This is a genomic window from Haloarcula rubripromontorii, assembly GCF_001280425.1.
Lineage (GTDB): Archaea > Halobacteriota > Halobacteria > Halobacteriales > Haloarculaceae > Haloarcula > Haloarcula rubripromontorii.
On record NZ_LIUF01000002.1, the window covers coordinates 609,090 to 663,456 of the forward strand.

Here is a 54,367-nt window from a genome sequence, read left to right on the forward strand (position 1 = left end):
CCGAGGCCGTCTCGACGACCTCATCATCTGTCGGCATCGCCTTATGCGCCGCCAGCGCCGGGGCCGCCGGCCGGACCCGCGCCGCCTGCGCCGCCGAGCATCTGCTGGAGCTCGCTCTGGAGGTCTTCGAACTGCTCCTGAACACGCTCTTCCTGCTTTTCGAGCGTTTCCACGCGGACTTCGAGGCTGTTAACCTTCTCTTCGAGGTCGTCCTGTGCCTCGTCGAACTCGGTCTTCACGAGGAGTTCGCCGACCTCGCGGTACATGGTCGCGTCCTCGTCGATGTCGTCGAGTTCGTCGAGCGCCGTCTGGGACTCCTGGAGCTCTGTCTCGGCCTGCTGTTTCTGTGCAGCGACCTGCTGTGCTGTCTGCTGAAGGTCCTGCAGTTCCTCGAGCTTCTCCTGTGCTTCAGGCGGAAGATTACCCTGCATACCTTCAGAGTTGGGAGCCGGAGTGTTAAACCCATGCATCTAGCTCCGAACGTGGGTATCGAAACCCCGGCAGGCTCAGGGTCCGACTCGTCCGATATCGACGTAGAACGTCCGAACCGGGGGCAGAGTCAGCCCCACGCACCGATAGTAGAACGATACGGGACACAGAGATGGACAAAGTCCTGAGAGCATGGCGGTATGGCGGTGTCTGAACAACGCCCCGAGAGGTGCGGCGTAACACGTTTGCGTCTCACAGCCCTGCCTACGGTATGTCCCATCCATCACCGGAGACAGCCGCTGATCCGGACGAGTTGGTCGCTGCACTGCCGGACCCGCCGGCACCGTGGCAGCGGAGTGACGCAAACGGCGGTATCGTCGAGTATCGGATTCCGGACGACGACGGCGTCTGTGCTGCGGCCAAACTCGTCGTTCGACCCGAGCTTTTCGATGCCAGCGCGGTCCGGGTCGATAGAAAACAGGGGTGCAAAGACGTCGGAACGGGGCGCTATCCAGATATCGAAAGCGCAGTCAATGCTGTTACCACGGAACTAGTCGCCGCGGTCGGCGAATAGTTGTCGCGGCTAGCTACGCCGGCCCGTCGGTCAGCCCGGCAACCGTGGTGTACAGTCCGAACGTCGAAATGATTGTTCCGGCGAGTTGTGTCCCTGCAGTGGCGAGAAAGCCGACATCCGTGTACAACAGCGGGGCGAGCATGAACCAGCCGCCAAAAATCGTCGTCAGGACAGCCGGTGGTAAACTCGGCTCGCCGGTCACGCGGAGCAGTTGGAGGTTTCGAACGGTGAAGACGAGTCCGAGAAGCCCGCTCGAAGTCACGCTGCCGGTAAACGCGGCGGCCGAGCCGACGACGATCGGGAGCAGCGCACCAACGAGACAGCCCAGCACGCAGAGACTAGCCGAAGCCACGAGAAACTGAGGTGCGGGTTGTTCTGACACGGCAGACAGTACGGACGGTGTTTAGTAGTTCCTTATCCCAGCATAGATGGGCTGACACCAGTCCGGCTCCGATCGGCCCTACGCAACCTCGCCGACGGCTCGCTCCCGTAGCTCACCAGTCAAATGCATCCCGTGCTGGTCGATGCGCCTGACGATTCGCTTTGCCTGGGTCGGTTTGAGGTACTTGTCCTCGATAGCGGCCCGGACTACGACGCCGAAACTGCTCGTCACTTCCGCGCCGAGGCCCTGCGCCATCCGGCGGACGGTGCGGTCCTCAGAGACGACAGCCACGGCGGAGCGGTCGTCGCTGTCGCGGTGGGCTAACACGCCAGCGAGTACCGTCACAGCGGCTCCAAGTTCGGAATCGCCGAGCAGAGAGCTGGCCTGGTCGATGTGGTCCTCGTCGACGCCGGTGTCGATACCGTTCTCGCGGTAGTCGGTCAGGTTCGTCGCGGTCGGTTCGACCTGCACCTCACCGATGACTGGCTCTGGGATGACGATGTCGCCGTCAAAGGCATCCAGCAGCGACAGCTCTCCCACCTGCCCCAGCGAGTACAGCGATGTCGGCCCGACGTAGATGCGAGTCATAGCTCCGCGGCTGTGTCGGCATCGAGTTCCAGATCGGAGAGTTCGAGCTGTGTCGTCAGGTTCCGCTCGCGGGCCACGTCGAGCCACTCCGCGATAGAGAGGTCCGCAAGCTGTGCGGCTTCGGCCGCCGACACGTCGCCGGACTGGTACTGCTCGACGGCGACGCGGAGTCGGAGCGTCTCCAGTCCCTCCCGGAGGGCCTTTCGAATCGTGGTCGATCGGTCCTCGGAGAGCAACTCGGCGACATCATCCAGTTCGGCTTTCTCTTCGCTCGGGAGTCGGGCGCTTATCGTCGGCATGTTTGCACAGTCATCCGCCGTAAACGCACATCAAACTACGGGTCGGAGAACTGCCTGTCGGTCTCCTGATACTCGACGCAGAGAGAGGTCGCCGGCCAGTGAGGAGAGAGCGGCCGATCACCAATCCTTAACGCCACCGGGTCCCACGGAGAGGCAATGAGCGACGAAGCACACGCGTTCGTGCCCGGCCACATTACCGGCTTTTTTACCGTCGACCGGGGCGACGACCCGATTGAGACCGGCTCTCGCGGAGGCGGGCTAACCCTGTCTGATGGCGTTTCTGTTACTGTCAGCCGCGGGCCGGAGACCGAGATAACGCTGAACGACGAGGAAATCGAGGTCGAGGCTGTCGAGCGAGTGCTTGACGCCCTGCGGACGACGGCGACCGTCACTGCCGAGACGCCGCTCCCGCTCGGGTCCGGTTTCGGCGTCTCCGGCGGACTGGCGCTCGGCACTGCGCTGGCGGCCAACGCTGCCTTCGGTCACGGGCTGTCGTACAACGAACTGGTGACTATCGCCCACGGCGCGGAGGTCCAGTCCGGCTCGGGCCTCGGCGACGTTGTCGCGCAGGCCCGGGGCGGCGTGCCGCTCCGCCTCGAACCCGGCGGGCCGCAGTTCAATTATCTCGACGCTATCCCGGCCCGCAGCCGCGTCGAGTACGTCACGCTCGGCGAGCTATCGACGGCGGACGTGGTCGGCGGCGACACGGAGACGCTGACGGCTGCCGGCGAGCGCGCGCTCTCTACCGTCGTCAAAGAGCCGAAGCTATCGACGTTCATGCAGGCCGCCCGGCAGTTTTCTCGCGAGGCGAACCTGCTGACGCCGGAGGTCAAGGCGGTCATCGACGACGTGGCCGAAGCCGGCGGGGACGCCGCGATGGCGATGCTCGGCGAGACGGTGTTCGCGCTCGGCCCCGGGCTCTCCGACGCAGGCTACGACGCGACCGTTACCACGGTCTACCCGCCCGGGGCGACCATCGAAGACGAGGCCTGACGTAGCGAGCCGGGAAACCGGCGAACCGTCTCGCTTATCAGCGCGGACCCGTAGCCACAGCTATGGACTGTCGGCAGTGTGCCACGCCGCTTGACCGGCCGGGCGACTACTGCCTGGTCTGTCACACTGCCAATACGGACGCCGTCGTCCTCGAACTCGACCGCGAGCGGGCGACGGTGACCTCGCTGCTGGACGGGTCGGTCGTCGGTCAGCGGACGGTGACGACGACGCCAGAAGGCGAGGGGAGTGACGAGGCTGTCGTCGTCGAACTGCGGAACTTCGCCGGCCTCGTCGCGGACGAGGTCCGGCGCAAACGGCCCGAGGAGGTGTACGTCACGGGCGACCGCGATGTCATCGCCGCCGTCCGGCCGCAACTGCACTACGAGTTCTTCCGCGTCGAGGGCGAGGACCCGGTCCAGCGAGTCATCGACCGGCAGGGCGAACCCGCGCTGGAAGTGGTCGACGCCGCGCCCGCGGAGAAACTCGGCGGGAGCCACTCGACGCTCATCGGCGGCCGGTCGGGCCAGCGCGTCATCCAGACCGTCGCCGGCCACCCCCACGTCAAGAAGGTCATCCCCGGCCCCATCGACGCCGGCGGCGCTAGTTCGCCGACGGGCGTCCGGGCGAAGGCGACCCGCGCCGACGCCAACGGCAACGTCCGGGTGCTCATCCGCGACGGCTCTAGCGTTCAGGAGAACCGCGTCGTCACGACGGCCGGCGACCGCGAACTCGGTGAACACGTCCGTGCCGACCTGAACGAGGCGCTCAGAGAGGCCGAACTGCAGGAGTAGCACCCGCGCCAGGACCGGTAGTCACGCTATGACAACACCAGCAACGAGCATCGCGGCCACCGCGACACCGACGACACCAGTCCGGTGAACAGCCGGTAACGCCGTTCGGACATCGAGAAGCATCGGGAGCGCATGGAGCGCGCCGAGGGCCAGATAGCCGGCCGGCGCGACCAGCGGGAACGCGACCGCCCCGATGGCCAGCAGACCGAGTCCGACAACGCCCGCACCGAGGTAGCCGCGGCCGCGCACGGGCTGCCCGGCTCCTTCGAGGACGCCGCCGGTCCAGCAGTAGCCGACGGCCGTCGCTGCGACCCACGCGTACCAGAACGCCAGTTGCCCGGGAACGACACCGAAGAGGCCAGCGACGGTCAGCGCCGCCGCGGTGGTGTTGACCGTCCCCCAGGCGAGCATCGCGTCGGAGAAGCGGACCGGGTCGGGCGCGTGAAGCACCGTCAGCCCGACGAAACCGCCGAGTATGACGGTCCACAGCGCCGACGCCAAGAGCGCGCCGTCGGCGTGGCCCGACCACACAATCGCCTGCGTGCCGCCCCAGCCGACCAGCCCGGCCGCCGCTCCCGAGAGGAGGAACTCCGAGGCCGTGAGCCGCCCGCTCGTGGCTGGCGCGACCCGTTGAAGGCGACTGCGGAGTTCGTCGGCGGCCATCGACCGATGGTTTGCCCGCCTCCCCCTTGAGTGCTCTAGGCTAGCTCTGCGGCCAGCAGGAGGACGCTGGGCGCGACGAGCAGGACCAGACCGACGAGTAGCAGCACTGCCGGCACGACGAGCAGTCCCATGTCGGTGAACAGCCACAGCCCGAGCCCGCCGAGCAGTGCGACGAGACCGACGAATCGAACGAGCCACGTAACGATACCCTCGAATCCGGAATCCGCGACGAGGTCGACGACGTCGAGTATCTCGTCCATGTCGGTCGGCCGTTGCCGGCGGGACGTGTTAATCCCTGTGGCCGTCGGCCGGCCGGACCGCATCTCGAAGGCCTTATGTGGCCGCTCGGCGGACAACAGACCACTATGGCTAGCAAGAGCGGAAAGACCGGCAGCTCGGGCCGTTTCGGCGCTCGCTACGGTCGCGTGTCCCGACGCCGTGTTGCGGAGATTGAATCGGAGATGAACGAGGACCACGCCTGTCCGAACTGCGGCGAGGACCGCGTCGACCGTCAGGGCACGGGTATCTGGCAGTGCGGGTACTGTGACTACAAGTTCACCGGCGGCAGCTACAAGCCGGAGACGCCCGGCGGCAAGACCGTTCGACGCTCCATTCGGGCCGCACTGTCCGAAGACGAGGAGTAAAGGACCTCCGTCCCTATCTTTCAGTTATGAGCTACAAGTGTTCACGCTGTAAGCGCGACGTGACGCTGGACGAGTACGGCGGCGTTCGCTGCCCGTACTGCGGACACCGCGTCCTGCTGAAGGAGCGGTCCCCCGACGTCAAAGAAATAAACGTCAACTGAGGCGGTCGGTTCGCGGCCGACTGCGCCACGTTACACGCGGCTTTTCTGGGGCAGTCCTGCGACCGATGCGAGACCAACCACAGTATGACTGCACCACATCAGACCCACCTCACCGCCGAGTACGACAGCGCTGCCCAGGCTCGCGCTATCGAGCGAAGTATTCGTCCCGAGATCGACGATATCGAGGGCGACCGGACGACAGCGCGGCTCGGCCGGGACGGACAGCGAGTCGAACTCACGGTCGCGGCGACCGACCTCGTCGCACTGCGGGCGGGTATCAACACGTGGTTGACGCTACGCGGCGTTGCCGAAGACGCTCTCGTAGGACGGAAGTGACGAAAGCAACGTGGAAATGACCGACGCCGACCGGACAGCAGGGCGTCACTGCCGGTAGCGGTCCGGGACGTGGGCCGCAATCGATTCGGGAACGTTGCCGAACACAACCGGTGCCAGGGCTGCCAGCCGACGACGCAAGAGGCCATATGTCGCGCCGGTGAGGAGGGCCGCGGCGACGACCCACCGGAACGGCCCGTCCAGAACGACGAACAGCGGCGCGCCAACGAGTACCATCAGCCCCACGTCTGCGGGTGACCCGTCGTACAGTATCCATCGCTTCGGCGACCGCCATCGGCCGCGGACGTGGTCGTACACGGCGCGCTCGGACGTAGCCTCCCACGGACGGAGTTCGAGGCCGCCGCCGTACCGGTCCATCCGGCAGTGGAGGGCAGCGGCCATCAGAACGAAGGTGACCGCAACGAGGAGTGGTGTCTGGAGAATAGCAGCGAAACCGGCACTCGGGAGCGCCGCGAGCGTGTACCCGCTGGGGTAATGCAGCGTCCGCCGGTGGCCCGAGTACAGGTCGAGGTCGGGCAAGACGCCACCGACGAGACCGCCTGCGAGCGCGACCGCGGCGTGGTCCGGCGCAAGGACGAGCAGCGGTGTCGCAATGGCGAGCCCCGCTATCGCGTGCGTCGGCAGCATCATATACCTGTATAAGGGCCTGTCGACGGTATAAGTACGTCGCTGGGTTTATTCGCTGTCGTACCCCACTTGGATGCAATGACGGATGGGTCCGAGCGTCCCGACGGGAGCCTCGGGAACATCGACCTCGACAACACGTTCGAGACGCTCTTCCGCGATGGGCGAACAAACGCACTCATCGCGTGGCTGCTCGTCGCTATTCTCACGGCTGTGTTCGTCGAAAGCGCTCTCGATGTCGACTACCAGTGGATACTACTCGTCGGTGTCGTCGGCTTCGTCGTCCTCGTGCCGCCGGTGGCGTTCCGCGAGTGGCGTGTCATGCTGCCGTGGGAACTGCTCTTTCTCGCCTGTCTGCCAATCCTGGTCCGCGGCCTCGTCGGAGGCACAGTCGGGACCTTTGCGACGTATCTCTCGCTGGCAGCGCTGTCGCTGCTCGTTATCGTGGAACTCCACATGTTCACTGAACTGGAAGTCACACACTGGTTCGCCGTCTGTCTCGTCGTCCTGACGACACTCGCCGCCGTGGCAGCTTGGACGGTGTTCCGGTGGAACGCCGACCGGTTTCTCGGAACGACGTATCTCACGACCAACGAAGCGTTGATGACCGAGTGGCTGTACGTCACCCTCGCTGGCCTCGTCGCGGGTGTGTTGTTCGATGGCTACTTCAGACGGCGGGACCGCCGCCTCTGGCGTGTCATCCGACGGATGGTGCGACGATGAGGCTGCCCCGACCGTCGATTCAGAACCAGCGGCGGATCACTCACGCGATGCAGCTCGTCTTGCTTGCGCTGGTCGGCTACGGCATCGTCGCCGGTCAGCCAAAGCCGATTACGAACGGCGGTATTGGCCTGCTTGTTACGTTTCTCCCCGCGGTGATGCGGCGAAACTACAATCTGGCTCTGGACCCGTGGCTGGCCCTCTGGATCACGACCGCGGTGTTTCTGCATACGCTCGGTTCGGCTGGACTCTACGGTCAGATCGGCTGGTGGGACCACCTCACCCACGCGATGTCGGCCTCACTCATTGCTGCGTTCGGGTACACGACGGCCCGGACCATCGACCTCCACAACGACTCGATACACATCCCCAAGCGCGTCTTTTTCGTGTACATCTTCGTCGTCGTCCTTTCGTTCGGGGTGATCTGGGAACTGTTCGAGTTCGCGCTCGATATCGTCGCCACCGAAACAGGAGTCACGATGCCGCTGGCGCAACACGGCCTCGACGACACGGTCCGGGATACGATGTTCAATTCGCTCGGGGCGCTGCTGGTCGCGGCGTTCGGACAGGCCCATCTCACTGATGTCGCCGAAACCATCCGAGAACGGCTGTTCGTTGTCGACTGACGCTGTGTCACCGGATTCGATGGCCGAAGTGCTAGCTAGGGTAGCTGTGGTGGCCGACCACAGTACGCCATCGGCCCGACCGACTTCTCTTCGATAGGCCACACCGGAAGTTGCGTGCTATCCCCAGCCGTCCAGTTATCGCGGCCACCTTCCAGTTGATTAGTTGTTGTGTAAAAGCTGTCACCGCCGAACAGTTATTACCCCTCAGTAAAGTGGTTGAATAGCATACCAGGGTGATGATTGGAAACGACCTCGACGACGTCGCGGTTGCGGGAGCGAGACAGGCCGACGCTGCCAGTCGAGTAATCGAAGTCGTGTATCTCGATTCCGAGCCGACAGCACGGGAGCAGATACGTGAGGGACTGGCGGACCACCATGCTGATATAACGGTGACGAGCGTGGCAACGACAGATGCCGCGTTAGAAGCCGCCGCGTCGACGGATGTCTCCTGTCTCGTCCTTGACCCGGCTGGACTGGGCGATATCCCGGCCGCGCTGGTGTCGAACGACCGCTACCCGGTCGTCCTCTACACCGACGCCACTGCGACGGATAGCGCCGCGGCTGTCGTCGACGATGCGGAGACGGTCGTCACGAAACAGGGAGACGAACAGCTAACGTTTCTGGCAGAGAAAATCGTCAGCATCGTATCGGCGTCAGCCGACCGGACCGAGTCCGCGTTCCGAGATGCGCTGTCCGGAATCGAATCGCGCGCTGAAGCGAACGAGATCGCTGTCTTGCTGGCGGATGACGGAACGGTACACTGGTCGAGCGAATCGGTGTCGGTGTTTGTTGACTCTCTCGACGACACCCACAGGGTCGAGTGCTTCTACGATGCTATGCAGACAGCACTTCCCGATACGTCTAGTGGCCGTCGACAGTTACAGCGGCTCCAGAACGCCTCGACTGAGCCGGTTGCCATCCGGGTTCCGGGGAGCGACCGCGATCAGTACCTCCTCCGACGCGAACACGTGCTACCGGATGCCGCGGGCGGACATACGCTCGTCCTGCTGCGAGATATCACTGACACTGCCCGGCGTGATGCCCGCACGGCGCTGCTCGATCTCATGGTCGAGCAGGCACAAGACGGGCTCTACACGCTCGATGAACGCGGTGTCATCGACTTCTGCAACGAGTCGTTTGCGGCGAACCTCGGGTACGAGCCGACCGAACTGTGTGGCAAACACGCTTCGGAAATACTGGCACCCGGTGAACTTTCGAAGGGGCAGGCGACTGTGGAAACACTGCTTGAAGCGCCCGAACAGGAGAGTACGACTGCTGATCTGACGTTTCGTCGGAAAGACGGTACTGAACGGGTGGTGTCGATCAACTACAGGCTGAATCACGACGAAGACGGCAACTACTGTGGGCTGATCGGCGTCGCTCGGGATGTCACGGAACGCCGTGACCGCGAGCGCGAGTATCAGGAGATGACGGAGCGATTGAACTTCGCGCTTGAGGGCGCGGAACTCGGCGTCTGGGACTGGAACCCCAAAACCAACGCTGTCACCTTCGACGAGCGATGGACCGGAATGCTCGGTTACACGACAGACGAACTGGAGCCACACTACGAGACGTGGGCCGACCTCGTCCATCCGGATGATCTCGACCGGGCGGAACAGGCACTTGAGGCACTGAAGTCCGGGGAGACCGATCTGTACGAGTGCGAATTCCGGATGCAGACGAAAGACGGGGACTGGCGATGGATTCGGGACATCGGCAAAGTGTTCGAGTGGAACGACGACGGCGAGGCGATCCGGGCCGTCGGAATCCATCAGGACATCACCGACGAACGGAAACGTCAGAATGCAATCGAACGCCAGCGCGACGAACTGGCGACACTCAACGGGGTCAACATGGTCATACAGGACCTCATTCACGCGTTAGGTGGTGCCGCGACTCGCCACGAAACCGCGAAGACGGTGTGTGAGCGCGTTGTTGAATCCGACCTCTGTGAGCTAGCGTGGATCGCCGAGCGAGCGGGCGCGAACGACAGTCTCGTCCCGAAAACGGTAGCCGGCGACGATGCCGGTTGTGTCGACGATCTCATCGGTAGTGACGGCAACAACCGAGCGCTGTGTGAAACGGCCCTCGTGACAGGCGCGGTCCAGACGATACAGGACTGTGGTGACCCGACTGCATTCAAGCAGTGTGGGGCCGCGGCTCGTGAACAGGGATTCAAATCCGCCGCAGCGATTCCACTGGTGCAGGGGAACACCGTCCACGGCGTTCTCTGTGTGTACGCCGACCAGCCAGCGGCGTTCAGCGGCCGAATAGCCGATAGTTTCGCTGTTCTCGGTGAGATGGTCGGATACACGCTTGCTGCGGTCCAGAACAGACAGCTCCTGTCTGACGACGCCGCGCTTGAACTGACATTCGAATCAGAACGCTCTGATATACCGCTTGTCTCGGCAGCGAATGCGTACGGATGCCGACTCGAAGTTATCGAGTCTGTCGAGACCAAGCCGACGCATCTGCTCTATCTCTCCGTACACGGAGGGCCGCCCGATGCAGTCGCTGCGCATCTCCGTTCGCATACGGAGGTCCTCGGTTCGCGGGTCGTCCGTTCAGACGAGGCCAGCGCCGTTGTCGAGCTTCAGGTGACAGAAACCGTCCAATCACTGCTGCTTGATGTCGGTGCCCGCTGCCGGACGATAGTTGCGGATGACGGGACGCTCTCTATTACTGTCGAGGCCTCGCCGGATGCCGACTCCCGGGCGATACGGGACACAGTCTCTGACCGGATGCCAGGGATCGCGCTGACGGCAAAACACGAGCGTGAACAGCCAAGCGACATACCTGACGCCGAGACAGACCCTCGGAATCACCTGACTGAGCGCCAGAAAGAAGTCCTCAGAACGGCCTTCCTGACGGGCTACTACAGCTGGCCACGGGAGACCAACGCCGAGCAACTGGCAGAGCGGCTCGGTATCGCGTCACCGACGCTTCATCAGCACCTCCGGCGGGCGCAGCGGAATCTCATCGATGCTGTGTTTGAAATGGAGTCCTGAGCCGCGGTGAGACCGTCAGCGAGCGGGGCTGGCGCGTTCGACGGGTGCCTAGCTATCTAGGTACAGAGTTAATATAGGATAGCGTTATAAATTTTACGTGGATAAATGAATAATCAAAGGAATGGAGGGTCTCAGAGCGACCAGTGGTGTGGGATGACGCCGTCGGAGCGAACGCTGTCTACGGCGGATGTAGATGACGTGTTCGAGGTGTTGGCTGATTGGCGCCGCCGCGCCGTCTGTCGCTACTTTGCAAGGGGTGACCGGACGGCCGCTGACGTTGGGGCGCTCGCATCGGCGATCTCGGAGCTGGGGGGCACGAGTACGGTCGATGCAGCAGACACGTCACCCGCGACTATCCGAGCCCAACTCGAAGAGGAGCACCTGCCAGTGCTCCATCGGATTGGACTCATCGACTACGACGAGCGAAGCGGCGCAGTGAAGTACTGGGGATCGCCCACCGTCGAAAAGTGGGCTGACCACGCGGCGGCTGTCACGCAGCAGACCGACTTCTAACCGACCGCGAGGCGCATCTGGGGGGATGTCGCCTGTCGGAGCCGCTACTGCTTTTTAACGGGGGTCCAAACGCCGGAGCATGGACCTCCCACCAGTCGGACTCGGCACGATGGGCATCGAGGACGCGGCGGTCGTTCGGACGGCCATCGACCGTGGCTACCGCCACCTCGATACCGCGCAGATCTATGACAACGAGAGTACTGTCGGCGCGGGCATCGCCGCCGCCGGAACCGACCGTGCAGACCTGACTGTCGCGACGAAGCTCTGGATCGACGCACTCGCGGCAACTGCCGTCCGCCCGGCGACAGAAGCGAGTCTCGACCGGCTCGGCCTCGACGCCGTCGACCTGCTGTACGTCCACCGTCCACGCGGCGACTACGACCCGGAAACGACGCTGCCCGCCGTCGAGGCCCTGTGCGAGGCGGGACTGACCGAACACGTCGGACTCTCGAACTTCGACCCGGACCAGCTGGCCATCGCGCGCGACCACCTCGATGCGATTGCTGCACATCAGGTCGAGTTCCATCCGCTGTTCTGGCGGGAATCACTGCTCGCTGACGCCCAGAAACACGGCTATCCGCTGGTCGCGTACGCACCGCTGGCCGGCGGTCGCGTGTTCGAGGAACCGGCCATCGTCGACATCGCGGACCAGCACGACACGTCGCCGGCCGCCGTCAGCATCGCCTGGGTGACCAGCTACGAAACCGTCGTCACGATTCCGAAGGCGTCCTCCCGGCCCCATCTCGAAGCCAACCTCGCTGCTGCCGACTTGGAGCTGACTGATGCCGAAATTGCGCGTATCGAAGCCATCGAGCGTGAAGAAGAACTGTTCCCGGAGTGACTCCTTGCCGTCCGCCACGAGCGGCCAGGCGTGGTCCGAGACTGTCTGGCTCGGTGGTCCGCTGACCGTGTCCGTGAGTGGTCCCTCCCTTCCGAAACCCGAATCTGATAGCCGATACCGATACCGTTTGGCTACGCGTCTTTAAGTGTGCTCTTCGTAGTTAGCATACATGACAGCTGCCAGTACCACTGCAACGACAGTGCTTCAGGCGACACAGTCAGACGTGCTTCAGGAGATACAGTCGAATTTCCTCCTGAACTCCTCGCTCTGGGTGAACATCGCGCTGGCGGGCGTCGCCATCCTCCTGTTCGTCGCGATGGGTCGAGATATAGAGTCGCCCCGCGCGAAACTCATCTGGGTTGCGACGATGCTGGTGCCGCTGGTCTCGATTTCCAGCTACGCCGGCCTGGCTTCCGGGCTGACGGTCGGGTTTCTGCAGATGCCGCCGGGCCACGCCCTCGCCGGTCAGGAAGTCCTGTCGCCGTGGGGCCGGTACCTGACGTGGACGTTCTCGACACCGATGATTCTCCTGGCGCTGGGCCTGTTGGCAGACACCGACATCGCGTCGCTGTTCACCGCCATCACGATGGACATCGGGATGTGCGTGACCGGCCTCGCCGCCGCGCTCATTACCTCCTCGCACCTGCTGCGCTGGGTGTTTTACGGCATCAGCTGTGCGTTCTTCCTCGCAGTGCTGTACGTCCTGCTCGTCCAGTGGCCAGCCGACGCGGAAGCTGCCGGCACAAGTGAGATATTCGGGACGCTCAAGCTTCTCACCGTGGTGCTGTGGCTCGGCTACCCGATCCTCTGGGCGCTGGGTTCCGAGGGGGTTGCCCTTCTGAGTGTCGGCGCCACTTCGTGGGGCTACTCCGGGCTAGATATCCTCGCAAAGTACGTGTTCGCGTTCCTGCTTCTGCGCTGGGTCGCCGCCAACGAAGGCACCGTCTCAGGGTCCGGGATGGGTATCGGTTCCGGCGGAGCTGCGCCTGCAGACGACTGAGTAGGGTATTGAGACAACGGCGCTGTTCTGCCGTCTCTCCGTCGTTGCCCGCACCAACAAATGCAGAAAAAATAAGCTATATCGCCCATGTGACTAGTCTGTATGCCCTCCCCATTCGAGAACCCGATTGTTCGCTACGGTCTCCCACTAGTCAGCGCTACGGTCGTTGCGGCCGTCGCGCTCCTCTTGCTCGAAGGAACGATACGCTACGTCGCACTCGGGATCGCCGCACTCGAAGTTGTGGTTGTGCCACAAATTCTGAAACAGGCGGCGTCGAACGCATAGTCAGAGCCGGGTCGGACTTCCGTCCTCGTGTCGGTTCGGAGCGAAGCCTTTCGGCTATCCAGCTCTGTCATTCCAAACTCAGAGAGCGCGAACCGCGACGAGATAGTGTGACTCGCTCCGCTCGCCTCACAAGCTCCCGCTCAACAGTAGCGTCGTCGCCTACGGGCTCAGACGCTGGCGATCCCGCGGGAACAGCACCGCTTCCCGGATGTTCTCCAGACCGAGCATCGTCATGATGAGGCGCTCGCCGCCCAGTCCCCAGCCGGCGTGTGGCGGCATGCCGTACTTGAACATCTTGGTGTAGTACTCGAAGGCCTCCGGGTCCAGCCCCTGCTGTTCGAACCCTTCGACGAGATGCTCGAAGCGGTGCTCACGCTGACCGCCCGAGACTAGTTCCATCGACGGGTGCATCATGTCGAAGCCGGTCGAGACCTCCTCGTCGTCGTCGTGGTCCTTGATGTAGAACGGCTTGATCTCGCTGGGCCAGTCGGTGATGAAGTAGTGCTCACCGACCTCCTGCCCGAGGACGTGCTCGGCTTCCGTCGAGAGGTCGTCGCCCCACACCAGCGGCTCGTCGAGTTCGCCTGTGGCGTTGATCTTGTCGAGTGCCTCCTCGTAGGTGAGCCGCGGGAAGTCGCCCTCCGGCGCTGCGAACTCGTCTTCGAGGCCGAGCGCTTCGAGTTCGTCCTGGCAGTTTTCGGCGACGCCCTCGTAGGCAGACTTGACGACGTGTTCGCAGGCGTCCATCGCCTCGGTGTGGTCGTAGAAGGCCGACTCGAAGTCGATGGAGGTCGCCTCGTTGAGGTGCCGTGGCGTGTTGTGTTCCTCGGCGCGGAAGATCGGGCCGATTTCGAAGACGCGTTCGAGGCCGGAGCCGACCATCAGCTGCTTGAACAGCTGTGGGCTCTGGTTCATGAACGCTTCCTGCCCGAAGTACGTGATCGGGAACAGTTCGGTGCCGCCCTCGGTCCCCGTGGCGACGATCTTCGGCGTGTTGATCTCCGTGCAGTTGAGGTCGCGGAACGCCTCGCGTACCGAGCGGAGGACTTCCGCGCGGATCTCGAAGATGGCCTTCACTTCGTCCTTGCGGAGGTCGAGCGTCCGGTTGTCGAGGCGGGTCGGTAGTTCGGCGTCGACCTTGCCTGACGGGTCGAGGGGCAGTTCGGGGTCGGCTTCCGAAATCACGTCGACGGACTCCGGCGTGACTTCGACACCGGTGGGCGCGCGCGGTTCCTCTTCGACAGCGCCGGTCACCGAGATGACCGATTCGCGCTGGACGTTCAGTCCCGTTTCCACGAGGTCGTCGTCCATCTCGTCTTTCTCGAACTTGACCTGTATCTTGCCGGTGGTGTCTCGAAGGATAAGGAAGGCAATACCACCGAGATCTCGGATCTCGTGGACCCAGCCGGCGACGGTGACCGTGTCACCCGGCGTCGCGTCCGCCGTGTAGGTTCGGTTTTCCATGGACGTTCGTTCTTGTGGCCGGAACTTAAGAACAGTCTTTCGAGGTGAGGACGCAAGTCGTTCTCGGCTGGGATGGGAGTGAAAACTTCACCAGTACTTTTCAGGCCCGACCGAAGCGGTAGCTCGGTGCCATTTGAACGTATAAACAGTTGATAGTGTGTTTTATGTGATATACTTTCAAACCCGACCACATGGCCCTCCCCCGATGGTTTCCCGTTGCGCGGAAAGAGGCAGTCGCGCTACTCAAATCGAAAGGAACCTGGCTACTTGCTCCCCTGCTCGTCGTCTGGGGCTACGGTCCCACTTACATTAGTTGGGACATCCTTGGTCCGGACGTTACGGTCGGGTTCGTTCAGGCGGCCGGGTCCACGCTGCTCCCACTCTGTGTCCTGTTACTCACGTATCGGTCGATTGTCAAAGAGCGCACGTCGGGGAGCTTGAAATTCCTGCTTGGACTGCCCCTCACGCGAACTGATATTCTCATCGGCAAGGTCTTCGGTCGGAGCGTCGGCGCAGTGCTTCCATTTGCCCTCGCAGCGGTCATTCTCGGCGTGATTGGCGGTGTCAAGTTCGGGCTGTTCTCCCCGCTGCGTTTTATCGGCGTGTTTCTGGTGACGGTGCTGTACATCGCTGTACTCGTGTCAATCGCAACAGCGGCATCAGCAGTGACGACCAGCACAGTCCGTGTCACCGCCGTGCTGTTCGGCGGTTTCTTTCTGCTGCTGACACTGGGATGGAAAATCGTTGGTGTCCGGCTCTACTCAGCTGTGACCGGGAACGCAGTGAATCCGCTCGAACCGCCCGCCGACGGCCTGTTGTTCGCTATCCTTCGGATTTCACCGGGGCGTGCGTACCGAACCGTAACGAACTGGATACTCGGACTGGCAAACTCCGGCGGCCAGTACACGTCAGTCGCCACGGTACTGTATCCCGGGCACTCGATCAACGAGTACGTGGTTGACACAGCCTTCAGTGGACAGTCAGTCCCAGCCTACCTGCACGAGTCGGTCGCTCTCGTCGTATTGCTTCTCTGGGGAGTCATCCCGCTCGCACTGGCCAGCTATCGATTCAACCGGGGTGACCTCGCGTGACGCCGCCGGCAATCGAGACGGAGGGGCTTTCGAAACAGTACGGCGAGGTTGATGCGCTCGATGCACTGAACATGACCGTAGCGCAGGGCGAGGTGTACGGTTTTCTCGGCCCGAACGGCGCCGGGAAGTCGACCACGATCAATCTGCTGATGGACTACGTCAAACCAACGTCGGGGACCGCGCGCGTGCTGGGTCACGACCCGTGGACCGATGTCGTCGCCTGCCACCAGCGCGTTGGTATCTGCCCCGACCGCTTCGAAACATACGAGTCGCTGTCCGCGCGGCGGCATCTCGAACTGGTGATCGATACGAAGCGTGCGGACGACGACCCGCGAGCACTGCTTGAGCGCGTTGGGTTGGCTGATGCTATCGAAAGACCCGCCGGTGAGTTCTCACAGGGGATGGAACAGCGGTTAGCACTCGCCATGAGTCTCGTCGGGGAGCCGGACCTCCTGATTCTCGACGAGCCGTTCACCGGGCTTGACCCCCACGGCGTCGCGCTGGTGCGAGATGTTGTCGAATCGGAGTCCGACCGCGGTGCGACGGTCTTCTTTTCCAGTCACGTCCTCGGACAGGTCGATCTGGTCTGTGACCGTGTCGGGATTCTGTACAAGGGGACCCTCATTGCAGAAGGCACGCTGCCGGCGCTCCGAGACACCTGCGGCCTCTCGTCCGATGCGACGGTCGAAGACATCTTCATGACGCTGACTGATGGCTCCGCTCACGTTACCGAGGTGGACGGATGAACCGCCGCCGGTATCTGGCTGTGTCGACGGCGGTGCTGTCCGGACTCGCTGGCTGTCTGGGCGACACTGAGTACACGATCTCCAGCGTGGAGACCGAAGCTGATTCGCACCCGCTGGCACTGGATGTGACAGTGATTGATCGGGGCATCGCAATCGAAAGCCCCGGTCGGCTGGATATAACCCTCCGAAACACTGGGACACAGGACGTTACAATAAAGAACACTGGCGTCTGGCCACTCGGAATGTTAGGGCTGACGCTAGCGGGTGAGTCAGTGTCCGCTGACATTCTCCTGTTGACTGATGCGTATGAGCAGTCAAATGCTGTCGAGGTACGGCCAAACGGAGCGAGAAGAGACAGCGACCCAATCACCGGAACACTGGCGACTGCTGAATCTATTCAGCGGCAGTACGAACTCATCGGGCGGCGGGTTTCAACCGCCGGCACGTACACGCTGCAGGGCTACTTTGACGACGTTCCGCTATCCTACCGCACTGGCGAGGATACCGACTGGGTCGCGTACCACCCGACAGTAACTGTGACACTCACCGAACAGTCGGTGCTTTCCTGAGACACAGCGGCGTCTGTGCCTCGAATCCGCACAGCGGGGCGTCGTGCTGCTGGCGAGTCAGCGGGGAGTGCCGGACAATACCGTCGCGTCCAGGCCAATATCCTGAACTTTTGTACTGGTAGCCGTCGAAACAGTCGATATGGCCGACGCGGAGTACCCTATCGACGACCTGGACCGGAACATCATCTATGCACTACAGCAGGATGCGAGACATACTTCGGCGAGTGAAATTGCCGAGTCGCTCGATGTCTCCGCACGAACGGTCCGGAACCGTATCACGAAGCTCGAAGAGGCCGGCGTCATTGCGGGCTACGATGTCGATGTCGATTATGAGGCCGCGGGGTATCAACTCCATACGCTCATCGTCTGTACGGCACCAATCCACGAGCGCGAGGAGGTCGCGCAGCGGGCACTCGACGTCTCCGGCGTCGTCGCTATCCGGGAGGTCATGACTGGGGCCGACAACGTCCACGTCGAGGTGGTCGGAACCGACGGCAACGACCTGAGCCGCATCGGCAGGGACCTCAACGATATCGGACTGGAAGTCGTCGACGAGGACCTCATTCGGAACGAGTACACTCGGCCGTTTCACCAGTTCGGGCACAACGAGGCCGAGGGTGAGTCTACATAGTATACTCTTCCGAAAATAGATTATATAGCTACAATAATCCGGAATCGGAACTATTTCCTAGATATTTATCGGTTTCCGGAATTGATGTTGGTGTACTGGCCGGGTAGCTCTGGCCGCTACGAACCCAATGATATCTCCTACCGGACTCCGCGAACGAGTGGACGACGACATCGACCCCCCGTCAGTACTGGTCATCAGCGACCGGTACGTCGGGTCTGCGGTAGTAACGACGTTAGGTCGTGGCACCGATGTCTGTCTCGTCACCGACCACGACGGCGTTGCCGGGCAAACGCCCGACGACGCCCGCGTGGTAGTCGGTGACGGGCGGGAGCGTGCTGTTCTCCGAGACGCCGGGGCTCAAACGACTGACATCGCCCTGATCTCGATGCAGACCGACCACGGGGCGTTCCTCGTGACACAACTGCTTCGGACGCAATTCGATGTCGAAACCGTAGTCGTTGTACTGAACGACCCGCAGCATCGACCGGCGTTCGAGTCGGTCGGTTCCGAGGTGGTCTGTGGTTCCCAAGTCTTGGCAGCCGAGCTTGAACGGACTGTCGAAACAGCGTTCAAAACGCTCGAAACCGCGAAATAATGGCCAAGGATCTGGAACGCGATCTCGGACTGCTGTCAGTGGTAGCGATATCAATCGGCGCAATGGTCGGCAGCGGCATCTTCATCCTGCCGGCGCTGGCGGTGAAAGACGCCGGGGCCGGTATCATCGTTGCCTACCTTCTCGCGGGCGTGCTCGTGCTGCCCGCCGCACTCAGCAAGGCCGAAATGGCGACAGCAATGCCGGAGGCCGGCGGCACGTACGTCTATATCGAGCGGTCGATGGGGCCGCTGCTTGGAACGGTCTCCGGCCTCGGCACGTGGTTTTCGCTCTCGTTCAAGGGCGCGCTCGCGCTCGTCGGCGGCGTGCCGTACCTCGTCCTGCTCTTCGATCTGCCGATCCGGCCGGTTGCGATCACGCTGGCCGTCGTTCTTGTCCTCGTCAACATCCTCGGCGCGGAGCAGACCGGCCGACTCCAGATCGGCATCGTCGCGGTGATGCTCGTAGCGATTGGCTGGTTCGTCGCTGGTGGCGGGCCGGCAGTCAACACCGCGACGTACGGTGGGATGTGGGACTACGGTGTCGAAGGAATCTTCGCCGCAACCGGCCTCGTGTTCGTCTCCTTCGCCGGCGTGACGAAGATTGCCTCTATCGCCGAGGAGGTCGAAGACCCGGACCGCGTCATCCCGCTTGGAATGCTTGGATCGCTCGCCTTCACTACGCTGCTGTACGTGCTTGTCGTCGCCGTCGTCGTCGGCGTCATCCCGCTCGACCAGCTCGCCGGGAGCACGACGCCCATTGCGGACGCGGCAGAGACGACGCTCGGCACAGCTGGTGTCGCGGCCGTCGTTCTGGCGGCGATTCTGGCGCTGGTCAGTACAGCTAACGCCGGTATCCTCTCCTCCTCGCGCTACCCGTTCGCCATGAGCCGTGATGGGCTCGCGCCCGATCTGCTCAGCACGGTCAGCGACCGCTTTGGCACGCCGGTGACCGCCATCACGCTGACCGGCGGCGTGATGTTGCTGCTTATCCTCTTCGTTCCGATTCTGGAGATTGCGAAGCTCGCGAGCGCGTTCAAGATCCTCGTGTTCGCGCTCATCAACGTCGCGCTCATCGGCTTCCGTGAGAGCGACGCCCCCGACTATGACCCCTCCTTCGAGGTACCGCTCTACCCGTGGACGCCGATATTCGGCACCCTCACCGGATTCGCCCTGCTGACGCAGATGGGTCCGGTTGCGATAGTCGGGGCCGTCGGCATTGTCGTCGGCAGTGTCGTCTGGTATCTGGGCTACGTCCGACCGCGAGTCACCAGAGAGGGCGCGATCAAGGAGTCCGTCCGCCGGAGCATCGGCGACCGCGCGCTCGACCGGACCGAGGAGACGCTCGACGAGACGGCGGATACCTCCGTGCTTGTCGCCCTTCCCGAGGGGTCCTCGCGGCAGAGCGAAGCGACACTGCTTGAGGTCGGGGCCGCGCTCTCGCCGACCGGCAGCAGCCTTTCTGTCGTCCAGTTCGACGAAGTGCCCGACCAGCAGCCCCTCGATTACGCCTCCGGCGTGCAATCCCCGGACGACCGCGAATTCGAGTGTCGGACCGATACGCTGGCGGCTGCCCTCGACGTCCCGGTCGAGTACGGCGAACTTGTCAGCCACCACCCCGAACGGGCCGTCGCCAACGCCGTCGACGAGCGGGGCGTCGATGTGCTGCTGGTGGAACGTGGCGCGTCCTTCGAGGACTCGCTACTGGGCGACAGTGTCGACCGCATCCGGAAACAGACGGACTGTGATACCATCGCCGTCGACGCACAGCCGCTCGACGCGCTGGAGACGATTACGCTGGTCACGACCCGTGGTCCATATGACCCGCTGAAAGTCCGCGTTGGGAACGCTGTCGCGACAGCGACCGAGGCCGACCTTCAGTTCCTCTACCCGCTTGATGAGCGCCAGTCGGCCGAACAACGCCAGCAACTCGAAGCGTACCACGACGACCTGCTGGAACTCTGTGACGTGCCGACGGAGCGACGCTTCGTCGACCGGCAGGACCTTTCAGCGGCGATAGACGCAGCTGACAGCGACAGGACCCTCCTGATACACGCACACAACGGTGGGCTTTCGGCCCGCCGGTCAAACAGCGACGGGACTACGCAGTCGGCAATTCAAGACAGCGACCACGCGTCGATAGAAGTAGACACGAAACGCCATCCCGACGGTGTCGTCGGCCGCCTGCTCGAACGGCTGGCGTTCTAACTACTGAACGGTCGCCGTCGCATCCTTCGCGCCTTGCACCGTCTCTCGCACTGCGTCGACGCCTTCGTCGTGGACGAGGTCGCCGACGACGATGGTGTCTGCGTGCTGTGCCATGGTGCGGGCGGACTCGTAATCGTGGATGCCGCCGCCATAGAACAGCGTCGCGTCGTCGAGCGTGTCTGCGGCGGCGGCGACGATGTCGGTGTCGCCGAGCATCCCCGAGTACTCGACGTAGACAATCTCCTGCCCGAGGAGGTGTTCGGCGGCTTCGGCGTAGGCGGCCACGTCGGCCGCGTCGAGGTCGCAGTTGGCCTGCGTGTAGGACGCTACCGACGCCTCTGGGTTCATGACGATGTAGGCCTCGGTGAAGGTCCGCGACCAGTCGATCTCGTCGTCGATGCGTATCCACTCCTTGTGCGCGCCGGTGATCCAGGCCACATCGCCGGCGTTCATCACGACCGGAATGAGATAGCCGTCGTGACGGTCGCTGTGGACGACTGACGCGGGATTAGACGGTTCGATGTACACGGGGATGTCGTGTTTCCCGCAGGCGTCGACGACCCGCTTCATCTTCTCCTCTGTCATTCCGGTGGTCCCGCCGACTTCGATGGCGTCGGTCCCCGTCGCCGCGACGTCTTCGAACGTTTCTCCGTCAACCAGCGTCTTGTCGGGGTCTATCTTCACGATGTGGTCCCAGTCCGCCCAGTCGCTCATACCTGCCAGACTTGCGCGTGGCCGTATAACCGCTTCGGATACATGTATCACAGTGAGTCGCGCTGACAGCCCGACTCGGACAGTCCGACCGGCGTCGGCTCCGGATATATATGTCTCCGAAGATTTATGACGGTTATGTTACAATCGTCAGACAATGACAGCGGACAAGCGCCGGTACGTCGTCACTGCTATCCGAGGTGTGCTCGTTCTCACGGGCGCTGTCGTGACGGTGGCAGTGTTGTACTCCTTCTCGACGATGCCGACAGCGGCGGCGTCCGGTGACAGCTTCGTCCGCGGACTCTCGTATCTGTTCGGTAGCGTCTTCTTCGTCCTCGCACTGGGCGGTGCCGGACTCGGCCTTGCCCTCCCATCGCTTCTGGGGGCCGACGACGCGCTGGCGTTCGACCGCTGGCAACGTCGCTGTCTCCAGGCTGCCGGTGGCCTCTTTGTCGGCGGCTTCGTCGTTGGACTGGCGACGGGACTGCTCACCGAGTTGCCGCTCGGGCTCCTCCTCTGGCTCGTCGCCAGTGCTCTTGCTGTGCTCGTCGTTAGTTGTGTGCTGGTCTGGCGACTGTTTGCGGTGTTCGTTACTGCGCTGGTCCGTCTCATCGCCGCGGAAACCGGTGAGTGACGCAGACAGCGTAGGCGTGCGACGGTAACGCTGATACCAGCGGCAACCTAACGCGCCAGTCGTGCAGCGACTTACCACAGTCGAGACGGTCCACGAAGACGGGTCGTGGCTGTTCACCGCCGAAGACTCTTACGGAGACCTCGAAGAGGTCGTTCTTGTCCCCTGTGAGGACGGCGTCGAGGCATGGGTGAACCGATGTACGCACGAGGCACAGCGATTCGACACCGGGCGGGGCGTTCCGATGCGAGATGACCAGCTCATCTGCCCCCGACACGGCTCACTGTTCGACGCCTGTGACGGCGGCTGTGACAACGGCGACGCCGCCGGGACGACGCTCCCCGGCGTCGAGATATCGGAGACCCACGGCGACGTGTTCCTCACCGACGACGACTACGCGTTCGCTCACGAGGGTGGTATCGACGACGATGACGGGCCGAGTTCCACATCTCACCTCCAGCTGTGACCGGCGGCCACAGCATCGATCGGGACCGCCTGCGGGCCGGCGTCGTCGAGTGCCCGCTCTGTGAACGCCAGATTCCCGACCCGGTTGCACACGCGGTCGTCTACGGTGCCGTCGAGACGGTCACAGCTGACAACGCCGATGCCGTCGAGTGTCCAGTCTGTGATGGCGTGACGTTCGTCGCCGACTGACGGCCCGGTTCAGGCCTCCAGTTCGTCCTGCCACTCGCGGACCTGCGTGGCGCTGACGCCCTGGACCTCGGTGGCGACGATGTCGGGGTCGGCCTCCCGGAGCGCCGCCAGCGAGTCGACGCCGGCGTCGCCGAGCTTCTCCGCGGTCGCCGAGCCGATGCCGCTCAGGTCCTCCAGGTCCTCGACGGCCGTGCGGGCCTGGTACTCCTCGTAGTTGCAGATGGGACAGCCCAGTTCCCAAGGGTCGTCGCTGTCGGCGTCGATGACCAGCTCCGGCAGGTCGTGCTCCTCGCAAAAGGCCTCGGTCACGGAAATGTCGCCGTTGCGGGGCAGCGGCAGCGAGTAGTCGCAGTCGGGGTAGCGCGTACAGCCGACGAGCCGGGAGCCCGACCGGAGGTGTTTGATAGCCAACTCTCCGTCGTGCTCGTCGCCACACTCGGGACACGGCCCAATCACTTCGTCTTCGCTTTCGTCTGCCTTCTCGGCCTCACAGCGGGGACAGCCGTGGACGAAGGTGTCCCGGCCGGCGAGCATCTTGACGTGGTGCATGTCGTGCTCCTCGCAGTGCTCTTCGAGCACCTGGGGCTCGCCCGTCGACGGCAGCGGGAGCGTGTTGCGACACTCGGGGAAGCCGTCACAGCCGACGAAGTACGACCCCTGGCGCGAGCGCCGGACCAGCATGTCCTCGCCGCACTTGGGACAGGGACCGAGCGTCTTGTCGGCTTTCAGCGACTCCTGAAGGTGCTCGCCGATTTCCTCGCGGGAATCGCGGAGTTCCTCGAAGACGCGCTTGAGCATCTCGCGGGACTCGTCGGCCACGTCGTCAAGCGTCGCTTCGCCGTTTGCGATGGCGGTCATGTCAGCCTCCAGTTGGGCGGTCATCTCGTCGCTGACGACGTGGTCGGCGAACTCCTCGGCGGCCTCGACGACGGCCATCGCCAGCGTCGTCGGCCGGGGCGGGTCGCCTTCGATGTAGCCGCGGTCGTACAGTTTCTCGATGGAGTTGTGCCGCGTCGACTTCGTCCCCAGCCCCTTGTCCTCCATCGTCTGGATGAGCCGCGACTGGCCGTAGCGGCGGGGCGGCTGGGTCTGCTTGGCCTCCATCCGGACCTCCGAGATGGCCAGCTCCTCGCCCTCTTCGACGTCGGGGACGTGGTTCTCGCTGGCGCTGGAGTAGGGATACACGTCGTGATAGCCCGGTTCGACGAGGCGTTTGCCGTTGGCCTTCAGCGAGCGGCCGCCGGCGTCGGCGACGACCCGCAGGTGCTCCCACGTGGCGGCCTCGGCGACCGTCGCGAAGAAGCGCCGCACGACCAGCTCGTAGATCTCCCACTCGTCGTCCGAGAGGTCGACCTTCGGCGGAATCTCGCCCGTCGGGTGAATGGGCGGGTGGTCGGTGGTCTCCTCGTCGCCCTCGGTGGCGGTGATGTCCTCTTGCTCCAGCAGCGCCTCGGCGTCCTCGCCGAAGTGTCCGGCACCGACGAACTCGTCGAGTAGCGCGTCCTCTTCGAGGTCCTCGGGATACACCGTGTTGTCGGTCCGGGGGTAGGTGATGTAGCCGGTGGTGTACAGCTCCTCGGCGATGGACATCGCCTGCTGGGCGGAGTAGCCCAGCGAACTGGCCGCGGAGATGAAGGCGGTGGTGTTGAACGGCGTCGGCGGACTGTCGGTGCGGGTCCGGCGACGGACGCTCGTCACCGTCGCCGCGTCGACGCTCGTCAGGTCGGCGTAGGCGTCGTCGGCGTCGTCCTCGACCCAGACCCGCTCGGCCTCCTTCCCGTCGTCGTCGTAGAAGTACTGGGCCTCAAAGCCCGAGCCGTTCTTCTGCAGGTCGGCGAATATCTCCCAGTAGTCCTCGGGATCGAACGCCTGTATCTCGCGCTCGCGGTCGACAATGAGCTTCAGCGTCGGCGACTGGACCCGACCCACTGAGATGAAGTCGTCGCCCAGTTGCCGGGCCGACAGCGAGAGGAAGCGCGTGAGCGCCGCGCCCCACACGAGGTCGATAATCTGGCGGGCCTCGCCCGCGGCCGCCAGGTCGAAGTCGATGTCGTCGGGGTTGGCGAAGGCGTCCCGGACCTCCCGTTCGGTGATCGAAGAGAAGCGGACGCGGTCGACGGGCACGTCGGTTTCCTCGCGGATGAGTTCGTAGGCCTCCTTGCCGATGAGTTCTCCCTCGCGGTCGTAGTCCGTCGCGATGGTGGCCTCGTCGGCCTCCCGCGCCAGTTGCTGCAGCGTCGTGACGATGTTCTCCTGTGTCGGTTCCTTCGTCACGTCGGCGTCGATGAGTTCGACCGGCTCGACGTCGCGCCAGTCGTTGTACTCCTCGGGGAAGTCGACGCCGACGACGTGTCCGGAGAGGCCGACCACGCGGGTGTCACCCCACCGATAGACGTTGACGCCGTTGCGCCGATTCGCGGACGCACCCCCTTCTGAGAGGATCTCCGCGATGCGGCGAGCGGCGTTGTCCTTCTCGGTGATAATCAGCCGCATCGGACACCACCTGTTGCTGTCATTACCCGTCGCTACGGAGTCAGTTGTTCTAAAGGCTTTCGGGAAAATCAGGCGACAGCGCGGGTGTGCGGGCGCTTGCGGGGCCGCTCGCGCTCGCGCGAAGGTAGCCATTATAACTTCGGCCATGCCCCGCGGAGGTGGCGACCCTCGGCACTACTCATCACTTCGACGCACTCTTGCCACTGCCACCCCGACTGTCAGTATGGATCGCCGGACGACCAAACTCCTCCGCGGAACCGCCGCCACGCTCGTCTTTGCGACGGCGGCGTTTCACCTCTGGTGGGGACTCCCGCGAAGCATCATCTACGCGCAGGCGATAGAGGGACTGTTCGGACGGGGTCTCCCGCCGGACCCTCGCCCGTTTCTGTTTGTCGCCTTCGCAGCGGTACTGCTCGCTGGCCCGTATCTCATCACCCGTGGCATCGTCGGTCTACGGAACGCCTATATCGCCGGGACTGTCCTCATGATTGCGTCCATCGCCGGGTGGGTGTTCTGGCACGCCACCGGGCACGGGGCCTTCCTCGTCGACGGGTTCTCCGCACCATCGTCCGGTGGCGGTGGCCACCACCACGGCGGGAGCACTGCCCTGCTGATACTGGACCATTTCACCACGGAACCGGTCGAATCAGCTATCAAGACCATCGAAGCGTTCGCCGTAACGATATTCGTGACACTGCTGTGGAAGGACCCTGCGATTATCCCGGGCGAGCGGCGTGAGAACGTCGAGTCGAACGCATCGAGCGAATCGTAGCACACGACGCCCCGTAGCGGATCTTCGGACAGTCTCTGACAGTAACCACGCCTGTAGAATTCAGGATCGACTCGGCAAGAGAACGGCGGTATCGTGACATTTATTATCAGTAGTGTGTCTCTTGTTACAGGATGGGAACTTCTATCCCGGACGTGGTATGGGACACAGGGATGGACCGGGTGTTTGAAGCACTGTTTACCCGCCGGCGTCGAATGATTCTGTTCATGTTGAAACAGCGGAGTCCACGGCCGATTGTCGACTTTCTGCCCAGAAGTGCTGGAGCCAGAAATACCGAAGCCGAACTCCGACACGACGACCTGCCCCGACTGGCCAGTTTAGCGTACATCGACTGGGACCGAGCGGCCGACGAGGTCTCACGGGGCCAGCGATTCGACGAAATCGAACCGATGCTCGAACTACTCGAAAATCACGCTGATGAACTGCCGGATGACTGGCCACGGCGGTGACAGGGCGACAGAGAGACAGAGTCGCCCTGCCCGGTACGGTCGAGTAGAACGCGCTCCTAGCCCTCCAGTTCCTCGCGCAGTAGCCCGTTCACGTCGCCGGGGTCGGCGCTCCCACCGGTCTTTTGCATGACCTGCCCGACGAGGAAGTTGAGCGCGCCGCCCTCGCCGCTGTGGTAGTCCTCGACGGCGTCGGGGTTCTCGTCGATGGCATCCACGACAGCCTGCTGGACCTCGTCGCCGGAGGTCTTGCCCAGTCCCTCGCGGTCAACAACGGTATCGGGGTCGTCGCCCGTGTCGAGCATCTCTCGAAGCACGGTCTCATGGGCGTTTTTGGCCGTGATCTCGTCCTCGGCGACGAGTTCCACGAGCCGGGTCACCTCGTCGAACCGGTCGTCGATGTCCGTGATTTCCATGTCGCGGTAGTTCAGTTCGCCAAGCAGATTGTCGGCGACCCACGTCGCGGCTAGGTTGGCATCGAAGCGTTCGGCCACGTCCTCGAAGAAGTCCGCGACCTGCTTCGTGCTCGTGAGCTTCGAGGCAGCCTCCTCGCTCAGGCCGTACTCTTCGACGAAGCGCTCGCGGCGGGCGTCGGGGAGTTCCGGGATGGGGACCTCGTCTTTCCAGTGGCTGACTCGTAGCGGCGGCAGGTCGGCCTCCCGGAAGTAGCGGTAGTCCTTCTCTTCCTCTTTCGAGCGCATCGACACCGTGTTGCCGTGGGTCTCGTTGAAGTGGCGGGTCTCCTGTTCGACGGCGCGGCCCGACTGGATGAGCTTCCGCTGGCGGGAGGCCTCGAAGGACAGCGCCTGCTCCGCGCCCTTGTGACTGGAGATGTTCTTGACCTCGGTGCGGTTGGCGTCTTCGAGGACGGCCTCGTCGATGTCGCCGTCCTCGTTCACCTCGCTCGCATCGACCATCGAGAGGTTCGCGTCGATACGGAGGCTGCCGTCCCGCGTCGCGTCGAACACGCCCAGGTACTCAAGCACTTCTTCGAGCTTTTCGAGGAACGACCGGACCTCGCCCGGCGCACGGAAGTCCGGTTCCGTGACAATCTCCATCAGCGGCGTCCCGGCGCGGTTGTAGTCGATGAGCGTGTAATCCGCGCGCTCGATGGAGCAGGTTCGGGACTCCAGCGGGCCGGACCCCTCGCGGACGTGCTTGATGGAACCGGGGTCCTCTTCGAGATGCGCCCGGCGGATGTCGACGCTGCGACGCTCGCCCTCGACGGAGAATTCGAGTTCCCCGTCCTGACAGATCGGCGAATCGTACTGCGTTATCTGGAAGTTCTTCGGGAGATCGGGGTAGTAGTAGTTCTTCCGGTGGAAGGTGGTTTCTTCGGGGATATCGGCGTCGATAGCCTTGCCGACCTTCACGGCGGCCTCGACCGCGCCCTCGTTGATCACCGGAAGCGCGCCGGGAAGGCCAAGACACACTGGACAGGTGTGGGTGTTTGGTTCGGCACCGGCCACGTCGGTCGAGCAACCACAGAAGATCTTCGTCGCCGTCTCAAGCTGGACGTGGACCTCCAGCCCGATGACAGCCGCGAGTTCGCGGGCTTCGGACGCTTGTGCAGTCATTATCCGGGGTTCGGTGGCGCGTGGCTAAAGGCTAACGACCCTGTACAGTGTCGGGACGGACTCGACCCTCCAGAGCGGACGTATCACTCGAACTTCCAATGTCTGACGTAGGTATAAGTGTCCACAATGGATGGGTTACGGATATGTGCGGCAACCGAGTCGAGGAACTCGAAACGCGCGTCAGAGAACTGGAAGCGTCGGTCGAGGGACTGACCGACGAACTCGTCGAATGCAAGGTTCGTATCCGGGAACTCGAAGCCAGCGTCGACGAGGACAACGGATTCAGCGCCGACGAGTCCGACTCGGAAGAATCGGCCGCCACCCAAACGGAGGCCGACACACCTAACACTGCGGATACCGACGAGGGTGATAACAGGGAGGAAGCCGAAGCCGCGTCGGAGACCGAGACCGAAGAGGACTCCGAATCCGACATCATCGTCGCGTAGGGCTGTCGGCCACACCACCGTATGCATATCAAAGAGCTCGTCCTCGACAATTTCAAGAGCTTCGGGCGCAAGACCCGAATTCCGTTCTACGAAGACTTTACCACTATCAGCGGCCCGAACGGCTCGGGCAAGTCCAACATCATCGACGCGATTCTGTTTGCGCTTGGACTCGCTCGCACCTCGGGTATCCGCGCCGAGAAGCTGACCGACCTCATCTACAACCCCGGCCACGCCGACGAGGACGCCGAGTACGACGGTGAACGGCAGGCCAGCGTCGAGGTGATTCTGGCCAACGACGACCGGACCCTCGAACGGTCACAGGTCGTCAACGCCGCCGGCACCGAGGACGTGGGTGATGTGGACGAGATCGCAATCAAACGCCGGGTCAAGGAGACCGAGGACAACTATTACTCCTACTACTACATCAACGGTCGCTCGGTCAACCTCTCGGACATTCAGGACCTGCTCGCGCAGGCGGGCGTGACGCCGGAGGGATACAACGTCGTCATGCAGGGCGACGTGACTGAGATCATCAACATGACGGCCGGCTCCCGTCGTGAAATCATCGACGAGATCGCCGGCGTCGCCCAGTTCGACGCGAAGAAGGCCGACGCCTTCGACGAACTGGAGGTCGTTCAGGAGCGCATTGACGAGGCCGAACTCCGCATCGAGGAGAAACAGGAGCGCCTCGACCAGCTTGAAGACGAACGGGAAACGGCGCTGAAGTATCAGGACCTCCGCGATGAGAAAGAGGAGTACGAGGGCTACCGGAAGGCCGCCGAACTCGAAGACAAACGGGACGAACTGACGGCGGTCGAGGAGACCATCGACGAGCTCGAAAGCGAACTCACCGAACTCCAGACGGAACTCGACGAGCGTCAGGGCGCGGTCATCCGGCTGGAGGACGAACTCCACGAACTCAACGGGGAAATCGAGCGCAAGGGCGAGGACGAACAGCTCGCCATCAAGCGGGACATCGAGGAGATAAAGGGCGATATCTCGCGGCTGGAGGACAAGATCGAGTCCGCCGAGGAGACTGTCGAGGCCGCCGAGAACGAGCGCCGGCAGGCGTTCGTCCAGATAGACCGCAAGCAGGAGACCATCGACGACCTCGAAAGCGACATCCGCGAGACGAAAGTCGCCAAGTCGAACGTCAAAGCCGACATCGCCGAGAAGGAGTCCGAACTCGCCGAGGTCCAGCAGCGCATCGACGAGGTCGGCGAGGAGTTCCAGGAGGTCAAGGACGAACTCGAATCGAAGCGCTCGCGGCTGGAGACGCTCAAAAGCGAGAAGAACGACCTCCAGCGCGAGCAGGACCGCCTGCTCGACGAGGCCCGCCGGCGCTCGAACGCCGAGGACGAGAAGCGGGCGGCTATCGAGGACGCCGAGGCCGAGATTCCCGACCTCGAAGCCGACATCGAGGACCTGGAGACGGAACTGGAGAAAGCCGAGCAGAACAAGGCGACCATCGGCGAGGTCGTCGACGACCTCCGGGCCGAGAAGCGGGAACTCCAGTCGGACCTCGACGACCTCGAAGACGAAATCAGCGCGAAACAGCAGGAGTACGCCCAGCTAGAGGCCAAGGCCGGCGAAGACGGCGACTCCTCCTATGGCCGCGCGGTGACGGCGATTCTCAACGCCGGGCAGGACGGCGTCCACGGCACCGCCGGGCAACTCGGCGGTGTCGACCCCGAGTACGCCACGGCCTGTGAGACGGCGGCCGGCGGGCGACTCGCCCACGTCGTCGTCGACGACGACAGCGTGGGCCAGCGCTGTATCGAGTACCTCAAATCGCGTAGCGCTGGCCGGGCGACGTTCCTGCCGATTACGCAGATGCAGAACCGCTCGCTGGGCTCGCTGCCGAGCGCCGACGGCGTCATCGACTTCGCGTACAACCTCGTCGATTTCGACCGTGAGTACGCGGGCATCTTCTCGTACGTGCTCGGCGACACCGTCGTCGTCGACAGCATGGACACCGCCCGCGAGCTGATGGGCGACTACCGGATGGTCACCCTTGACGGCGACCTCGTCGAGAAGTCCGGCGCGATGACCGGGGGTTCGTCCTCGGGCACGCGCTACTCCTTCTCGGGCGGCGCGGGCAAGCTCGAACGGGTCGCCACGCGCATCAACGAACTCGAAGACGAGCGCGCCGACGTGCGCGAGGACCTGCGGGACGTGGAGGAGCGACTCGACGACGCCCGCGACCGCGAGTCCGACGCGACCGAGCAGGTCCGGGACATCGAGACGAGCATCGAGCGCAAGGAGACCGCGCTCGAAGACACCCGCGACCGCATCGACCAACTGGAGGCCGATCTGGAAGAAATCGCCGCCGAGCGCGAGGACGTGGCCGACCAGATGGACGAGCTGGAGGCCGACATCGAGGCAAAGACCGAGGAGATCGACGCGCTCCAGTCCGACATCGACGAGCTGGAAGCCGAGGTCGAGGACTCGGAACTGCCGGACCTGACCGACCGGCGCGAATCCATCGAGGACGACATCGACGCGCTGGAGGACCGCCAGGGCGAACTCGACGCGGAACTCAACGAGTACCAGCTGGAGAAACAGTACGCCGAGGACGCCATCGAGGACCTCCACGACGACATCGAGGCGGCCCAGAACCGCAAGGCAGAACACGAGGAGCGCATCGACGACCTCGAAGCGAAGGTCGCCGAGAAGCAGGAGCTGAAAGCCGAGAAGGAACAGGCCGTCGCCGACCTCGAAGAAGAACTGGCCGAACTCAAATCCGAACGCGAGGACCTGAAAGCCGACCTGCAGGAGGCAAAGGAGGCCCGCGACGAGCAACAGGCCGCAGTCTCCGAAGTCGAGCGGGACCTCGAATCCGAGCAGGAAACGCAGGAACGTCTGGAGTGGGAAATCGACGAACTCGAAGCGCAGGTCGGCGACTACGACCCCGAGGACGTGCCCGACCACGAGACGGTCGAACAGGAGATCGACCGGCTGGAGACGGAGATGGAGAAGCTGGAGCCGGTCAACATGCGCGCCATCGAGGAGTACGACCGGGTCGACGACGACCTGCAGGAACTCGAAGACAAGAAGGCGACGCTGGTCGAGGAGGCCGACGGCATCCGCGACCGCATCGACACCTATGAGGCGCGCAAGAAGGAGACGTTCATGGACTCCTTTACGGAGATAAACGACCAGTTCCAGGACATCTTCGAGCGGCTCTCGAACGGCACCGGCCATCTCCACCTCGAAGACGAGGACGACCCATTCGAGGGCGGGCTGACGATGAAGGCCCAGCCGGGCGACAAGCCCATCCAGCGGTTGAACGCCATGTCCGGCGGAGAGAAGTCCCTGACGGCGCTGGCGTTCATCTTCGCCATCCAGCGGCACAACCCCGCGCCGTTCTACGCGCTGGACGAGGTCGACGCCTTCCTCGACGCGGCCAACGCCGATCTCGTCGGCGAACTGGTGGACGAACTCGCCGGCGACGCCCAGTTCGTCGTCGTTTCCCACCGCTCGGCCATGCTCGAACGATCCGAGCGGGCCATCGGCGTGATGATGCAGGGCGACAACGTGAGCGCCGTAACTGGCATCGACCTCAGCGGTGAGGGCGCAGACGACGGTGATGAGGAGGTCCCTGCCGATGACTAGCGAGCCGCCACATGGCTCGGAACAGTCGAGCGGCGACAGTGAGGAGCCGCGAGACGACGAGGCGACGGACGACCAGCCGGACGATATCCCACTTGACATCACCGGCCACGAGGACCGCGAGCCGCCCGGCGAGTCGGACGACGCCGCGGCGCTGCTGGGGGACTCTGCTGGCGCAGACACCCCGGAGCAGGCCGACGCCACGGACGGGGAGACTGCGGACGACGGCGACGAGGATGGGGACGTCGAACCGGTCGAGGTGCTGGTCCAGCTCGCGGACGACGGCGAGATCGACCCGTGGGACATCGACGTGGTGCGGGTCACCGACAAGTTCCTCGACCGCATCGACGACGCGGACCTGCGCACGTCGGGCCGGGCGTTGTTCTACGCGAGCGTCCTCATCCGGATGAAAAGCGACGCGATGCTCGGCGAGGGACAGACTGAGGAGGAACCGGCCGAGCCGTGGGAGCAGGCGATGCACGAGGACGCGCCCATCGAGGAGCCGGACCCCTTCGCCGCGCTGGAGTCGGAGATGGACCGCCGGCTCGAACGCCGGCGCGCCCGCGGGATGCCACAGACGCTCGACGAACTGGTTCGAGACCTCCGGGACGCCGAGCGCGACTCGTGGTGGAAGGAGTCCCGGGAGTATGACACCAGCGACTCCCCGAGTGGGTTCGACCGCGGGACGCAAGAACTGGATTACCGCGGGGCCGACGACATGCGACTGGACGAGGAGCCGTCGGCCGCGGACGTGACCGGGACAGCCCACGCCGAGAACATCGACGACATCATCGCCGACGTCCACGACGCCGTCCGCGAGCAGTACGACAAGGGCCGCGAGGAGGTGCTGTACCGCGAGGTCGACACCGCCGGCGGGACCCGCGTAGAGACGTTCCTCGGGTTGCTCTTTCTGGCCCACCGCGGACAGGTCCGGCTCCAGCAGGACGACCTCTTCGGCGACCTCTGGATTCAGGACCCGAGCGCCGCGACCGGGTCGGACGAGGCCGTCGCGGACTGACCGGGCCGGAACTGCCCCGTCCGTAGCGGGGCCGGCAAACAGGTTCAAACGGGTCGAACCCTAAACGGAAGTAATGGCGACCCAGTCCTCGCCGCCGGAGTTGCCGGACCCGGAAGCGCTCGCGGATACCTTCCACGTCTACGAGGTCGACAGGACCGCAGAGGACGGCGTCCGGTACTACGGCGAGCCGATGACCGAGTCAGAGCAGGTCATCCACCGCATCGCGCCGGCGTTCCGCCAGCGCGGGTATCGCGTCGCGCTCAAACGAGAGATGGGCGAGTGGGTACTGATTGCACAGGAGCGGTCGCTCGGCGTCGACGGCATCCCGTGGTTGAACGTCGGACTCGCCGTCCTGACGCTGTTGTCGACGCTGTACGCCGGGACTCGCTGGTACGGGCTGTCCGTTCTCGAAGACCCGACAGCGATGCTCGCGGCGTGGCCCTTCGCCGCGGCAGCGCTCGGCATCCTCGCAGTCCACGAGTTCGGCCACTACGTCATGAGTCGCTACCACGAGGTAGAGGCGAGCCTGCCGTACTTCCTGCCGTTCCCGAATGTCCTCGGGACGCTGGGGGCGGTCATCAGCATGAACGACCACATCCCCGACCGCAAGGCGCTGTTCGACATCGGCGTCGCCGGCCCGCTCGCGGGCCTCGCCGCGACGGTCGTCGTGACTGCTATCGGCGTGACGCTCCCGCCGGTGGAGGTCACGAGCGGCATCGTCACGAACATCGAACTCGGCTACCCGCTCCTGCTGCAGGGCATCGCCGCGGCGATGGGCGAACCGCTGGAGTACGCGAACCCGCAACTGCTCCCGAACCCGGTCGTCATCGGCGGCTGGGTGGGGGCGTTCGTGACCTTCCTGAACCTCCTGCCTGTCGGGCAACTCGACGGCGCACACGTCGCCCGGTCGCTGTTTGGCGACCGCCTGTCGCTGGTCCAGCTAGCCGTCCCCGCCGCCCTGTTCGGGCTCGCGGGCTACCTCGTCGCCTTCGAAGGCGGGCGGGCGGCCGGGCTGTGGGCGTTCTGGGGAATTCTGGCGCTGGTGTTCGGCCGGCTCGGCTCCGCGACGCCGCTGGACGAGACGCCGCTGGGACTGGGCCGCTGGGCTGTCGGCCTGCTTACGTTCGTTCTGGGGATGCTCTGTTTCGTCCCGGTGCCGCTCGTCATCACGATGTAGCGCCCGCCGCTCGTTCTCACCGAAGGCGACTCACAGCCCGTACGGGTCGTATTCGGGCCTGTTGTCCACGTCGGCAGCGAGATCATATCGCTCCCGGAACTCAGTGAGTAGCTCGTCAGCAGCGGCGGTAAACAGCACGGCGACGCCGTAGGGGTAGGAGTACGAGTCGGCGTCGGGCGCGTCGGGATCGATGAAGATAGCGTCCGTCGGCGGCTCGCCGATACCGGGAAGTTCGGTCAGCAGCGACTCCATCGGCACGAGGCCGGTGAGTACACTCGGGACGAACGTGCCGCCGGGCAGCGGCGCGCGCGGCTGCACGAAACACTCTGCGACCGGCTCGCCGTCCTCTTCGAGAACAGTGCTCGCCGGCCGTTCCAGGCCCGGTTCCCAGAGGTCCGCCGCCACTGCCGGCACGTCGGTGTCGACGGCGAAATCCATCGCAACGCGGTCACGCCGCTCGAACGAAAGCAGCGACCAAGCCTCATCCGAGTCGTCGGGGTCGCCGCCCAGCGTCGCCTCGACGAGATCGCCCGTCCGGAGGTCGTCGACCGCCGGCTGCCGCTCGCCGTAGCCGGACTGGTACACGGTGTAGAGCCGCGTTGCAGCAGTGTCGAACAGATTGATATGTGGGACCGCGTTGACGACCCGGTAGACCCTGAACACGCCCGTGCGCTCGTCCATAGTCCCCCGACGCGCTCCATCGGCAAGACTCCGCGGACTCGCCGCCGCTCAGGCAGCCGTCATAAGTGTGAGCCACTCGGTCAGGCAATCGTCGCTACAGTGATGATGGCGCTGTCGGTCGCCGGTCGTGTCTACGACGCCGACAACGAGATGCCAGTCGTCGGCGTACACGTGGCCGCCACAGACCACGCAATCGCGAACGGTCTCGTTGTCCGTCTGTTTCCCGACTGACACCGTCTCGACGTAGTAGGTCCCACCGAGAGCGTACGGCGTTGGCAACTTCATCGTCGCAGTCTGGGGGCCACACACCCCTAAATGACAGGGCAAAACCGTCCGGTCCGTCACAACACGGAGGTAGCTTCGGCTCTAAGCCACAGACATGAGTCACTCCACAGACCTTCCAGATCCGGACCCGGAACAGCTCCGCCTGGCCATCGAGCGACTGCTCGACGAGACGGTTGACCGCAACGAGCCACTCCACCTCTCGGCCGACGAGCTGTCTGTCTCTATTCCGATGCAGTTCGGCTCGGATGCACCACAAGCGACGTGGCGGTTCGACGGCGACGTGACGGTCTCAGTCGATGGTATTCGGGGGCCGCTCAGAGAATGGGTCGACCTCGTCGACAGTCGGTCCACGGACACAAAGTGAGCCAGCACAACGCGAAGAGCGGCCTCCAGAACATTGCATACGGTGTGGAAGTGTCGCCTGTATGTGTGAAATAGGCCACAGTTCTTACGGTCCCATCTCATTTCGGTGTAGTCCAATCGCCGAGTGGACACGGCGGCACGCCACCAACTGTGTCTGTCAACGGAATCTCCTGGTCCTCGCCGCCGTGTCCGCCCGTCCATCCTATCGTCTACCTGCTGTTGACCGTCCACAGCCCGTAGGCCGCGAGGCACGCCACGAACGTGATGGTGCCGAGTTTGCCGCCAAACTCGTCGAAGACGCGCTTGGCCGCGACGAAGATGGCGCAAGCCCGAGGGTACTTGCTCCGAAGAGATGCGCCGACGCATGGACGGGGCTAAGGAATAGCGACGGACCTCCCTATCCCTGCATAACGGGCTGTACTCCAGCCCCGTTTCTCCCGGTGAGCATCCGGCACACACTTGGAGAACATACTCACAGAGGGCCGACAGCCAACAGCAACGTGAATGTGGAACAGGCTGGGGCCTCGTCTCGATGTGAACATCGATGGATCGCTGAGACAATGAGCGCAGACGGGGGGCGGCGACTCACCGCGGCCGCTCAGTCGCTTCCGCCGTGCGAGTGGCCGACGAGCAGCGACACGGCGTTACAGACGACGAGTGCGACGAACGCGGTCCGCGTCGCTCCGGAGTGCAGGCCAGTAACCAGTAGCGGGAGATAGAGAAACGGGAGCGCAATCGCTGTCCAGAATGCGATACCTCGAACGGCGGAGACGAATGGCTCGTCGAACTCCGGTATGGACTCATCAAACTGGGCGAGTAACTCGTATGCAGACGAACTTGACATGTGGGAGGGACCTGTCCACGACTTCCACTGGAGATAGCTTATAACCTCTAGAGGTTTCCGCCCGTTTCGCTTCGTTTCACGCGCAGGGACACCCCAGTGGTCCATTTTACTATAGTCTGAGCGGCGCTTAGACGTTTTATTCGCGGCGCAGATGTTGTGTGATACTGAGTGGCACTTCCGATTTCACTGATACCTCCGGTTGGCGTATCCGACCGATTACGGTCCGAGTAGTGACACGGTTACGTCGTGTTCTGTATCCGCTAGTGTCGTGCTATCGGCGACGTGGTCGGGAAGTGACTCACGCCACTCGGCGAGTCGTTGCTCGTGGTATGTCCGATGGCGGTCCACCGAGTACGTCTCGTCGTCCGCGTCCCGAAGTTCGTCGGCGGTGTCGTCGGGCGTCGGATACGACGGTGCGTCCGTCGCCAGTAGTGAGTCGGGCTGGATGTGTATCGGTTCATCGTCGTCGTCGGGCTGGACGACGTGGAGACGCGCCCGCATCCGACCGCTGAACGGCGGTGTGACGCGTAACACGGTCTCTGATCCGTCTGCAGTCGCTTCAATGGCTGCGACGAGGTCAGTTGCGTTTATTGCAATTGACTTGATGTCTGTTGGATCTGTGTCCATGGCTGAGTCTGTGGGTTCCATTGGTGCAGGCTGTTACATTCGGTTGCTGTAGTCCCAGGTGTGGAGGCGGTCGGGTGTGATGGTGATCTGTATCTCACGGCGGTCAGGTGCAAGCAGTCGTTTGGCCAGCGGCGAGTCAGTGCCGCCGAGATACCGGTGTAACAAGTCAGTGAGAACGCTTTTATCCTCGTCCGCTGTCATCGTCGCTGTCCCGTTACCCCTGACACCGCAGTACGGTGGCTCGTTCGTCGAGACTTCGAACGAGACATCGGCGTCATAGTCGAGGTAGTCGACGACTGCCGCGTCCGCCCCAGTCGCACACTCGAAGGCACCGTCAACGAACCGATACCAGAGCGAGAGCATCCAGGGCCTGTCTGCTGGGGTTCGACACCCGAGGCGGAGTGGCACAGTTTCGGCGCTGAGAAACTGTTCCATCTCCTCGCTTGTCCACGGTCCGGAGACAGTCACCATACACACAGCGTACGGACGCCGCTATGTTAACATCTCTGGCATGAGTCACTGCATTGTGACAGTACAGCCGCATAAAATGGCAATAGAATAACTACTACATTCTCATAATCGATAATATGCTGGATACCTTTATTTCGTTGTTCAGGAAAGTCACCATGAGAGCAGTACGCAAGTCGACAGGAGGGATAATAAGTGCAAATGCGTGGTGAGACGGAGGAGGCAACGGTGCTCGTCGTCGACGATGAGCAAGACATCGCAGATCTGTATTCGACGTGGCTGCAGACCGCACACGACGTTCGAACCGCACACAGCGGTACGGAAGCGCTCCAGTTAGCTGACGCGTCGGTCGACGTCGTTTTTCTGGACCGACAGATGCCCGAGATGAGTGGTGACGAGGTGCTAGACGCGATTGCACAACAGGGCATCGACCCGGCAGTGGTGATGGTGACGGCCGTCGACCCGGATTTCGACATCGTCGAGATGCCCTTCGACGAGTACCTGACCAAGCCGGTCACCCGCGAGGAGCTCCTCGACACTGTCTCGGAGATGCTCGTCCGAACCACGTACGACGAGCAGGTCCAGGAGTACTTCGCCGTGGCTTCGAAGAAGGCAACGCTAGAGATGCAGAAGAACACGCCGCAACTCGAAGCGAGCGACGAATACCAGAGCGTCAACGAACAGTTCCACGAACTCCGTGAAAGAGTCGACGCCACGGCGGCAGAGATTAACGATTTCGAGTCTGTTTTCCAGCAGTTCCCCGGCAGCGGCCTCTCGTCTGGGTAACCGCTGGCGATTCTTGTTCAGTGAAACTTCGCTCCAGTCTCCGCCACTGCCATGCCGAACGTACCGGCGTTTGAGAGCCACTCACCGCTGCGGTGACCTGCTCGAACACCACTCTTTCAACCGGCACAACGCTGTCTGTCCGGGTTCGTGACAGAGATGCTGGTCGCTACTGACCGATGTGATCTGGATAATGCCCGGGGAGGGCTCCGAACCCTCGATCTCCGCATGGCCCAGGTCTGGGGCGTGACGAGCGCCCCGGGTCATGACGGGTTGCACTGCCGCATGAGTCAAGAGACCCTATGAGTGCGGCGCTATGTCCAGCTAAGCCACCCGGGCGCGGGTGCATTCAGCCGTTGGCCGTTAGCCGTCTTGAAGGTTCTCATCTCCACCGGGACTGTGGCACAGTCCCACGCTGGGTGGGCGCATCGTCGCTGATACTCGACCCGCGGATTTAAGCCATCACGCAGGTATGCAGGCAGTATGGAGATACCAGACCTCGTCCAGCAGGAACTCGGGGACGAGGAGATCCGGGGCGGTGTCAACCTCGGCGACGAAGACGCGGCCTGTTTCACACCGACCCGGACGCTCGTCTACCGCAGTGAGGGCCTTCTCAGCGACGAGAAGGTCGCCAGCTATCCACACGACTTCGAACGGCTCACCGTTTCGGAGGGCCGGCGCAAGACCAAGTTCTCGCTCATCTACACCGGCGAGAAGCTCGAGCTGTCCGTTCCCGGCAACCGTAGCGACGCCGTCCTCGAACGGCTACTCGAAGGCAAGCTCGCCGTCTCGGGCGCTATTGCCCCGGACGAGAGTCTCGCCGGCGTGTTCCGGTTCAGCGAACTCACGCTGGTGGTTACCGACCGCCAGTTGCTCAAGCACATCGGTAACGTCACCTGGGATGCCGACTACGAAGCGTTCTCCTTCGATGACGTGACCGGCCTTGAGTTCGAAGAGGGCAGCGTCGCTACGGCTGTCGTGCTCTCGTTTAACGAGCGACCGGAACGCATCAAGGCTCCGTCCGAGGAAGCACCGATGGTCCGGAAAACGCTCGAAGAGGCACTCTTCGCGTATCACGACGTCGACTCGCTTGCCGACCTCAACACCAAGGTCGGGGCCGACCCAGACGAGAGTGCAGACGAAGCTGGCAACGGTCTCGGCCTGGAATCCGGTATCGACCCCCTTGTGAGCAACGACGAGGAGGGCGGTGATGATTCCGAGACTGCATCTGCGAGCACCAGCACGCAGGCCGCGACCCAACCGGCCAGTGAGCAGGGACCTACCGCCGAAGCCACGACGGAGACACGAGCCACTGGCACAGCAGGGATAGACACTGACTCGGTCGAGCCGGACACCTCCACGGACCCCGATATCACTGAACTCGAAGCACAGGTCGCCGAACTGACCGCTGCTGTCGAGGCCCAGAACGAACAGCTCCAGAAGCAAGAGCGTACGATCAAACAGCTCATCAAGGAACTCCGGCAAGGCCGCTGAGACTGCTGTTTCTGACGGGGGCGAAAATTTGAGACCGCGGTCGTGCTCCTTTGCTCGCGGGTCGTTCCTCCCCGCTCGCTTTCCGAGGGCCGCTCACTCCGTTCCGCTCCTCGCTGCTCACGGCTCCGTTCGTCGCCGTTCGCCTAACCGAGGCCGTGGCCTCTGTCGCGGCCACGGCCTCGCTACTCCCGCCCTAACACTTTCCGAATACACGTCGATCCGAACGGTCCCAGTTCGCCACCGTCGAACTGGACGAAGTGGCCCGTACTGATAGCTGCACCACAGCGCTGACACGAGAACTCCCCCTCACGGACAGTGACATCGCTGTCGAAATTCACGTACGACCCCTGTGACCGCGGGCGGACGACGCCGTTCTCGCGTTCGATGAGGCCCCGCATCACGGCGGTATCGAGTATCTCGCGCTGGACCTGTGGATTGGTTGTCACCGTCTCGATACGGTCGAGGGCGTCGGCGACGGACAGCTCCCCGTGTTCCAGATGGGCGAGCAGTTCGACACCCAGTTCGACCGGGTCTCGCGTCTCGGACACAATCACCGATTCAACCCCGAACAACGTAAAAGATACCACAAAGCGTTTGTCGATTGCTGCCGCCCAATTGGGTAGATGGACCGCCTCGCGAAGCGACAGCTGGTCGGGACCGCCGGGCTGGTGGCAGTCGTCGCTATCGTGACGACGCTGCTTACACCCGAGCGCGTGGTGGCCCAACTGATGCACCTCGCGGACCATCCTGTCTACCTCGCGGGCGTTATCGTCGGACTGTATCTGGTCCGCCCGTTCTTCGCGTGGCCGACGATGCCGCTATCCGCGTTCGTCGGCTTCACTCTCGGCATCAAGTATGGCTTCCCGGTCGCACTGATGGGTGCACTCGTCACCTGCCTCATCCCCTACCGCTTCGCACTCCGGGCTGGCGAACAGGGTGGGATGTTCGGCTGGCTGGGGGACTCCGGCCGCCGGATCATCGAGGTGACCGGCGAGATGCGGGGCGTCCTCGCAGCGCGGCTCTCACCGGTTCCCGCGGACCCTGTGTCCTATGGGGCCGGATTCGCCCGCGTCTCGCCCCGGTCGTTCGCCGTCGGTACCTTCCTCGGCGAGATTCCGTGGGTCGCCGTCGAGGTCACGGCAGGGGCGTCCCTGCGGTCGTTGACGCTCACCGGCCTCACTATCGACGCGCTCCCACACGTCCTGCTGTTTTCTGCGGCGCTGGCTGTGCTGGTGCTTGCGGGACCGGCCTATCGCCACATCAACGCTCCGAACACGTCGTGAACTCGAACCGCGCGCCGCCGCTTTCGCTCTCTGTCACCGACACCGACCAGCCGTGAGCCTGTGCGACCTCAGCGACGATTGCCAGCCCGAAGCCGGTCCCGGTGTCGCTTGTGGTGTAGCCGCGGCCGAACACGTCCTGTCGCTCCTCCGGAGGGATTCCGTCCCCGTCGTCGGCCACGTAAAAGCCGTCGTCCGTCGTGCCGACGGAGACCGTCATCGGCGCGTCGTCGTCCGCTGGGGTCCCGTGTTCCACGCTGTCGTCGGTCCCTGACCGACTGCTCGTGGACCCATGTTCCACACTGTTTCGGAACAGATTCTCGAACACCGTCCGGAGCCGTGCCGCGTCGGCCTCAACCGTCGCCGTTCCGTGTTTTTCCAGCCTGGCCTCGCCTGTTTCGACATCGGCCCAGGCCTGCCCAGCGAGGGCGGCGAGGTCAACCATCGTCGTCTCGCCGACCGTCTCGCCCTGCCTGGCGAGGGTCAGCAGGTCGTTGATGAGGTCGTCCATCCGGTCGGCCGCGGACTCTGCCGCCTCGAGGTGTGATACGTCACCCGATGTCCGGGCGACCGAGATTCGCCCCTTGACCACGTTCAGCGGGTTCCGGAGGTCGTGGCTCACGACGGAAGCGAACTCCGCGAGCTGCCGCTCTCTCTCTTTCCGGTCGCTGATGTCGCGGATGACGCCCGCCGTGCCGTTGAACTCGCCATCGGCTGCCGGAAGTAACGCGATGTGGATCTCGATGGGGGTGTACTCCCCGTTCTGGTCGACAATATCGGTTTCGAAGGTCACGTTCTGCCGGGTCGGATCGGACAGCATGGTCCGGATGAGGTCGCTGCCGCGGTCGATATCATCACCGGCCATGATCGTGGAGATGTGTTCGCCGATGAGCGCGTCCGGTTCGAAGCCCGTCAGTCGCTCTATCGCCTCGTTCGCGTAGGTGAACACGCCCTCGTCGTCGAGGGTGTACACCGGGTCGCCGACAGCCTCGATGATCGTCTCGTAGCGTTCGAGTTCCCGCTTGCGCTGCTTTCGTTCCGTCGTCTCACGCATCACACCGACAGAGCCGTCGAAGGTCCCATCCTCGTCGAACAGTGGTGCGATTCTGTCCTCGTTAATCCTGACTGTCCCGTCAGCGGATATCGTGCGTATCTCGCAGGACGCCCACGTTTTCTCGTCGTCGAGCAGGTCACGAATGAGTTCTGCCGCCTCCTCGACGTCCGCGTCGGGCATGAACCGGGCCGGCTCCGAGCCGATGATTTCCGAGCGGTCGTACCCCAGATGGACGGCCATCGCCTCGTTCACCATCTCTATGGTCCCGTCCCTATCGAGGACGTACATCGGATCTCCGACGTTTTCAACCAGCGTGCGATACTCTCTGAGCTCCCGCTCTCGACGCTTCCGCTCGGTGATGTCCCGGCCGATCCCGGCAATCCCGAACGGGTCACCGCGCTCGTCCTCGATGAGCGATCCCTTGAACTCATACTGGAGTTGCTCGCCGTCAGCCGTCTCGACACCTGCCTCGATGGTTCCGTATCCGGTCCCCAACGTCTCCTCGAATATCCGCCATAGTTTATCATGGTCAGAATCTACAATGAGGTCGTCAATTCCTATCGACGCTAATTTCTCGTTGGTGTACCCGGTCACCGACGGGACGGTGTCGTTCCACCGGACCAGGCTCCCGTCGGTACCGACCACGTAGAACATATCGTCGATAGAGTCGATGAGTTTCTCGGTAAATGCCCGCTGATCCGCGAGTTCCCGTTCGCGCTCCTCGCGGGCAGTGACGTCAGTGATGAACCCTTCGAGGATTTCGACGCCGTCGTCGTCAGTGTCGACGACACGCCCGCGTTCCCACATCCACCGAGTCTCACCGTCAGCCGTCTCGATCTTGTAGGAGACTTCGAACGGTTCGTCGGCGGCGATGCAGGTCTGGACCGTCTCCCAGAGACGCTCCGTCTCGGATTCCTCTATGAGCGTGCCCCAGGAAACGTCGCCACTCTCAAGCGCCGTCGAACTGTAGCCGACCAGCTCCGCTGCACCGTCGCTGACGAACTCCATCGGCCAATCGGGTTCGTTCCGCGCCCGATACACCATTCCCGGAAGGTTCGAGATGAGCGTCGACAGCATCCGCTCAGACTCTTCGAGCGCGGTCTTGGCCCGTTGTTCCCCTACAGCCCGCTCGATACGGTTCGCGAGCACGGCGTACTGGTCCGTTCCGACTCCCTTCTGCAGGTATTCGGTGACGCCGGCAGAGATCGCGTCACTCGCGATTTCCTCGCTTCCTTTGCCAGTAAAGAGGATAAACGGGAGTTCCTCGTACTCCTCGCGAACGACCCTCAAAAACTCGAGTCCGTCCATGCCCGGCATGTCGTGGTCGCTGACGACACAGTCGAACGCGTGTTCAGATAGTCGCGCTAACCCGTCGGCCGCACTTCGCTCGGTACAGACAGAGATGTCGCCGTGCGTTTGCTCTAGATGGACCGCAACGAGGTCACCGAGGTCGGGGTCGTCGTCGACATGCAGCACCGAAATCTCTTCCCCGTGACCACTCATACCTCCCTTTTCATTGTTCCAAGCTAATAAACCCGTGAGCGCCTCGTCAGTAGAACGTGTCAGCGCAGTCGTACACGACGCCGTGCTCCGGACAGACGTACTTGCAGTGTCGGTGGTACATTGCCCGTTCACAGAGCGGACAGGGTCGACCGCCGGGCTGCTCGTCCATGATTCCGTAGAACAACCCCGCTCGCTTGTGTCTTCCGGAGTTTCGGAACGAAATCTGGGTGAAATTGGAACAATCTCTTTTGCCGGGTAGACCGTCAGTTCAGCTATGACTGACGACCTTCTCGACTCGCCCGGCGGGCGGCTGCTGGTCAGCGCCCTCGCAGCCGTCGCGGGCCTGGCCGGCTCCTACGCGGTCACTGGCTACGCACCCGCGTTCATCGCCTCGCCTATCGAACGGACGCTCGCACGGTCGATGCCCGGTATCGTCGTCTCGACCGCCATCTCGACGCTTGGCAGTCTCGGCCAACAGTTGAATCTCCTGTTCGCCATCGCGCTCGCTGGGCTGTTCATCGCACTGGCGGCCAGGGCAGCTATCCTCATCGGGCAACTGGCGAACAACCGCGCCCTCCCCGTTGTCGGAACAGCTGTCGTCACCTGGGCAGTCAGCGTCGTTCTCACCGGCGAAGTCGTCCTTGCCGCTGGCCCGGCGGTCCCCGCCGCCGCCGTCGTCGGCCTTGCGCAACTCCTCGACGGATTCAGTGGCTCGGTGTCACCGATATCCTCGAAACGACGGCGGGCGCTCTCGACGGTCGGTGCGGCTGTCGCCGCGGCAACGGTCGGCTACACGGCTGGTAACCGGCGATCGGTCGCCACGACGGGCGACGACGCGCCCGTACTGAATGCGCCAGGGGCAGACCTCGACGATGTCGACGAGAAGCTTGCCGTCGCCGCGGAGTCCTCGCTTGGCTTTGGCGACATAGACCCGCTGGTCAGCGAGAACTTCTACGAGGTCGATATCAACTCCATCGACCCGCAGATCTCGGCCGCGGACTGGTCGCTCTCTATCACCGGTGCCGTCGAAAAGGAGATCACGCTCGACTACGGGGACATCCTGGAGATGGACGCCGAAAATCGGTTCGTCACGCTCCGTTGTGTGGGGGAGAGCCTCAACGGCTACAAGACGGATAACGCGCTCTGGACCGGCGTTCCCGTCGACAGCCTGCTCGAAGAAGCCGGCGTCCAGAGCGGCTGTGAGTGCGTGATGCTCCGAGCTGAAGACGACTACTACGAAGAGTTCCCCATCGACGCGCTCCGGGGCGGGATGCTCGCCTACGGTATGAACGGGAAGATACTCCCGCGCGGCCACGGCTACCCCGTCCGGGCGCTCGTTCCCGGCCACTGGGGCGAGGTCAACGTCAAGTGGATCTCGGAGATCGAAGTCCTTGACAAGGAGGCCGACGGCTACTGGGAGAAACGCGGTTGGCAGGGGACCGGACCGGTGAATCCGGTCGCCAAACTCCACCACGAATCGATGCTTTCGGACGGCCGTCGGCGGATCGGCGGCCCCGCCTACGCCGGCCTGCGCGGCGTCCAGCGCGTCGAGGTCTCCACCGACGGCGGCGAGACGTGGGCGGACGCGACGCTCTCGGAGCAACTGCCGGCGGCCGACGGCAACGGTCCCGCTGAGGACGCGTGGCGACAGTGGGAGTACACCTACGACCCGCCCTCGGGCGGCCACACCGTTGTCGTTCGGATGGTCGACCAGCGCGGCGAAGTGCAGCCCGAGGAAGAAACGGACTCCTATCCCAGCGGTGCCTCGGGCTGGGTCTCCAAACAGTACTCGTAGTGCAAAGCGAGCGGCACATACCGCTGTAGTCGCTACCGTGCGTATGGACGAGACGATTGCCGGTGAGGTCATTCACGTCGTCCCGCCGGCCGATCACGAGGACTACGACTTCGAGCCCGAGATGGCGTCGCTCGCCGAATCGCGCTACGTTATCGTCTGCCGCAAAGGCGGGACGCCGTCGTGGCTCGAACGGATTGCAGCATTTCTCCGCCGCCAGCCCATCGAACCAATCACACTCGTCGCAGATTCGGCAGCCGAGGAAGGGACAGAAATCACCGCGACCGTCGAGGAAACGACGATTACCGGCGTGTACGACGTGACGGAGTTCCGGTAGCCGGCGCTTGGCGCGTCAGCGAGCGTGAAAAGAACGGGCTTCAAGCGCGGTGAAAGCCGACTCCGTGTGTCACACAAACCACATGCCTCCAAAATTGGTCCGATATTGTAAACATGTCCCTATTGGTATCATCAACTATACTGCTGTGGGAGTTTTGACCACAAAGCTTAGTAATCACTGTGGGTTTTATGTCCCCCGAGTCAATTGTTTCTTCCAGTAGTAGCCGGGGAGACATACATGACACTTGAATCAAAAGAGCGTGGTAATGGCGACTGTGACAATGCTGCAGACGCCCTGTCAAAAATGACGGGAAAACCTCGGGAAGAATTCGATGCATCCGATTACGAGATTCCGGATTTTGACGAACAGGAAATCGTAGTTAAGGAAGAAGAGCCCGAGTCCAGTCGTTAGACTGTAGGTCAGCCCACTCTGCGTACCTCATACAGATCTTTTGGTAGTTTTCGTCCAAGTATTTCTCGCAAAATCTTGGAGCATCAGCTAGCTCAACCGTTGGGAAATCGGTAGTCACACGATCTCGTTCATTGGGATGTCGAATATCCATATGAAGTCCCTCACGAGTTATATCGTGACCTCTCGGATGGTCTGGCTGATGATCAAAGCATGCTACCTGTACCCAATCATCCTCCTGAGACACTTCTGGAGCGATATTATATTCCAACTGAACGTAGAAGGACTGGATCTTACCACCCTCAACATCTAGTTCTGTGCGTCGCTGAACCAGGGGAGCATGTAGTGATTCAGTATAACAACTCCCATTCATATATTGAATATTGAGGGTGGATTCGCTCTATTTCCCGATTAGCACTCGGACCAGCCACAGGACTCGCAGGTCTTGCAACCCTCTGAGTAGTACAGCGACAGCGAGCCACAGTCAGGACACTCCGGGCTCTCGCCGGCGTCGATGATGTCCTGCTGGTCGCCGCTCGTGTCGGCTGCGGCAGCCGCGCCGCCGTCGGTCTGGGTCTGCGTAGCGGTCCCGTCTTCGGCCTTCTCGGCGGTCTCTTCAAGCGTGGTCTGGTCGGGATAGGCCTTGTCGACATCGCCGTCAAGGTAGCGACGCAGGGCCGTGCCGATGGCGTCCGGGATGGACTGTATCTGCTCGCCCTTGTCCCAGGCGACCTTCGGCGACCGGATCCCCTGCAGTTCGTCGGCGATCTCCTCGGGGTCGACGCCCGAGCGGAGCGCGGTCGAGATGGTCTTGGCCAGTGCCTCGGTAAAGGAGGCCGTGAACCCGCCGGAGTTGCCGATGTTGGCGAACAGCTCGAAGGGGCGGTCGGCCTCAGGGTCCTCGTTGATGTTGACGTACAGTTTCCCGTAGCCGGTGTCGATGCGCTGGGTCACGCCGTGGAGCACGTCCGGCCGGGTCTGCTTCTTGGCGAACTCGGCGTCGGTATCGCCGTCGGCGACGCTCAGGATTTCCTCGACGGAGTCGTTGAGGGCGGCCTGGACGGCCTCGTCTTCGAGGAAGCCCTCGATGCCGCCGAAGACCTCCTCTATCTGGGCGACGACCTCCTCGGCGTCCATGTCCGAGAACTCCGTGTTCTGGGCGCGCGTAGTCAGCACCTGCTTGCTTCGGGTGCCGTCGCGGTAGTAGGTGACGCCCTTGCCGCCGTGGTCGTAGATGTACTCGAACACTTCGGCGGCGTCCTCGGTCGTGGAGTCGTTCGGGGCGTTGACCGTCTTCGAGATAGCGGAGTCGACGCCCTCCTGACAGGCCACCTGAATACCTGCGTGCTGCTTCGCCGAGAGGTCGCCCGTCGTGACGAACAGTTCGCCGATGGCGTCGGGCACAGTCGTCAGCCCGTCGACGCCGTCGAACTCGTTGTTGGCCATCTGCTCCTGGGCCTCCTGTTTGACGGCCTCGACGTCGATGTCGTTGTCCTCCAGGGCCCGCAGGAAGTAGTCGTCGAACTCGACGAGCATCTCGTCGCCCTGCACGTCGTCGGAGACGTTCTTGTAGTAGGCGACGTTGTAGATCGGCTCACACCCACCGGTGGTGTTGCCGATCATCGAGGTTGTCCCGGTCGGGGCGATGGTCGTGGTGTTGTGGTTGCGGATGGGGTAGCCGTCTTCCCAGTCCGCGGCGTCCTCGCCGGTCTGCTTCTCGAACCAGTCGGGGTATGCCGTCGGGTTCGCGTACTTGGAGTTCTCCCACTCGGAGAAGACACCACGTTCCTCGGCGAGTTCGTGACTCGTAGCCTTGGACCCGTGGTTGATGTGTCGCATCGTCTGCCGGGCGATCTCGTTGGCCTCCTCGGTCCCGTAGGCGACGCCGAGCTGGATGTACAGCTGCGCGAGGCCCATGATCCCGAGGCCGATCTTGCGCATCTCCCGGACCTTCTGCTCGATCTTCTCGACTGGGAAGTCGGACATCGTAACGACGTTTTCGAGGAAGCGGGTGCCGAGTTCGATGCGTCGGTCGAACTCGTCCCAGTCGATCGCTTCTTCGAGGAACGCGTCGATAGCCCCTTCAATCGAGTCGTACTCGTCAGCGTGCCGGTCCGACCAGACGCGCCAGTCCGGCGCGTCCGTGGCGGCCAGCGTCGAGAGGTTGATGTGCCCGAGGTTACAGGCCTCGTACTCCTCGAGAGGCTGTTCGCCACACGGGTTCGTGGCGAGAACCTCGTGTTCGGGGTGTTCCTCAACGTCGAAGGAGTGTTGCTTGTTCACCCGTTCGAGGTAGATGACGCCGGGCTCGCCGTTCTCGTGAGCGCCCTCGACGATGTCGTCCCAGAGTTCCTCGGCCGGAATCGAGAGTTCCTCACCGACCTCGACGTGCTCGCCGAGGCCGAACATGTCGTACAGTTCCTTCGTCTCCTCGGTGACGATGTGGGGCTCGCCGGTCCGCGGGTTGGTGAAGGTGAACTCCTCGCCGGCTTTCAGCGCCTGCATGAAGTCGTCGGTGACGCCGACGGAGATGTTGAAGTTCGAGAGATGGCCCTCGACGGCGTTCCGGAGGTGCTTTGGCACCTTTCCGTCGTCGTCGATGAGTTCCCGTGCTTCCTCCAGCGCCTCGGCAAAGGAGTTGTGCGTGAAGTCGTCCGGGTCGTTCAGGCGAAGCGTCTCGGCCAGCGAGACGTCCTTGTTCTTGGCGTGGATGAACTGGATGACATCCGGGTGAGAGACGCGCATGACGCCCATCTGTGCGCCGCGGCGAGCCCCGCCCTGTGCGATAGTTTCGCACATCTGGTCGTAGGTCCGCATGAACGTGATGGGGCCGGAAGCGATGCCGCCGGTGGAGCCGACGGGGTCGCCGTACGGGCGGAGCTTCCAGAACGCATAGCCCATGCCACCGCCGGACTGGAAGACCTGCGCGGCCTCCTTTGCGGTCTGGTGGATGTCGTCGATGTCGTCGGCCGGCGAGTCGACGAAGCAGGCCGAAAGCTGCTGGAGTTCGTCGCCGGCGTTCATCAGCGTCGGCGAGTTCGGCATAAAGGAGAGCTGTTCCATCTGCTCCTGGAAGGCGTCGGCGGTTGTCTCGACGTGGTCGCGGACGCCCTCGGGCAGTTCCGGTACGACCGTCTCGTAGGCGAACTTGTTGACGTTATAGACAGAGAGTTCGGTCTCGACATCGTCGTCGACGGACGTTCCCTTGCCGAACACCTCGTCTGCGAGCTCGTCGCGACGCGGGTGGTCGGGCTTCAGCTGGTCCGGCGAGACGTGTACGTCGACGTCTTGTTTGTTGGCCTCGAACACGGCCTCGGCGAGTGCGATATTCTTCGCGACGCGGTCGAAGAGGTCCTCGGGTTCCTCGATGAGGTCACCGTCGGCATCCTTCCGGAGGTAGCGAGCCGGGAGGATGTTGTGGTAGGCGTTGCCTGTGAGTCGCTCTTCGATAGTGTCACCGTCAGTACGTTTGATCGGGAGCGTGATCTCGTCGGCGGAAAGGTCGCTGTTACTCATCGCCCGCTCCTCCTCCCGACAGCGGTCGTCTGTCGGTCGATACCCCTCGTCGTAGCTACCCGTGATCCTGTCATTTCTGGCGGCGAATACGTATTCATCGATAGCGTTTAATCCTTCTTGTCTGCGATTCGGTGGTGGCCGTAGCAAGCTCTGAAGTCGCGGCTACGGTACTCGACGAACTGTGCTGGTGACGCGTGAAACGATAGCCGCGTACAACGGGATAGATGCCGGCGATTCTTCTTAATACTGTCTAGACCGAGGTGAAAGTGAAAACCCGTCCTCGTGAACCACCAGACGTGACCGAGATATCCAGTAGAAACAGGCGGGGGTTCAGGTGTGCTGACATACGCTCACTAACAGTACGTAGGGAGGTAATAAGACTGTGTCAGCCCCTCCGCTGTAGTGCGGTTTTGGCAAACCAGGCCTGTCAGTCCGTGCGGTGTCGATACCGCGTGCATTCTCGCTGTTCCGCTCCTGATTCTTCCGGGAACGTGGCCGCTATGGCGTCCGAGAGCGAACAAATTGGCAGGCGAGAGGCGGGACGCTTACAGGTCTGTGGACCGAAGGAAAACGCGTGCAGTACGACGGGCTCACCAAGGGAATCGCAGTGGTGTTTGGAGGCCTGACAGTCGTTCTGACGGCGGTGGGCCTCGTAATCAATCCTGCGGTGCTCTTTCTGGCGCTCATGTTTGGGGTGTCGACGTATTTCATGTACTACCACCTCAGCGGGAAGATGGCGGCAAGCCTCTACGAACGGGTCGAGCGACAGGCAGCACAGAACACGGGGAACGGCCGTCGCGGCGGGTTCGGAGCCGGCCCACGAGAGGAGTGGGAACCGCCACGAGACGGTCGCCGAGCGCGCCGCTCACAGGCGAGCCAGGGTGGCCAGCGTCGCCGTCAACGACGCCAGCGCCAGCGGCGCCAGACAGCGGGCGGCCGGCAGCGCCGACAGCGCGTTCAGTCGTCGGGGCCGAGTCCGGCAGAGGCCTACCGACGGCTGGGCCTCGACCCGGATGCCGACCAGAGTACCATCAAGCGGGCCTACCGGGAGAAAGTCAAAGAGGTCCATCCAGACACCGACGGCGGGAGTGAACGGGAATTCAAGCAGGTGCAGGCAGCCTACGAGACGCTGACTGACGACTGACCGCAATTTCCATAAGCGGTGCTCCAGACCCGGACGTATGGACAACGACACGCCGCCGCTTATTGTCGACATCGACGGAACGCTGACCGACGAGAACCGCGCAATTGACCCCCACGTCATGCCGGTCCTCCGCGAGTGGCCTGCACGCGTCGTCATCGCTACCGGCAAGGCAATGCCGTTCCCGATTGCCCTCTGTGAGTTTCTGGGTATCGAACGGACAGTCGTCGCCGAGAACGGTGGCGTCGTGTTCGTCGAAGCGACAGACGAACTCAGGCTGGAAGGCGATCACGAGGCGGCGTTAGCGGTCGGCGAGGCCTACCGCGATCTGGGCCACGACCTCGGCTTCGGGCAGGTCGATCTGGCAAACCGATGGCGCGAGACGGAACTCGTCGTGTCGCGCGACCGGCCGCTTGAACCACTGGAGGAGCTGGCTTCGGCGCGCGGGCTTGTCGTCCTCGACACCGGCTTCGCCTACCATGTGACGGACCCGGTCGTCGACAAGGGAACGGGTCTTGAAGCGGTGTGTGCGGAACTTGGCTTTGAGCCCGCCGAGTTTCTGGCGGTCGGCGACTCGGTAAACGACGCCCAGATGTTCGACCTGGCCGGCGAGGCTGTTGCCGTTGCTAATGCCGATGAGACGGCACTCGAACGGGCCGACCGGGTGACCGACGCGAGCTACGGCGACGGCTTTCTCGAAGCGGTTGCGCCCTACCGGAGCTAACCCCCCGTTCGGTGCTTTCACTCGCTGTCAGACCTGTTGCTAACCGGACTGGCGAACAGGTGACGCCATCGACACCAGCTCGCACACGGCGCGGCGTCACGCAACTGCGAAGGCCGTGTGACGGTTCAGTCCATGAACCGTGCTGGCCGCGCCTTCGCGTATAAATATCCGTCCGAGCGCTACTGTGAGAGATACCCTCAGCCATCGGTTTCAGGAGCGCTCTGGAGCCGTAAATCCGGGGAAGGCTTATGTCTGCCCCACGGTAACGAGGGAACATGAGCCCCGACCGGGCTGTCCTCCGGCGCGCGCTTGACCGCGGCGAGCGGGAGGGCGGCAGCGTCGAGTTCAAAGAACGGCTCACCGAAGAGCTCCACCTCTCCGAGGGGCGACTCGAATCCCTCGCGGCGCAACTCCGCCACCGCGTCCTCTCTGGAGACGGGGAGGCGACGTACGTCGTCGGCGTCACCGACGACGGTGGTCTCGCCGGCATCTCGCCGGCGGAGTTTTCCGAGTCCATGGACGTACTCAGCCTGCTGGCAGAGGAAGCCGGCGCACACATCGAGGACGTGAAAACGTGGGGCGTCGACGGTGTCTCCGAAGACGGGTCGACAGCCACCGACGGCATCGTGGGCGTCGCGACGGTCTCCGAGGGGTCGGTCCTCGCGGACGACGACCACATCGTCGTGGGAACGGCCGGCCACGTCGACCACGGCAAATCCACGCTCGTAGGGTCGCTGGTCACCGGCGACGCAGACGACGGCGAGGGCGGGACACGCGGCTTTCTGGACGTACAGCCACACGAGGTCGAGCGGGGGCTGTCCGCGGACCTCTCCTACGGCGTCTACGGCTTCGACGATGACGGGGAGCCGATCCGTATGGACAACCCACATCGAAAGGACGACCGCGCTCGCGTCGTCGAGGAGTCCGACAGACTGATCTCTTTCGTCGACACTGTCGGTCACGAGCCGTGGCTTCGGACGACGATACGCGGCCTCGTCGGCCAGAAGCTCGACTACGGCCTCCTGACCGTCGCGGCCGACGACGGGGTGACAGAGACGACGCGAGAACACCTCGGTATTCTCCTGGCGACGGATCTCCCGACGATTGTCGCCATCACCAAAACCGACCTCGTCGATCAAGAGCGGGTCGCCGAGGTCGAACGTTCCGTCGAGCAGGCACTTCGAGAGGTCGACAAGACGCCGCTCCGGGTGGAGCGCCACGGCGTGGACACGGCAATAAACGAGATCTCCGAGACCGTCGTGCCGGTAATTACCACCAGCGCCGTCACCAAGGAGGGGCTGGACGACCTCGACGAGATGTTCGAGGCGCTGCCCAAGACTGCCGGTGAAGTTGGCGACTTCCGGATGTACGTCGACCGGACGTACAATGTCCAGGGCGTCGGTGCGGTCGCGTCTGGCACAATCAAATCCGGCGAGGTCGAGGCCGGCGACGAACTGCTCCTCGGACCGATGCAGGACGGGAGCTTCCGGGATGTCGAGGTCCGGTCCATCGAGATGCACTACCACCGGGTCGACGAGGCCAAGGCCGGCCGCATCGTCGGCATCGCGCTGAAGGGCGTCCGCGAGGCAGACATCGAGCGCGGGATGGTCCTGCTACCGAGCGACGCGGACCCGTCGCCGGTCCGTGAGTTCGAGGCCGAGGTGATGGTGTTGAACCACCCGACCCGTATCGGCGACGGCTACGAACCCGTGGTCCACCTCGAAACGGTCAGCGAGGCCGCCGCGTTCTACCCGGAGGGTGGACAACTGCTCCCGGGTGACGCCGGCACGGCCCGCGTCAGGTTCAAGTTCCGCTCCTACCTCGTCGAGGAGGGCCAGAAGTTCGTCTTCCGCGAGGGGAGTTCGAAAGGCGTCGGGACCGTCACCGACACCGATCCGGCGTAGCGCCCGGCGTTTTACTGATTCGTCCCGTCAGTCGACTGCCTGTAGCCGTCGGCCGTCTCCTCGGCGAGGCCGAACAGCACGGCCCACTCCAGCAGATTCGTGACACGGTCCAGCCAGACGGCCTCCCAGTCGGCGTGTCGCTCACGCTCCCAGCGGGGCACCTCGTCCCGGAGCGTGTCGAACGCGGCCTCGGCGTCGACTGGCTCCGAGCCGAGCGCGCCGAGGAGGGCGTCGACGCCGAAGACGGAGTCCTCGAACGCGCTCGCGAGGGCCGCCCGGTCGGGGTCGGTCTGCGTCCGGTAGTAGCCCCGCTCGCTCTCGGCGACCAGCCCCAGCGCCTGCAGGAACACGAGGTACTTCTGTGCTGTTTCGCGGGCCGTCACGTCGGTCGCCGTCTGAATCGCGCGACAGCAGTCCGCCTCGCTGTCGGGGACCAGCGGAATCGCCTCGCGGGCGGTCCGGAGAAACGAGAGCGAGCGGGGCGGCGGCGCGACCTTGTAGCGCACGGTCAGAGGCCGAAGCTCTCGGCTAACACGCGCTTGCTCGTCTCTCCGACGACGTGCGTGTCGCCGCCGACAACATCGATGGTGACGGCGGCCGGGCCGAACAGTTCGACGGGAAGCTCCGCGAAGTCCCAGTCCACATCCTCGAAAACACCCTCTAGTGGTTCGCCGTACTCTCTGGCGGCGACGGAGGGGACCTCGTCGAAGCGGTCGAAGGACTCGTCGACGGTGAGGTGGACCTCGCTGCCGTAGGCGAGCGCGTCAGTCGTCCGGGCCATCGCGGTCGCCTCGTCGCCGGCGACGGGCGCGA

The 54,367-nt window shown here is 63.3% G+C and carries 62 protein-coding genes and 1 tRNA gene (2 of these 63 only partly in view); 38 read left to right on the forward strand and 25 right to left on the reverse strand.

From position 1 onward, the window contains the following. Both AMS69_RS08285 and AMS69_RS08290 read right to left on the reverse strand, forming a co-directional pair. Positions 1–37: the beginning of a hypothetical protein gene (locus AMS69_RS08285; protein WP_053967592.1), read on the reverse strand. It extends 200 nt beyond the left edge of the window; the window shows 37 of its 237 coding nt (coding positions 1–37); its start codon is at positions 35–37; its stop codon lies off the left edge, out of view. A 4-nt stretch (positions 38–41) separates the two neighbouring features. Continuing rightward, the gene (locus AMS69_RS08290; protein ID WP_053967593.1) at positions 42–431 is read right to left on the reverse strand and encodes a prefoldin subunit beta; all 390 of its coding nucleotides are present in this window, start codon (positions 429–431) and stop codon (positions 42–44) included. Positions 432–700: 269 nt separating this feature from the next. On the opposite strand from AMS69_RS08290, the gene AMS69_RS08295 reads away from it, so the two are divergent. Continuing rightward, complete coding sequence (locus AMS69_RS08295; RefSeq protein ID WP_053967594.1) at positions 701–1,003, forward strand: hypothetical protein; 303 nt, start codon at positions 701–703, stop codon at positions 1,001–1,003. A 13-nt stretch (positions 1,004–1,016) separates the two neighbouring features. Here the strand turns inward: AMS69_RS08295 and AMS69_RS08300 are convergent, their stop codons facing one another. From AMS69_RS08300 to AMS69_RS08310, 3 genes are all read right to left on the reverse strand, one after another. Then, positions 1,017–1,334, reverse strand: coding sequence for a hypothetical protein (locus AMS69_RS08300; RefSeq protein WP_053967595.1), 318 nt, complete (start codon positions 1,332–1,334; stop codon positions 1,017–1,019). 129 nt (positions 1,335–1,463) lie between these two features. Further along, positions 1,464–1,973: a hypothetical protein gene (locus AMS69_RS08305; RefSeq protein WP_053967596.1), complete on the reverse strand. Its 510-nt coding sequence runs from the start codon at positions 1,971–1,973 to the stop codon at positions 1,464–1,466. Continuing rightward, positions 1,970–2,272 (reverse strand): UPF0175 family protein, encoded by a 303-nt coding sequence (locus AMS69_RS08310; RefSeq protein WP_004957605.1) that lies wholly within the window; start codon positions 2,270–2,272, stop codon positions 1,970–1,972. Before AMS69_RS08310 ends, AMS69_RS08305 begins: the two co-directional genes overlap by 4 nt. Positions 2,273–2,428: 156 nt before the next feature. Between AMS69_RS08310 and AMS69_RS08315 the strand changes: the two genes are divergently transcribed. Both AMS69_RS08315 and AMS69_RS08320 read left to right on the forward strand, forming a co-directional pair. Next, positions 2,429–3,265, forward strand: coding sequence for a pantoate kinase (locus tag AMS69_RS08315; RefSeq protein ID WP_053967597.1), 837 nt, complete (start codon positions 2,429–2,431; stop codon positions 3,263–3,265). 62 nt (positions 3,266–3,327) lie between these two features. After that, positions 3,328–4,056, forward strand: coding sequence for a DUF2103 domain-containing protein (locus AMS69_RS08320; protein WP_053967598.1), 729 nt, complete (start codon positions 3,328–3,330; stop codon positions 4,054–4,056). Positions 4,057–4,077: 21 nt separating this feature from the next. On the opposite strand, the gene AMS69_RS08325 is transcribed toward AMS69_RS08320, so the two are convergent. Further along, on the reverse strand, positions 4,078–4,719 hold the full coding sequence (locus tag AMS69_RS08325; protein ID WP_053967599.1) for a hypothetical protein: 642 nt from the start codon (positions 4,717–4,719) through the stop codon (positions 4,078–4,080). Between the two features lie 35 nt (positions 4,720–4,754). Continuing rightward, the gene (locus AMS69_RS08330; protein ID WP_053967862.1) at positions 4,755–4,979 is read right to left on the reverse strand and encodes a hypothetical protein; all 225 of its coding nucleotides are present in this window, start codon (positions 4,977–4,979) and stop codon (positions 4,755–4,757) included. 75 nt (positions 4,980–5,054) lie between these two features. Between AMS69_RS08330 and AMS69_RS08335 the strand changes: the two genes are divergently transcribed. The 3 genes from AMS69_RS08335 to AMS69_RS08345 all read left to right on the forward strand — a co-directional run bounded on the left by AMS69_RS08335 (position 5,055) and on the right by AMS69_RS08345 (position 5,860). Then, positions 5,055–5,363 carry a 50S ribosomal protein L37ae gene (locus AMS69_RS08335; RefSeq protein ID WP_053967600.1) on the forward strand — a complete coding sequence of 103 codons (309 nt, stop codon included), beginning with the start codon at positions 5,055–5,057 and terminating at the stop codon, positions 5,361–5,363. A 26-nt stretch (positions 5,364–5,389) separates the two neighbouring features. Continuing rightward, positions 5,390–5,524: a DNA-directed RNA polymerase subunit P gene (locus tag AMS69_RS08340; RefSeq protein WP_004517024.1), complete on the forward strand. Its 135-nt coding sequence runs from the start codon at positions 5,390–5,392 to the stop codon at positions 5,522–5,524. Between the two features lie 84 nt (positions 5,525–5,608). Then, a complete protein-coding gene (locus tag AMS69_RS08345; protein ID WP_053967601.1) occupies positions 5,609–5,860 on the forward strand; it encodes a KEOPS complex subunit Pcc1 in 252 nt (83 codons plus the stop codon). 45 nt (positions 5,861–5,905) lie between these two features. Here AMS69_RS08345 and AMS69_RS08350 read toward each other — a convergent pair whose 3' ends face one another. After that, on the reverse strand, positions 5,906–6,508 hold the full coding sequence (locus AMS69_RS08350) for a metal-dependent hydrolase (protein ID WP_053967602.1): 603 nt from the start codon (positions 6,506–6,508) through the stop codon (positions 5,906–5,908). A gap of 75 nt (positions 6,509–6,583) precedes the next feature. Between AMS69_RS08350 and AMS69_RS08355 the strand changes: the two genes are divergently transcribed. The 7 genes from AMS69_RS08355 (at position 6,584) to AMS69_RS08385 (ending at position 13,495) form a co-directional block, all read left to right on the forward strand. Further along, positions 6,584–7,225 carry a hypothetical protein gene (locus AMS69_RS08355; protein ID WP_053967603.1) on the forward strand — a complete coding sequence of 214 codons (642 nt, stop codon included), beginning with the start codon at positions 6,584–6,586 and terminating at the stop codon, positions 7,223–7,225. Positions 7,226–7,242: 17 nt separating this feature from the next. Beyond that, positions 7,243–7,848, forward strand: coding sequence for a hypothetical protein (locus AMS69_RS08360; RefSeq protein WP_053967863.1), 606 nt, complete (start codon positions 7,243–7,245; stop codon positions 7,846–7,848). A gap of 236 nt (positions 7,849–8,084) precedes the next feature. Then, positions 8,085–10,856 (forward strand): PAS domain-containing protein, encoded by a 2,772-nt coding sequence (locus AMS69_RS08365; protein WP_053967604.1) that lies wholly within the window; start codon positions 8,085–8,087, stop codon positions 10,854–10,856. 105 nt (positions 10,857–10,961) lie between these two features. After that, positions 10,962–11,369 carry a helix-turn-helix domain-containing protein gene (locus tag AMS69_RS08370; protein ID WP_238378362.1) on the forward strand — a complete coding sequence of 136 codons (408 nt, stop codon included), beginning with the start codon at positions 10,962–10,964 and terminating at the stop codon, positions 11,367–11,369. A 79-nt stretch (positions 11,370–11,448) separates the two neighbouring features. Further along, positions 11,449–12,210 carry an aldo/keto reductase gene (locus AMS69_RS08375; RefSeq protein ID WP_053967606.1) on the forward strand — a complete coding sequence of 254 codons (762 nt, stop codon included), beginning with the start codon at positions 11,449–11,451 and terminating at the stop codon, positions 12,208–12,210. A gap of 169 nt (positions 12,211–12,379) precedes the next feature. After that, on the forward strand, positions 12,380–13,210 hold the full coding sequence (hop, locus tag AMS69_RS08380) for a halorhodopsin (protein ID WP_053967607.1): 831 nt from the start codon (positions 12,380–12,382) through the stop codon (positions 13,208–13,210). Between the two features lie 102 nt (positions 13,211–13,312). After that, positions 13,313–13,495: a hypothetical protein gene (locus AMS69_RS08385; RefSeq protein WP_053967608.1), complete on the forward strand. Its 183-nt coding sequence runs from the start codon at positions 13,313–13,315 to the stop codon at positions 13,493–13,495. 159 nt (positions 13,496–13,654) lie between these two features. On the opposite strand, the gene aspS is transcribed toward AMS69_RS08385, so the two are convergent. After that, positions 13,655–14,959, reverse strand: coding sequence for an aspartate--tRNA(Asn) ligase (gene aspS / locus AMS69_RS08390; protein ID WP_053967609.1), 1,305 nt, complete (start codon positions 14,957–14,959; stop codon positions 13,655–13,657). 191 nt (positions 14,960–15,150) lie between these two features. Between aspS and AMS69_RS08395 the strand changes: the two genes are divergently transcribed. The 6 genes from AMS69_RS08395 to AMS69_RS08420 all read left to right on the forward strand — a co-directional run bounded on the left by AMS69_RS08395 (position 15,151) and on the right by AMS69_RS08420 (position 20,795). After that, positions 15,151–16,050, forward strand: coding sequence for an ABC transporter permease subunit (locus tag AMS69_RS08395; protein ID WP_053967610.1), 900 nt, complete (start codon positions 15,151–15,153; stop codon positions 16,048–16,050). Then, on the forward strand, positions 16,047–16,796 hold the full coding sequence (locus tag AMS69_RS08400) for an ABC transporter ATP-binding protein (protein ID WP_053967611.1): 750 nt from the start codon (positions 16,047–16,049) through the stop codon (positions 16,794–16,796). The genes AMS69_RS08395 and AMS69_RS08400 overlap by 4 nt, the downstream gene beginning before the upstream one ends. Continuing rightward, positions 16,793–17,365, forward strand: a complete 573-nt coding sequence (locus tag AMS69_RS08405) for a hypothetical protein (protein ID WP_053967612.1) — start codon at positions 16,793–16,795, stop codon at positions 17,363–17,365. The genes AMS69_RS08400 and AMS69_RS08405 overlap by 4 nt, the downstream gene beginning before the upstream one ends. Positions 17,366–17,504: 139 nt before the next feature. Continuing rightward, positions 17,505–17,996, forward strand: coding sequence for an Lrp/AsnC family transcriptional regulator (locus AMS69_RS08410; RefSeq protein ID WP_053967613.1), 492 nt, complete (start codon positions 17,505–17,507; stop codon positions 17,994–17,996). 157 nt (positions 17,997–18,153) lie between these two features. Continuing rightward, positions 18,154–18,591 carry an NAD-binding protein gene (locus AMS69_RS08415; protein WP_238378363.1) on the forward strand — a complete coding sequence of 146 codons (438 nt, stop codon included), beginning with the start codon at positions 18,154–18,156 and terminating at the stop codon, positions 18,589–18,591. Beyond that, a complete protein-coding gene (locus AMS69_RS08420; RefSeq protein ID WP_053967615.1) occupies positions 18,591–20,795 on the forward strand; it encodes an APC family permease in 2,205 nt (734 codons plus the stop codon). Before AMS69_RS08415 ends, AMS69_RS08420 begins: the two co-directional genes overlap by 1 nt. On the opposite strand, the gene AMS69_RS08425 is transcribed toward AMS69_RS08420, so the two are convergent. Then, positions 20,796–21,509 carry a phosphoglycerol geranylgeranyltransferase gene (locus AMS69_RS08425; RefSeq protein ID WP_053967616.1) on the reverse strand — a complete coding sequence of 238 codons (714 nt, stop codon included), beginning with the start codon at positions 21,507–21,509 and terminating at the stop codon, positions 20,796–20,798. A 154-nt stretch (positions 21,510–21,663) separates the two neighbouring features. On the opposite strand from AMS69_RS08425, the gene AMS69_RS08430 reads away from it, so the two are divergent. From AMS69_RS08430 to AMS69_RS08440, 3 genes are all read left to right on the forward strand, one after another. Then, the gene (locus AMS69_RS08430) at positions 21,664–22,140 is read left to right on the forward strand and encodes a hypothetical protein (protein ID WP_053967617.1); all 477 of its coding nucleotides are present in this window, start codon (positions 21,664–21,666) and stop codon (positions 22,138–22,140) included. Positions 22,141–22,201: 61 nt separating this feature from the next. Next, positions 22,202–22,603 (forward strand): Rieske (2Fe-2S) protein, encoded by a 402-nt coding sequence (locus AMS69_RS08435; RefSeq protein ID WP_053967618.1) that lies wholly within the window; start codon positions 22,202–22,204, stop codon positions 22,601–22,603. Further along, complete coding sequence (locus AMS69_RS08440; RefSeq protein WP_053967619.1) at positions 22,600–22,791, forward strand: hypothetical protein; 192 nt, start codon at positions 22,600–22,602, stop codon at positions 22,789–22,791. Before AMS69_RS08435 ends, AMS69_RS08440 begins: the two co-directional genes overlap by 4 nt. Before the next feature lie 9 nt (positions 22,792–22,800). Here the strand turns inward: AMS69_RS08440 and AMS69_RS08445 are convergent, their stop codons facing one another. Beyond that, on the reverse strand, positions 22,801–25,284 hold the full coding sequence (locus AMS69_RS08445; protein ID WP_053967620.1) for a DNA topoisomerase I: 2,484 nt from the start codon (positions 25,282–25,284) through the stop codon (positions 22,801–22,803). 223 nt (positions 25,285–25,507) lie between these two features. Here AMS69_RS08445 and AMS69_RS08450 point away from each other — a divergent pair, with 223 nt between their 5' ends. Both AMS69_RS08450 and AMS69_RS08455 read left to right on the forward strand, forming a co-directional pair. Continuing rightward, positions 25,508–26,056, forward strand: coding sequence for a hypothetical protein (locus tag AMS69_RS08450; protein ID WP_053967621.1), 549 nt, complete (start codon positions 25,508–25,510; stop codon positions 26,054–26,056). Between the two features lie 170 nt (positions 26,057–26,226). Then, positions 26,227–26,523: a hypothetical protein gene (locus AMS69_RS08455; RefSeq protein ID WP_053967864.1), complete on the forward strand. Its 297-nt coding sequence runs from the start codon at positions 26,227–26,229 to the stop codon at positions 26,521–26,523. Between the two features lie 56 nt (positions 26,524–26,579). Here AMS69_RS08455 and gatB read toward each other — a convergent pair whose 3' ends face one another. Further along, a complete protein-coding gene (gene gatB, locus AMS69_RS08460) occupies positions 26,580–28,097 on the reverse strand; it encodes an Asp-tRNA(Asn)/Glu-tRNA(Gln) amidotransferase subunit GatB (protein WP_053967622.1) in 1,518 nt (505 codons plus the stop codon). Between the two features lie 143 nt (positions 28,098–28,240). Here gatB and AMS69_RS08465 point away from each other — a divergent pair, with 143 nt between their 5' ends. From AMS69_RS08465 to AMS69_RS08480, 4 genes are all read left to right on the forward strand, one after another. Further along, positions 28,241–28,543 carry a DUF7518 family protein gene (locus AMS69_RS08465; RefSeq protein WP_053967623.1) on the forward strand — a complete coding sequence of 101 codons (303 nt, stop codon included), beginning with the start codon at positions 28,241–28,243 and terminating at the stop codon, positions 28,541–28,543. A gap of 21 nt (positions 28,544–28,564) precedes the next feature. Next, positions 28,565–32,158 carry a chromosome segregation protein SMC gene (smc, locus tag AMS69_RS08470; RefSeq protein ID WP_053967624.1) on the forward strand — a complete coding sequence of 1,198 codons (3,594 nt, stop codon included), beginning with the start codon at positions 28,565–28,567 and terminating at the stop codon, positions 32,156–32,158. Next, complete coding sequence (locus tag AMS69_RS08475; protein ID WP_053967625.1) at positions 32,151–33,173, forward strand: segregation and condensation protein A; 1,023 nt, start codon at positions 32,151–32,153, stop codon at positions 33,171–33,173. The genes smc and AMS69_RS08475 overlap by 8 nt, the downstream gene beginning before the upstream one ends. 73 nt (positions 33,174–33,246) lie before the next feature. Continuing rightward, positions 33,247–34,350, forward strand: a complete 1,104-nt coding sequence (locus tag AMS69_RS08480; RefSeq protein ID WP_053967626.1) for a site-2 protease family protein — start codon at positions 33,247–33,249, stop codon at positions 34,348–34,350. A gap of 30 nt (positions 34,351–34,380) precedes the next feature. Here the strand turns inward: AMS69_RS08480 and AMS69_RS08485 are convergent, their stop codons facing one another. Together AMS69_RS08485 and AMS69_RS08490 are read right to left on the reverse strand one after the other, a co-directional pair. After that, positions 34,381–35,031 carry a hypothetical protein gene (locus AMS69_RS08485; RefSeq protein ID WP_053967627.1) on the reverse strand — a complete coding sequence of 217 codons (651 nt, stop codon included), beginning with the start codon at positions 35,029–35,031 and terminating at the stop codon, positions 34,381–34,383. Between the two features lie 48 nt (positions 35,032–35,079). Next, positions 35,080–35,316, reverse strand: a complete 237-nt coding sequence (locus AMS69_RS08490) for a DUF7576 family protein (protein WP_053967628.1) — start codon at positions 35,314–35,316, stop codon at positions 35,080–35,082. Between the two features lie 94 nt (positions 35,317–35,410). Between AMS69_RS08490 and AMS69_RS08495 the strand changes: the two genes are divergently transcribed. After that, entirely contained in the window at positions 35,411–35,680 is a 270-nt protein-coding gene (locus tag AMS69_RS08495; protein WP_053967629.1) for a hypothetical protein, read from the forward strand. A gap of 597 nt (positions 35,681–36,277) precedes the next feature. Here AMS69_RS08495 and AMS69_RS08500 read toward each other — a convergent pair. The 3 genes from AMS69_RS08500 to AMS69_RS08510 form a co-directional block, all read right to left on the reverse strand. Continuing rightward, positions 36,278–36,523 (reverse strand): hypothetical protein, encoded by a 246-nt coding sequence (locus AMS69_RS08500; RefSeq protein ID WP_053967630.1) that lies wholly within the window; start codon positions 36,521–36,523, stop codon positions 36,278–36,280. A gap of 216 nt (positions 36,524–36,739) precedes the next feature. Further along, positions 36,740–37,150 carry a hypothetical protein gene (locus tag AMS69_RS08505; RefSeq protein WP_053967631.1) on the reverse strand — a complete coding sequence of 137 codons (411 nt, stop codon included), beginning with the start codon at positions 37,148–37,150 and terminating at the stop codon, positions 36,740–36,742. A 33-nt stretch (positions 37,151–37,183) separates the two neighbouring features. Then, positions 37,184–37,621, reverse strand: coding sequence for a pyridoxamine 5'-phosphate oxidase (locus AMS69_RS08510; protein WP_053967632.1), 438 nt, complete (start codon positions 37,619–37,621; stop codon positions 37,184–37,186). Positions 37,622–37,813: 192 nt separating this feature from the next. Here AMS69_RS08510 and AMS69_RS08515 point away from each other — a divergent pair, with 192 nt between their 5' ends. Beyond that, positions 37,814–38,404: a HalX domain-containing protein gene (locus tag AMS69_RS08515; protein WP_053967633.1), complete on the forward strand. Its 591-nt coding sequence runs from the start codon at positions 37,814–37,816 to the stop codon at positions 38,402–38,404. A 191-nt stretch (positions 38,405–38,595) separates the two neighbouring features. Here the strand turns inward: AMS69_RS08515 and AMS69_RS20115 are convergent. Then, positions 38,596–38,740: transfer RNA gene (locus AMS69_RS20115), tRNA-Met, on the reverse strand. Positions 38,741–38,884: 144 nt separating this feature from the next. Here AMS69_RS20115 and AMS69_RS08520 point away from each other — a divergent pair. Beyond that, complete coding sequence (locus AMS69_RS08520) at positions 38,885–39,895, forward strand: DUF7115 domain-containing protein (RefSeq protein ID WP_053967634.1); 1,011 nt, start codon at positions 38,885–38,887, stop codon at positions 39,893–39,895. Between the two features lie 182 nt (positions 39,896–40,077). On the opposite strand, the gene AMS69_RS08525 is transcribed toward AMS69_RS08520, so the two are convergent. Continuing rightward, entirely contained in the window at positions 40,078–40,467 is a 390-nt protein-coding gene (locus tag AMS69_RS08525) for a DUF5830 family protein (RefSeq protein ID WP_053967635.1), read from the reverse strand. A 51-nt stretch (positions 40,468–40,518) separates the two neighbouring features. Here AMS69_RS08525 and AMS69_RS08530 point away from each other — a divergent pair, with 51 nt between their 5' ends. Next, a complete protein-coding gene (locus AMS69_RS08530) occupies positions 40,519–41,178 on the forward strand; it encodes a TVP38/TMEM64 family protein (protein WP_053967636.1) in 660 nt (219 codons plus the stop codon). Here the strand turns inward: AMS69_RS08530 and AMS69_RS08535 are convergent. Both AMS69_RS08535 and AMS69_RS21070 read right to left on the reverse strand, forming a co-directional pair. Further along, entirely contained in the window at positions 41,156–43,732 is a 2,577-nt protein-coding gene (locus tag AMS69_RS08535; RefSeq protein ID WP_053967637.1) for a PAS domain S-box protein, read from the reverse strand. The two genes, AMS69_RS08530 and AMS69_RS08535, sit on opposite strands and share 23 nt — an antisense overlap. Positions 43,733–43,778: 46 nt before the next feature. Beyond that, positions 43,779–43,901 carry an HVO_2523 family zinc finger protein gene (locus tag AMS69_RS21070; protein WP_004591539.1) on the reverse strand — a complete coding sequence of 41 codons (123 nt, stop codon included), beginning with the start codon at positions 43,899–43,901 and terminating at the stop codon, positions 43,779–43,781. Positions 43,902–44,006: 105 nt separating this feature from the next. Here AMS69_RS21070 and AMS69_RS08540 point away from each other — a divergent pair, with 105 nt between their 5' ends. The 3 genes from AMS69_RS08540 to AMS69_RS20120 all read left to right on the forward strand — a co-directional run bounded on the left by AMS69_RS08540 (position 44,007) and on the right by AMS69_RS20120 (position 46,272). Then, a complete protein-coding gene (locus tag AMS69_RS08540; protein ID WP_053967638.1) occupies positions 44,007–45,527 on the forward strand; it encodes a sulfite oxidase in 1,521 nt (506 codons plus the stop codon). Positions 45,528–45,570: 43 nt separating this feature from the next. Further along, positions 45,571–45,861: a DUF7526 family protein gene (locus AMS69_RS08545; RefSeq protein WP_053967639.1), complete on the forward strand. Its 291-nt coding sequence runs from the start codon at positions 45,571–45,573 to the stop codon at positions 45,859–45,861. Positions 45,862–46,098: 237 nt separating this feature from the next. After that, a complete protein-coding gene (locus tag AMS69_RS20120) occupies positions 46,099–46,272 on the forward strand; it encodes a hypothetical protein (protein WP_155119941.1) in 174 nt (57 codons plus the stop codon). On the opposite strand, the gene AMS69_RS21265 is transcribed toward AMS69_RS20120, so the two are convergent. Next, on the reverse strand, positions 46,241–46,642 hold the full coding sequence (locus AMS69_RS21265) for a DUF7718 family protein (protein ID WP_077067771.1): 402 nt from the start codon (positions 46,640–46,642) through the stop codon (positions 46,241–46,243). The two genes, AMS69_RS20120 and AMS69_RS21265, sit on opposite strands and share 32 nt — an antisense overlap. A gap of 38 nt (positions 46,643–46,680) precedes the next feature. Then, complete coding sequence (locus tag AMS69_RS08550; protein WP_053967640.1) at positions 46,681–49,785, reverse strand: adenosylcobalamin-dependent ribonucleoside-diphosphate reductase; 3,105 nt, start codon at positions 49,783–49,785, stop codon at positions 46,681–46,683. Positions 49,786–50,359: 574 nt separating this feature from the next. On the opposite strand from AMS69_RS08550, the gene AMS69_RS08555 reads away from it, so the two are divergent. From AMS69_RS08555 to AMS69_RS08565, 3 genes are all read left to right on the forward strand, one after another. Further along, entirely contained in the window at positions 50,360–50,929 is a 570-nt protein-coding gene (locus tag AMS69_RS08555; RefSeq protein ID WP_053967641.1) for a J domain-containing protein, read from the forward strand. Positions 50,930–50,966: 37 nt separating this feature from the next. After that, positions 50,967–51,650 carry a phosphoglycolate phosphatase gene (locus AMS69_RS08560; protein WP_053967642.1) on the forward strand — a complete coding sequence of 228 codons (684 nt, stop codon included), beginning with the start codon at positions 50,967–50,969 and terminating at the stop codon, positions 51,648–51,650. 275 nt (positions 51,651–51,925) lie between these two features. Next, complete coding sequence (locus tag AMS69_RS08565; RefSeq protein WP_053967643.1) at positions 51,926–53,554, forward strand: GTPBP1 family GTP-binding protein; 1,629 nt, start codon at positions 51,926–51,928, stop codon at positions 53,552–53,554. 11 nt (positions 53,555–53,565) lie between these two features. Here the strand turns inward: AMS69_RS08565 and AMS69_RS08570 are convergent, their stop codons facing one another. After that, on the reverse strand, positions 53,566–54,060 hold the full coding sequence (locus AMS69_RS08570; RefSeq protein ID WP_053967644.1) for a hypothetical protein: 495 nt from the start codon (positions 54,058–54,060) through the stop codon (positions 53,566–53,568). A gap of 2 nt (positions 54,061–54,062) precedes the next feature. Further along, positions 54,063–54,367, reverse strand: the 3' portion of a protein-coding gene (mch, locus tag AMS69_RS08575; protein WP_053967645.1) for a methenyltetrahydromethanopterin cyclohydrolase. Its footprint extends 628 nt past the window's final position; 305 of the gene's 933 nt are visible here — the last part of the coding sequence; its start codon lies beyond the right edge, outside the window — the gene reads right to left on this strand; its stop codon occupies positions 54,063–54,065.

Coding starts and splice junctions, on each gene's coding strand:
- AMS69_RS08290 (WP_053967593.1), bottom strand. CDS start 431: ATGCAGGGTAATCTTCCGCCTGAAGCACAGGAGAAGCTCGAGGAACTG.
- AMS69_RS08295 (WP_053967594.1), top strand. CDS start 701: ATGTCCCATCCATCACCGGAGACAGCCGCTGATCCGGACGAGTTGGTC.
- AMS69_RS08305 (WP_053967596.1), bottom strand. CDS start 1,973: ATGACTCGCATCTACGTCGGGCCGACATCGCTGTACTCGCTGGGGCAG.
- AMS69_RS08310 (WP_004957605.1), bottom strand. CDS start 2,272: ATGCCGACGATAAGCGCCCGACTCCCGAGCGAAGAGAAAGCCGAACTG.
- AMS69_RS08315 (WP_053967597.1), top strand. CDS start 2,429: ATGAGCGACGAAGCACACGCGTTCGTGCCCGGCCACATTACCGGCTTT.
- AMS69_RS08320 (WP_053967598.1), top strand. CDS start 3,328: ATGGACTGTCGGCAGTGTGCCACGCCGCTTGACCGGCCGGGCGACTAC.
- AMS69_RS08325 (WP_053967599.1), bottom strand. CDS start 4,719: ATGGCCGCCGACGAACTCCGCAGTCGCCTTCAACGGGTCGCGCCAGCC.
- AMS69_RS08330 (WP_053967862.1), bottom strand. CDS start 4,979: ATGGACGAGATACTCGACGTCGTCGACCTCGTCGCGGATTCCGGATTC.
- AMS69_RS08335 (WP_053967600.1), top strand. CDS start 5,055: ATGTGGCCGCTCGGCGGACAACAGACCACTATGGCTAGCAAGAGCGGA.
- AMS69_RS08340 (WP_004517024.1), top strand. CDS start 5,390: ATGAGCTACAAGTGTTCACGCTGTAAGCGCGACGTGACGCTGGACGAG.
- AMS69_RS08345 (WP_053967601.1), top strand. CDS start 5,609: ATGACTGCACCACATCAGACCCACCTCACCGCCGAGTACGACAGCGCT.
- AMS69_RS08350 (WP_053967602.1), bottom strand. CDS start 6,508: ATGATGCTGCCGACGCACGCGATAGCGGGGCTCGCCATTGCGACACCG.
- AMS69_RS08355 (WP_053967603.1), top strand. CDS start 6,584: ATGACGGATGGGTCCGAGCGTCCCGACGGGAGCCTCGGGAACATCGAC.
- AMS69_RS08365 (WP_053967604.1), top strand. CDS start 8,085: ATGATTGGAAACGACCTCGACGACGTCGCGGTTGCGGGAGCGAGACAG.
- AMS69_RS08370 (WP_238378362.1), top strand. CDS start 10,962: ATGAATAATCAAAGGAATGGAGGGTCTCAGAGCGACCAGTGGTGTGGG.
- AMS69_RS08375 (WP_053967606.1), top strand. CDS start 11,449: ATGGACCTCCCACCAGTCGGACTCGGCACGATGGGCATCGAGGACGCG.
- hop (WP_053967607.1), top strand. CDS start 12,380: ATGACAGCTGCCAGTACCACTGCAACGACAGTGCTTCAGGCGACACAG.
- AMS69_RS08385 (WP_053967608.1), top strand. CDS start 13,313: ATGCCCTCCCCATTCGAGAACCCGATTGTTCGCTACGGTCTCCCACTA.
- aspS (WP_053967609.1), bottom strand. CDS start 14,959: ATGGAAAACCGAACCTACACGGCGGACGCGACGCCGGGTGACACGGTC.
- AMS69_RS08395 (WP_053967610.1), top strand. CDS start 15,151: ATGGCCCTCCCCCGATGGTTTCCCGTTGCGCGGAAAGAGGCAGTCGCG.
- AMS69_RS08405 (WP_053967612.1), top strand. CDS start 16,793: ATGAACCGCCGCCGGTATCTGGCTGTGTCGACGGCGGTGCTGTCCGGA.
- AMS69_RS08410 (WP_053967613.1), top strand. CDS start 17,505: ATGGCCGACGCGGAGTACCCTATCGACGACCTGGACCGGAACATCATC.
- AMS69_RS08420 (WP_053967615.1), top strand. CDS start 18,591: ATGGCCAAGGATCTGGAACGCGATCTCGGACTGCTGTCAGTGGTAGCG.
- AMS69_RS08425 (WP_053967616.1), bottom strand. CDS start 21,509: ATGAGCGACTGGGCGGACTGGGACCACATCGTGAAGATAGACCCCGAC.
- AMS69_RS08430 (WP_053967617.1), top strand. CDS start 21,664: ATGACAGCGGACAAGCGCCGGTACGTCGTCACTGCTATCCGAGGTGTG.
- AMS69_RS08445 (WP_053967620.1), bottom strand. CDS start 25,284: ATGCGGCTGATTATCACCGAGAAGGACAACGCCGCTCGCCGCATCGCG.
- AMS69_RS08450 (WP_053967621.1), top strand. CDS start 25,508: ATGGATCGCCGGACGACCAAACTCCTCCGCGGAACCGCCGCCACGCTC.
- AMS69_RS08455 (WP_053967864.1), top strand. CDS start 26,227: ATGGACCGGGTGTTTGAAGCACTGTTTACCCGCCGGCGTCGAATGATT.
- gatB (WP_053967622.1), bottom strand. CDS start 28,097: ATGACTGCACAAGCGTCCGAAGCCCGCGAACTCGCGGCTGTCATCGGG.
- AMS69_RS08465 (WP_053967623.1), top strand. CDS start 28,241: ATGTGCGGCAACCGAGTCGAGGAACTCGAAACGCGCGTCAGAGAACTG.
- smc (WP_053967624.1), top strand. CDS start 28,565: ATGCATATCAAAGAGCTCGTCCTCGACAATTTCAAGAGCTTCGGGCGC.
- AMS69_RS08475 (WP_053967625.1), top strand. CDS start 32,151: ATGACTAGCGAGCCGCCACATGGCTCGGAACAGTCGAGCGGCGACAGT.
- AMS69_RS08480 (WP_053967626.1), top strand. CDS start 33,247: ATGGCGACCCAGTCCTCGCCGCCGGAGTTGCCGGACCCGGAAGCGCTC.
- AMS69_RS08485 (WP_053967627.1), bottom strand. CDS start 35,031: ATGGACGAGCGCACGGGCGTGTTCAGGGTCTACCGGGTCGTCAACGCG.
- AMS69_RS08490 (WP_053967628.1), bottom strand. CDS start 35,316: ATGAAGTTGCCAACGCCGTACGCTCTCGGTGGGACCTACTACGTCGAG.
- AMS69_RS08495 (WP_053967629.1), top strand. CDS start 35,411: ATGAGTCACTCCACAGACCTTCCAGATCCGGACCCGGAACAGCTCCGC.
- AMS69_RS08500 (WP_053967630.1), bottom strand. CDS start 36,523: ATGTCAAGTTCGTCTGCATACGAGTTACTCGCCCAGTTTGATGAGTCC.
- AMS69_RS08505 (WP_053967631.1), bottom strand. CDS start 37,150: ATGGACACAGATCCAACAGACATCAAGTCAATTGCAATAAACGCAACT.
- AMS69_RS08510 (WP_053967632.1), bottom strand. CDS start 37,621: ATGGTGACTGTCTCCGGACCGTGGACAAGCGAGGAGATGGAACAGTTT.
- AMS69_RS08520 (WP_053967634.1), top strand. CDS start 38,885: ATGGAGATACCAGACCTCGTCCAGCAGGAACTCGGGGACGAGGAGATC.
- AMS69_RS08530 (WP_053967636.1), top strand. CDS start 40,519: ATGGACCGCCTCGCGAAGCGACAGCTGGTCGGGACCGCCGGGCTGGTG.
- AMS69_RS08535 (WP_053967637.1), bottom strand. CDS start 43,732: ATGAGTGGTCACGGGGAAGAGATTTCGGTGCTGCATGTCGACGACGAC.
- AMS69_RS21070 (WP_004591539.1), bottom strand. CDS start 43,901: ATGGACGAGCAGCCCGGCGGTCGACCCTGTCCGCTCTGTGAACGGGCA.
- AMS69_RS08540 (WP_053967638.1), top strand. CDS start 44,007: ATGACTGACGACCTTCTCGACTCGCCCGGCGGGCGGCTGCTGGTCAGC.
- AMS69_RS08545 (WP_053967639.1), top strand. CDS start 45,571: ATGGACGAGACGATTGCCGGTGAGGTCATTCACGTCGTCCCGCCGGCC.
- AMS69_RS20120 (WP_155119941.1), top strand. CDS start 46,099: ATGACACTTGAATCAAAAGAGCGTGGTAATGGCGACTGTGACAATGCT.
- AMS69_RS21265 (WP_077067771.1), bottom strand. CDS start 46,642: ATGAATGGGAGTTGTTATACTGAATCACTACATGCTCCCCTGGTTCAG.
- AMS69_RS08550 (WP_053967640.1), bottom strand. CDS start 49,785: ATGAGTAACAGCGACCTTTCCGCCGACGAGATCACGCTCCCGATCAAA.
- AMS69_RS08560 (WP_053967642.1), top strand. CDS start 50,967: ATGGACAACGACACGCCGCCGCTTATTGTCGACATCGACGGAACGCTG.
- AMS69_RS08565 (WP_053967643.1), top strand. CDS start 51,926: ATGAGCCCCGACCGGGCTGTCCTCCGGCGCGCGCTTGACCGCGGCGAG.